Source organism: Agromyces solani (genome assembly GCF_058349925.1).
The window spans coordinates 335,936-392,596 of the sequence record NZ_JBYRER010000001.1 but is presented as its reverse complement, the minus strand read 5'-3'; the positions used below and the strand labels follow the sequence as shown (position 1 = coordinate 392,596).

At 72.8% G+C, this 56,661-nt stretch carries 46 protein-coding genes (2 of these 46 only partly in view); 23 read left to right on the top strand and 23 right to left on the bottom strand.

Annotated elements, in window-relative coordinates; genetic code table 11:
• The 3 genes from AC3RJ7_RS01850 to AC3RJ7_RS01840 form a co-directional block, all read right to left on the bottom strand.
• A protein-coding gene (locus AC3RJ7_RS01850) for a cell wall-binding repeat-containing protein (RefSeq protein WP_491454157.1) crosses the window boundary here: on the bottom strand, window positions 1-1,432 show its 5' portion. The gene continues 395 nt to the left of window position 1, outside the view; 1,432 of the gene's 1,827 nt are visible here — the first part of the coding sequence; its start codon is at window positions 1,430-1,432; its stop codon lies off the left edge, out of view.
• A gap of 124 nt (window positions 1,433-1,556) precedes the next feature.
• The gene (locus tag AC3RJ7_RS01845; RefSeq protein WP_491454156.1) at window positions 1,557-3,398 is read right to left on the bottom strand and encodes a hypothetical protein; all 1,842 of its coding nucleotides are present in this window, start codon (window positions 3,396-3,398) and stop codon (window positions 1,557-1,559) included.
• A gap of 166 nt (window positions 3,399-3,564) precedes the next feature.
• A complete protein-coding gene (locus tag AC3RJ7_RS01840; protein ID WP_491454155.1) occupies window positions 3,565-3,984 on the bottom strand; it encodes a VOC family protein in 420 nt (139 codons plus the stop codon).
• A gap of 213 nt (window positions 3,985-4,197) precedes the next feature.
• Between AC3RJ7_RS01840 and AC3RJ7_RS01835 the strand changes: the two genes are divergently transcribed.
• On the top strand, window positions 4,198-4,875 hold the full coding sequence (locus tag AC3RJ7_RS01835; protein ID WP_491454154.1) for a DUF305 domain-containing protein: 678 nt from the start codon (window positions 4,198-4,200) through the stop codon (window positions 4,873-4,875).
• An 82-nt stretch (window positions 4,876-4,957) separates the two neighbouring features.
• Here the strand turns inward: AC3RJ7_RS01835 and AC3RJ7_RS01830 are convergent, their stop codons facing one another.
• Window positions 4,958-6,697: a hypothetical protein gene (locus tag AC3RJ7_RS01830; RefSeq protein ID WP_491454153.1), complete on the bottom strand. Its 1,740-nt coding sequence runs from the start codon at window positions 6,695-6,697 to the stop codon at window positions 4,958-4,960.
• 316 nt (window positions 6,698-7,013) lie between these two features.
• Here AC3RJ7_RS01830 and AC3RJ7_RS01825 point away from each other — a divergent pair, with 316 nt between their 5' ends.
• The 4 genes from AC3RJ7_RS01825 (at window position 7,014) to AC3RJ7_RS01810 (ending at window position 12,157) form a co-directional block, all read left to right on the top strand.
• The gene (locus AC3RJ7_RS01825; RefSeq protein WP_491454152.1) at window positions 7,014-7,475 is read left to right on the top strand and encodes a PaaI family thioesterase; all 462 of its coding nucleotides are present in this window, start codon (window positions 7,014-7,016) and stop codon (window positions 7,473-7,475) included.
• Window positions 7,476-7,752: 277 nt separating this feature from the next.
• Window positions 7,753-9,198: a dicarboxylate/amino acid:cation symporter gene (locus AC3RJ7_RS01820; RefSeq protein WP_491454151.1), complete on the top strand. Its 1,446-nt coding sequence runs from the start codon at window positions 7,753-7,755 to the stop codon at window positions 9,196-9,198.
• A 23-nt stretch (window positions 9,199-9,221) separates the two neighbouring features.
• Entirely contained in the window at window positions 9,222-10,199 is a 978-nt protein-coding gene (locus tag AC3RJ7_RS01815; protein WP_491454150.1) for a fibronectin type III domain-containing protein, read from the top strand.
• A 29-nt stretch (window positions 10,200-10,228) separates the two neighbouring features.
• Window positions 10,229-12,157: a hypothetical protein gene (locus AC3RJ7_RS01810; RefSeq protein WP_491454149.1), complete on the top strand. Its 1,929-nt coding sequence runs from the start codon at window positions 10,229-10,231 to the stop codon at window positions 12,155-12,157.
• A gap of 113 nt (window positions 12,158-12,270) precedes the next feature.
• Here AC3RJ7_RS01810 and AC3RJ7_RS01805 read toward each other — a convergent pair whose 3' ends face one another.
• The 3 genes from AC3RJ7_RS01805 to AC3RJ7_RS01795 form a co-directional block, all read right to left on the bottom strand.
• On the bottom strand, window positions 12,271-12,684 hold the full coding sequence (locus tag AC3RJ7_RS01805) for a hypothetical protein (protein WP_491454148.1): 414 nt from the start codon (window positions 12,682-12,684) through the stop codon (window positions 12,271-12,273).
• 87 nt (window positions 12,685-12,771) lie between these two features.
• The gene (locus tag AC3RJ7_RS01800) at window positions 12,772-13,200 is read right to left on the bottom strand and encodes an Hsp20/alpha crystallin family protein (RefSeq protein WP_491454147.1); all 429 of its coding nucleotides are present in this window, start codon (window positions 13,198-13,200) and stop codon (window positions 12,772-12,774) included.
• 161 nt (window positions 13,201-13,361) lie between these two features.
• Window positions 13,362-13,736 carry a winged helix-turn-helix transcriptional regulator gene (locus AC3RJ7_RS01795; protein ID WP_491454146.1) on the bottom strand — a complete coding sequence of 125 codons (375 nt, stop codon included), beginning with the start codon at window positions 13,734-13,736 and terminating at the stop codon, window positions 13,362-13,364.
• 100 nt (window positions 13,737-13,836) lie between these two features.
• Here AC3RJ7_RS01795 and AC3RJ7_RS01790 point away from each other — a divergent pair, with 100 nt between their 5' ends.
• The gene (locus AC3RJ7_RS01790; RefSeq protein WP_491454145.1) at window positions 13,837-14,697 is read left to right on the top strand and encodes an SDR family oxidoreductase; all 861 of its coding nucleotides are present in this window, start codon (window positions 13,837-13,839) and stop codon (window positions 14,695-14,697) included.
• Between the two features lie 49 nt (window positions 14,698-14,746).
• Here the strand turns inward: AC3RJ7_RS01790 and AC3RJ7_RS01785 are convergent, their stop codons facing one another.
• The gene (locus tag AC3RJ7_RS01785; RefSeq protein ID WP_491454144.1) at window positions 14,747-15,319 is read right to left on the bottom strand and encodes a dihydrofolate reductase family protein; all 573 of its coding nucleotides are present in this window, start codon (window positions 15,317-15,319) and stop codon (window positions 14,747-14,749) included.
• Window positions 15,320-15,502: 183 nt separating this feature from the next.
• Here AC3RJ7_RS01785 and AC3RJ7_RS01780 point away from each other — a divergent pair, with 183 nt between their 5' ends.
• The 3 genes from AC3RJ7_RS01780 (at window position 15,503) to AC3RJ7_RS01770 (ending at window position 19,212) form a co-directional block, all read left to right on the top strand.
• A complete protein-coding gene (locus AC3RJ7_RS01780; RefSeq protein ID WP_491454143.1) occupies window positions 15,503-16,072 on the top strand; it encodes a hypothetical protein in 570 nt (189 codons plus the stop codon).
• A gap of 123 nt (window positions 16,073-16,195) precedes the next feature.
• Window positions 16,196-18,409, top strand: coding sequence for an ATP-binding cassette domain-containing protein (locus tag AC3RJ7_RS01775; RefSeq protein ID WP_491454142.1), 2,214 nt, complete (start codon window positions 16,196-16,198; stop codon window positions 18,407-18,409).
• Window positions 18,406-19,212, top strand: coding sequence for an ECF transporter S component (locus AC3RJ7_RS01770; protein WP_491454141.1), 807 nt, complete (start codon window positions 18,406-18,408; stop codon window positions 19,210-19,212). The genes AC3RJ7_RS01775 and AC3RJ7_RS01770 overlap by 4 nt, the downstream gene beginning before the upstream one ends.
• Before the next feature lie 385 nt (window positions 19,213-19,597).
• Here the strand turns inward: AC3RJ7_RS01770 and metH are convergent, their stop codons facing one another.
• Window positions 19,598-23,242, bottom strand: coding sequence for a methionine synthase (gene metH, locus AC3RJ7_RS01765; RefSeq protein ID WP_491455209.1), 3,645 nt, complete (start codon window positions 23,240-23,242; stop codon window positions 19,598-19,600).
• Window positions 23,243-23,675: 433 nt separating this feature from the next.
• Window positions 23,676-25,154, bottom strand: a complete 1,479-nt coding sequence (locus tag AC3RJ7_RS01760) for a cellulase family glycosylhydrolase (protein ID WP_491454140.1) — start codon at window positions 25,152-25,154, stop codon at window positions 23,676-23,678.
• Window positions 25,155-25,499: 345 nt separating this feature from the next.
• On the opposite strand from AC3RJ7_RS01760, the gene AC3RJ7_RS01755 reads away from it, so the two are divergent.
• Both AC3RJ7_RS01755 and AC3RJ7_RS01750 read left to right on the top strand, forming a co-directional pair.
• Window positions 25,500-27,782, top strand: a complete 2,283-nt coding sequence (locus AC3RJ7_RS01755) for an immune inhibitor A domain-containing protein (protein ID WP_491454139.1) — start codon at window positions 25,500-25,502, stop codon at window positions 27,780-27,782.
• 152 nt (window positions 27,783-27,934) lie between these two features.
• Complete coding sequence (locus AC3RJ7_RS01750; protein ID WP_491454138.1) at window positions 27,935-28,975, top strand: DUF389 domain-containing protein; 1,041 nt, start codon at window positions 27,935-27,937, stop codon at window positions 28,973-28,975.
• Between the two features lie 18 nt (window positions 28,976-28,993).
• On the opposite strand, the gene AC3RJ7_RS01745 is transcribed toward AC3RJ7_RS01750, so the two are convergent.
• The 3 genes from AC3RJ7_RS01745 to gap form a co-directional block, all read right to left on the bottom strand.
• Entirely contained in the window at window positions 28,994-29,824 is an 831-nt protein-coding gene (locus AC3RJ7_RS01745) for an alpha/beta fold hydrolase (protein WP_491454137.1), read from the bottom strand.
• 75 nt (window positions 29,825-29,899) lie between these two features.
• The gene (locus tag AC3RJ7_RS01740; protein WP_491454136.1) at window positions 29,900-30,073 is read right to left on the bottom strand and encodes a hypothetical protein; all 174 of its coding nucleotides are present in this window, start codon (window positions 30,071-30,073) and stop codon (window positions 29,900-29,902) included.
• A 220-nt stretch (window positions 30,074-30,293) separates the two neighbouring features.
• Window positions 30,294-31,295 carry a type I glyceraldehyde-3-phosphate dehydrogenase gene (gene gap, locus AC3RJ7_RS01735; protein ID WP_491454135.1) on the bottom strand — a complete coding sequence of 334 codons (1,002 nt, stop codon included), beginning with the start codon at window positions 31,293-31,295 and terminating at the stop codon, window positions 30,294-30,296.
• Window positions 31,296-31,425: 130 nt separating this feature from the next.
• Here gap and AC3RJ7_RS01730 point away from each other — a divergent pair, with 130 nt between their 5' ends.
• Complete coding sequence (locus AC3RJ7_RS01730; protein WP_491454134.1) at window positions 31,426-31,962, top strand: GNAT family N-acetyltransferase; 537 nt, start codon at window positions 31,426-31,428, stop codon at window positions 31,960-31,962.
• Between the two features lie 128 nt (window positions 31,963-32,090).
• On the opposite strand, the gene AC3RJ7_RS01725 is transcribed toward AC3RJ7_RS01730, so the two are convergent.
• The 3 genes from AC3RJ7_RS01725 to AC3RJ7_RS01715 form a co-directional block, all read right to left on the bottom strand.
• Window positions 32,091-33,044 (bottom strand): GlxA family transcriptional regulator, encoded by a 954-nt coding sequence (locus AC3RJ7_RS01725; RefSeq protein ID WP_491454133.1) that lies wholly within the window; start codon window positions 33,042-33,044, stop codon window positions 32,091-32,093.
• Window positions 33,045-33,111: 67 nt separating this feature from the next.
• Window positions 33,112-34,203 (bottom strand): sensor histidine kinase, encoded by a 1,092-nt coding sequence (locus tag AC3RJ7_RS01720; RefSeq protein WP_491454132.1) that lies wholly within the window; start codon window positions 34,201-34,203, stop codon window positions 33,112-33,114.
• A complete protein-coding gene (locus AC3RJ7_RS01715; RefSeq protein WP_491454131.1) occupies window positions 34,200-34,880 on the bottom strand; it encodes a response regulator transcription factor in 681 nt (226 codons plus the stop codon). The genes AC3RJ7_RS01720 and AC3RJ7_RS01715 overlap by 4 nt, the downstream gene beginning before the upstream one ends.
• Window positions 34,881-35,090: 210 nt before the next feature.
• On the opposite strand from AC3RJ7_RS01715, the gene AC3RJ7_RS01710 reads away from it, so the two are divergent.
• Together AC3RJ7_RS01710 and AC3RJ7_RS01705 are read left to right on the top strand one after the other, a co-directional pair.
• A complete protein-coding gene (locus tag AC3RJ7_RS01710; protein ID WP_491454130.1) occupies window positions 35,091-35,549 on the top strand; it encodes a hypothetical protein in 459 nt (152 codons plus the stop codon).
• A 49-nt stretch (window positions 35,550-35,598) separates the two neighbouring features.
• Window positions 35,599-36,009, top strand: coding sequence for a hypothetical protein (locus AC3RJ7_RS01705; protein ID WP_491454129.1), 411 nt, complete (start codon window positions 35,599-35,601; stop codon window positions 36,007-36,009).
• A gap of 16 nt (window positions 36,010-36,025) precedes the next feature.
• On the opposite strand, the gene AC3RJ7_RS01700 is transcribed toward AC3RJ7_RS01705, so the two are convergent.
• A complete protein-coding gene (locus tag AC3RJ7_RS01700) occupies window positions 36,026-36,961 on the bottom strand; it encodes a 5'-3' exonuclease (protein ID WP_491454128.1) in 936 nt (311 codons plus the stop codon).
• Window positions 36,962-37,011: 50 nt separating this feature from the next.
• Here AC3RJ7_RS01700 and AC3RJ7_RS01695 point away from each other — a divergent pair, with 50 nt between their 5' ends.
• Window positions 37,012-38,049, top strand: coding sequence for an FUSC family protein (locus AC3RJ7_RS01695; protein WP_491454127.1), 1,038 nt, complete (start codon window positions 37,012-37,014; stop codon window positions 38,047-38,049).
• A 42-nt stretch (window positions 38,050-38,091) separates the two neighbouring features.
• Here the strand turns inward: AC3RJ7_RS01695 and AC3RJ7_RS01690 are convergent, their stop codons facing one another.
• Window positions 38,092-38,427 carry a DMT family transporter gene (locus AC3RJ7_RS01690; RefSeq protein WP_491454126.1) on the bottom strand — a complete coding sequence of 112 codons (336 nt, stop codon included), beginning with the start codon at window positions 38,425-38,427 and terminating at the stop codon, window positions 38,092-38,094.
• An 82-nt stretch (window positions 38,428-38,509) separates the two neighbouring features.
• On the opposite strand from AC3RJ7_RS01690, the gene AC3RJ7_RS01685 reads away from it, so the two are divergent.
• The 5 genes from AC3RJ7_RS01685 to AC3RJ7_RS01665 all read left to right on the top strand — a co-directional run bounded on the left by AC3RJ7_RS01685 (window position 38,510) and on the right by AC3RJ7_RS01665 (window position 45,822).
• Entirely contained in the window at window positions 38,510-41,173 is a 2,664-nt protein-coding gene (locus tag AC3RJ7_RS01685; protein WP_491454125.1) for a helix-turn-helix transcriptional regulator, read from the top strand.
• 158 nt (window positions 41,174-41,331) lie between these two features.
• On the top strand, window positions 41,332-41,610 hold the full coding sequence (locus tag AC3RJ7_RS01680) for a helix-turn-helix domain-containing protein (RefSeq protein ID WP_491454124.1): 279 nt from the start codon (window positions 41,332-41,334) through the stop codon (window positions 41,608-41,610).
• Window positions 41,611-41,649: 39 nt separating this feature from the next.
• Complete coding sequence (locus AC3RJ7_RS01675; protein WP_491454123.1) at window positions 41,650-42,099, top strand: nuclear transport factor 2 family protein; 450 nt, start codon at window positions 41,650-41,652, stop codon at window positions 42,097-42,099.
• Between the two features lie 100 nt (window positions 42,100-42,199).
• The gene (locus AC3RJ7_RS01670) at window positions 42,200-44,233 is read left to right on the top strand and encodes a hydantoinase/oxoprolinase family protein (protein ID WP_491454122.1); all 2,034 of its coding nucleotides are present in this window, start codon (window positions 42,200-42,202) and stop codon (window positions 44,231-44,233) included.
• Entirely contained in the window at window positions 44,230-45,822 is a 1,593-nt protein-coding gene (locus AC3RJ7_RS01665; RefSeq protein WP_491454121.1) for a hydantoinase B/oxoprolinase family protein, read from the top strand. Before AC3RJ7_RS01670 ends, AC3RJ7_RS01665 begins: the two co-directional genes overlap by 4 nt.
• On the opposite strand, the gene AC3RJ7_RS01660 is transcribed toward AC3RJ7_RS01665, so the two are convergent.
• The 4 genes from AC3RJ7_RS01660 to AC3RJ7_RS01645 are packed head-to-tail and all read right to left on the bottom strand — an operon-like array spanning window position 45,801 to window position 51,154.
• Window positions 45,801-47,270, bottom strand: a complete 1,470-nt coding sequence (locus AC3RJ7_RS01660; protein WP_491454120.1) for a helix-turn-helix domain-containing protein — start codon at window positions 47,268-47,270, stop codon at window positions 45,801-45,803. The genes AC3RJ7_RS01665 and AC3RJ7_RS01660 overlap by 22 nt on opposite strands.
• Window positions 47,270-48,322, bottom strand: a complete 1,053-nt coding sequence (locus AC3RJ7_RS01655) for an S-methyl thiohydantoin desulfurase domain-containing protein (RefSeq protein WP_491454119.1) — start codon at window positions 48,320-48,322, stop codon at window positions 47,270-47,272. The genes AC3RJ7_RS01660 and AC3RJ7_RS01655 overlap by 1 nt, the downstream gene beginning before the upstream one ends.
• Entirely contained in the window at window positions 48,319-49,785 is a 1,467-nt protein-coding gene (locus AC3RJ7_RS01650; protein WP_491454118.1) for a hypothetical protein, read from the bottom strand. The genes AC3RJ7_RS01655 and AC3RJ7_RS01650 overlap by 4 nt, the downstream gene beginning before the upstream one ends.
• Window positions 49,786-49,819: 34 nt before the next feature.
• Window positions 49,820-51,154 (bottom strand): MFS transporter, encoded by a 1,335-nt coding sequence (locus AC3RJ7_RS01645; protein ID WP_491454117.1) that lies wholly within the window; start codon window positions 51,152-51,154, stop codon window positions 49,820-49,822.
• Window positions 51,155-51,373: 219 nt separating this feature from the next.
• Here AC3RJ7_RS01645 and AC3RJ7_RS01640 point away from each other — a divergent pair, with 219 nt between their 5' ends.
• Entirely contained in the window at window positions 51,374-54,442 is a 3,069-nt protein-coding gene (locus AC3RJ7_RS01640) for an aminotransferase class III-fold pyridoxal phosphate-dependent enzyme (RefSeq protein WP_491454116.1), read from the top strand.
• Window positions 54,443-54,554: 112 nt separating this feature from the next.
• Here the strand turns inward: AC3RJ7_RS01640 and AC3RJ7_RS01635 are convergent, their stop codons facing one another.
• Window positions 54,555-54,773, bottom strand: a complete 219-nt coding sequence (locus AC3RJ7_RS01635; protein ID WP_491454115.1) for a hypothetical protein — start codon at window positions 54,771-54,773, stop codon at window positions 54,555-54,557.
• Between the two features lie 104 nt (window positions 54,774-54,877).
• Between AC3RJ7_RS01635 and AC3RJ7_RS01630 the strand changes: the two genes are divergently transcribed.
• Entirely contained in the window at window positions 54,878-56,035 is a 1,158-nt protein-coding gene (locus AC3RJ7_RS01630) for a DUF2207 domain-containing protein (protein ID WP_491454114.1), read from the top strand.
• Window positions 56,032-56,661, top strand: partial view of an alpha/beta hydrolase family protein gene (locus AC3RJ7_RS01625; RefSeq protein ID WP_491454113.1) — the 5' portion only. Its footprint extends 96 nt past the window's final position; the window shows 630 of its 726 coding nt (coding positions 1-630); the start codon lies at window positions 56,032-56,034; its stop codon lies off the right edge, out of view. The genes AC3RJ7_RS01630 and AC3RJ7_RS01625 overlap by 4 nt, the downstream gene beginning before the upstream one ends.

The window sequence follows — 56,661 nt, the reverse complement described above, 5'->3', positions numbered from 1 at the left end:
CCGCCGACGGGAAGACGGCCTTGTTGATCGCGACCGCCGTCGAGTACCGGTCGGCACCGGCATGGCGGTTCACGGTGTACGAGCTCTGCAGCGACGTCTGGATGCCGGAGCTCACCGCGCCGGTGCCGCCCGCGATGCGGACCCGGTTCGTGCCCACCGCCTTCAGCGCGTCGCGGGTGGCGGTGTCGACAGCGGTGCGCTTGCCGTCGAGCAGGATGACCGGGCCGCCCTGCTTCGCCGCGGCGGCCGACGCTGAGAGCGCGTCGGGGAAGTCGCGCCCGGTCGCGACGAACGTGGTCCCGCTCTTCGCGGGCGACGCCTTCGCGAGGGCACGGCTCGTCTGGTAGCGGTCGGTGCCGGCGATGCGCTGCACCGGTGCGATCGTGGCGAGCTTCTGCTGCACCGAGCCGCTCACCACGCCGGTGCCGCCCGCGATGATGATGCGCTTCGGCTTCAGCCGGGTCAGCTGGTTCCACACCGACGACGAGATCTCGTACTTCGCGACGAGCAGGAGCGGGCTGTCCTGGAAGCCGGCGAGGCCCGACGCCGACAGGGCGTCCGGGTAGTTCGCCCCCGAGGCGACGTACACGACCGGCACGCCGGGCTTGAACCGGCTCGCGATCGCGGCCGACGTCGCGTACCGGTCTCCCCCGGCGAGGCGGTGCACGCCCTCGGGCAGCGGGTTCACGCCACCGGTCGGCGTCGGGGTCGGCGTCGGCGTCGGCGTCGGGGTCGGCGTGACCGGGTCGCTCGGCGTCGGCACATCGGTCCGCACGGGCGGCACCACCATCGTCGTCGAGCCGCAGTGGGAGCTCAGCAATCCCTGGACGGCGGTCTTCTCGGCGGCGTCGATCGACAGCTTCCAGCGGTACTTCACCGTGATCCAGTCGATCGCGTACTCGCAGAGGGCGCCGCTGTTCGACGGCACCCACTCGGCCGGATCGTTGTCGGCCTTCGCCTGGTTCGTCGCCGACGTGACGAGGCGCAGCGTCTGGTCGATGTCGAGGTCGTTCGCGTAGGCGGCCCGCTGGGTGTTCGTCCACGCGTGCGCGCCCGACACCCAGGCCTCCTTGAGCGCGACGACGTGGTCCATCTCGAGCTCGGCCGGATCGGTGACGACGGCGCCGTCGTAGAGCGAGTGCCACTCGCCGCTCACGATCGTGCACGTGTCGATCGTCACGACGGGCACGTGCGTCTCAGCGAGGAGCACCTCCTGCCGCGTGCGGCATCCGTCGCCGTCGGCGTCGAGCCCCTCGGCGAACAGGTCGCGGTCGTACGTCACCGTCGCCGGCGTGAGCACCTTCAGCTCACCGAGCAGGGCCGACGGGGCGACGGTCGACCCCGGTGTCGCGGCGGTCGCCGCGATCGGAGTGAGCGCCCCGATGAGGGCGACGGCGGGCACGACGACGAGCGCGGTGATGAGACGGTGCATTTCGAATCCAGACGAGGAGAAGCTGAACCCCTCACGGTATTCGCGATTGTTCGACGAAACGCCGCACGGCCCCCGGACTGGGGTCGCCATGCGGCCGTTTTGCACCCCGGATTGGGGGCGGTTCCTACGCCCCGAGCATCTCGCGGGCGTGACGGTACTTCTCCGCGAGGCGCTGCTGCGACTCGAAGTCGAGCTTGCGCACGCGCCAGGCCGCCGAGTTGTCGTCGACGTCGGCGATCTTCACGCTTCGCGCGATCGCGTGGCGGCGGATGCGGCCGTAGTACTCGGCCTCGGGCAGGTCGGGTGTGCGCGAGAGCAGCACGACGACCTCGACGACCTCGGGCAGCACGCCCGCCTCGAGGAGCTCCTGCGCGGTGACGTCGGTGTGCTCGAGCACGTCGTGCAACCACGCGGCGGCGGTGGCGACGGGCTCGGCGATCGGGTCGAAGCGCTCGGCGACGCGACCGGGGTGGTCGATGTAGGCGGCACCGACCTTGTCGGACATGCCGCGGTGCGCGACGAACGCGATGCCCTTCGCGAGCGACACCTGCGCGGCGGCGGCGACGACCGCGTCGGCGTCGGGCTGCGGCGCAACCGCCCAGATCGGCGTCACGGATGCCCCGCCGCCGGGCTGCTCGAATGCGTTCGTTCCCGTCACCATGCGGTCGGTCTCCTCGTTCACGTCGGTTCGTTCGGTCGGGTCGGTCGGGTCTCGGCGGTCGTCGTCGGTGCCGGGCGCGGTGTCGGCGCGGGCGATCGCCCGGGCGTCGGCGGGTGCCGGGGCGAGCCACCACGGCGTGCCTGCGCCACCGGCCGGTCTCACGACCTCGGGCTCGTCGGCCCACTCGAGGACGGGCTCGGCCGGCCACGCGGCCGTGGGCCTCGTCGGCGTCGGTTCGGGCGCGGCACGGACCGCCTCGGTCGCCTCGGCGGGTGCCGGTTCGGGATCGATGGGCCACTCCGGGGCGGGTTCGGCGGCCGGCGGCTCGGGTGCGAACGACACGGATGCCTCGGCCGCGACGACCTCGTCGAGCTCGCCGTCGACCGGTGCGACCGGAAGGAGGCTCGCGAGCAGCGGCTCGACCTCGGGCGTGGCCGTGGCCGTGGCCGCCGCCTCGAGCTCGCGCGCAGGCTCCGGCTCCACCCAGGGCTCCATCGCGGCCTCGGGCTCGGGCTCCGGCCCCAGCTCGGCCTCCGGGTCGGGCTCAGGCTCCGGCTCCGGCTCCGGCTCCGGCATCGTGGTCGAGAGCGGCAGGGGCGCGGGCGCCGGCTCATCGGGCAGCAGCGTCGACTCGAAGCCGAACTCGAACTCGGGCTCCAGCTCGGGAACGAGCTGCGGCGCGGCGACGGGCGCCGGCGCCGAGGCATCCGGTGCGGGCTCGTCGACCGGTCGGGCGCTCACGGGCGCCTCGACCTCCGCGAGCGGGTCGCGACCGCGCACGGTGCGCACGAAGCCGAGCTCGGCCTCGAGCTCGGCCATCTCGCGCGCGTCGAGCTCGAGCAGCGAACGGGCGTCGCCGAGGCTGCGGTGCACGAAGTAGTCCTCATCGACCTCGGTGAGGCGAGCACCGTCGCTCGTCGTGAAGTAGCGGCGGCGGGGGCCGTCGGTCACGGCGACGATCACCTCGACGAAATCACCGCTCGGCACCTCGCAGCAGAGGTAGTAGCGCTGCTGCTCGGGCGAGGCGGCCGACGCCGCACCCGTCGTGACGATCGGAACGGCCCGGGCCGGCGCTGCCGGCGCCGGGGCCGGCGCTGCCGCCTGCGGCGCGGCCGGGGCCGCCGACGCGGCGTGCGGTGCGGCGGCCCGCGCGGGCGGGGCCCAACCGCTCGCCGACGGCGTCGGCAGTCGCCGGGGGCGCAGCGTTCCGCCCAGCTCGGCGCTCCGCCGCGCAGCGCGCGAGGTCAGATCGTTCGCCGAGGCACCGTCGCCCGGTGCAGACGGCTCGTCGGCATGGATCGTCATCGTGGCTCCTGGGGGTGGGCGCCGGGGCGGGTCGGGGTGCGGGCCGTGGGGTGCGGCACGCCCCTCCGATGGTAGGCGTTCCCCGCGCCGGATAGGGGAACTTCGCAAGCGGGTCGGCGCGTCGTCGCCGTCGACCCGGTCGAATTCGGGCTGAGCAGGTTACGCGTCAGTCCTCGGGCTCCTGGAAGATCGTGACCTGCAGGCCGGTGGGGGCGGCGAGCCGCGAGTTGATCGACCGCCACGGGGTCTCGCGCGGGGTCGCCAGCAGCTCGGCGCCGGCCTCGACGAGCTCATCGGTCACGGCCGGCGTGTCCGCCACCTCGAACGCGACCCGCAGGTGCGGACTGCGCACGCCGTCGGTCTCGACCCGGTCGATGTACTCGACCTGGGCCGGGTTCGAGAGTTCGAGCGTCGCCCGGCCGGCGTCGAGAATCATCACGCGCGCACCGCCGTCGGCCTCGTACGACTCCTCCTCCGGCAGCCCGAGCACGTCGCGGTAGAAGGCGACCGCCGCCTCCCAGTCGTCGGCCTCGACCACGAGGCGCAGCTGGCGCACGCGGCGCCCGGGCGAAGCATCCGAAGTCATACCCGCACCCTACGCGGGTCGCGACCCGCGCGGCGGGCGGTGCGCGGGTGCGGCCCGCGACGGGCGGCGCGGCAGGATGTCGCGACCGGAGCCGGCACTCGTCGCCGACGCACCCGTTCCGCCCCGCCGGCGACTCGGGTTAGATGGAAGGGTCGCACGATCGGCCGGCCGGCCGTGCGGCGCACGGCTCATCGACGGGGACGAGGTTTGCGGATGACGACACGGCGCCCCCACAGCGCTCGCACGGCCCTGCTGGCGGCATCCCCGCTCCTACTCGCCGTCTCGCTCACCGCGTGCACGCCGTCGCCGCCCGACTCCCCCGAACCGACGAGCCCCGTCGTGCAGCTCGGCGCCCCGGGCGAGCCGAATCGCACGCTCTCGCCCGAGGAGGCCGCCGGGCTCGCGGCCCCCGAATCGACCGAGGTCGACGAGGCGTTCATGCTCGCGATGATCCGCCACCACGACCAGGCGATCGAGATGACGGCGCTCGTCGACGACCGCACCGACGACCGCGACATCCGGCTGCTCGCCGAACGCATGTCGGTGAGCCAGCAGGACGAGAAGGCGCTCATCGTCACCTGGCTGCAGGAACGAGCGATCCCGGTGAACGACGACGGCGGCCACGGCGCGCACGACGCCGAGGCGATGCCCGGCATGCTCAGCGACGACGAGATGGACGACCTCGCGGCGGCCGAGGGCGCCGAGTTCGACCGCCTCTTCCTCGCGTACATGATCCGGCACCACGAGGGCGCCGTGCAGATGGTCGACGACCTCTACGCCGACGGCGGCGGGCACGAGTCGGCGACCGACCAGTTCGCCCGCCACGTCGAGTCCGACCAGGGCATCGAGATCGCTCGCATGCAGGAGATGCTCGCCGAACGCGACGGCTGACGGCACGCGACGGGGCCCGGCGATCCGCGATCGCCGGGCCCCACCGTGTGCGGGGAGGCCGCAGCCGGCCTCCCCGCGGATCTCACCTGAACGTGGCCGCCAGCGCCTCGAGGCTCTGCACGACATCCGAGTCGGCCGGCAGGCCCGACTTGCGCACCGCGTTGGTGAGCTGGGCGACCACCGCACGGTCGGCGGCGGACTCGTCGGCCAGCTCCTCGGCCTCGGCGAGGTGCTCGCGCACCTCCACCAGTGCCTCACCGCTCAGGCTGCCGTCGCGCTCGGCCTGGTCGACGTAGGCACCCGCGACCGCGAAGCTCGGCGCGTGCACGTACGCGCCCTGCAGCTGGGCGTTGAACTCGTCGAACCGCACCTCGGCGGCCGCTTCGATCTCGTTCGCCGACATCCGGTCGCTCGGGGTGAGCGCCAGCGTGTCGAAGCCGCGAGCGATCTCGCTGCCGAGCACGTTGCCGTTGTACCAGTACGTCGACCAGTAGCCGCCGAGGTTGATGCGGTCGGTGAACGGCGTGTTGATCGGACCGCGGTCGAGGTAGGCGATCTCGGTCGGGTTCGCCGTGTCGGTGAAGTCGATGATCGACAACCCGCCCTGGTACCAGGCCTGCACCATGATGTCGCGGCCCGGCACGGGGATCAGCGAACCGTTGTGCGCAACGCAGTTCTCCTGCGCCTTCTGGGGCACGGGCAGCTTGTAGTAGCTCGCGAACTCGAGCTTGCCGTCGACGATGTCGAACAGCGCGTTCGCGCCCCACTCGGGCTGGTCGGTGACCCGGCATCGGGCCGCGGTGCCGCCGCCCCACTCATCGGTGAAGATGACCTTGGTGCCGTCGTTGTTGAACGTCGCCGAGTGCCAGTACGAGAAGTTCGGGTCGGAGACCGCGTCGATGCGTTCGGGGTGCACCGGATCGGAGATGTCGAGCAGGATGCCGTTGCCCTGGCACGCGCCCGCCGCGAGCCCGATCTCGGGATACACGGTGATGTCGTGGCACGTGTTCGTATTCGGCGTCGGGCTGTAGAAGGTCGGCCCGTACACGGAGGAGCTCGGGTGCAGCGCCGTCCCGGGCAGCGTGTTCTGCAGCCCGTTGTAGGCGCCCGTCTCGGCATCGGCGAAGATGCGCGGCTGGCTGACGACCGCCGCCGTGTCGGGCGCCGCGAGCGGCACCTTGATGACGTCGATGCGCCACTGCGTCGGGTTGCCGCTGGTCACGGGGTCGGTCGTGAGCGGGGCGTTCTCGCACCCCTCGAGCTCGAGCGGCGACCGCACGCCCGACGTGCCCGAGTTGTAGATGTACAGGTTGTCGGGGTCGTCGGGGTCGGTGACGAGCGTGTGCGTGTGCGAGCCGCGGCACGTCTGCACGCCCGGCAGCTGCACCGGGTCGTCGATGTCGCTGATGTCGAAGATGCGCACGCCGCGGAACCGCTCGGCGTTGACCGTGCCGGGCGCGCCCTGGGTGCCGCAGTCGATGCGGCCGCGGGTCTCCTCGACCGACATGAACAGCAGGTCGCCGTAGACCGAGACGTCGCCCTGCCCGCCCGGGCAGACGAACGACGAGCGCAGCTCGGGCTCACCGGGGTCGGAGACGTCGTAGACCTGGAAGCCGTTGAAGTTGCCGACGATCGCGTTGTCGCCCGAGAACGCGAGGTCGGAGTTGACGAACCCGAAGTTGCCGGGGGCCGCGTCGAACGGCGCCTGGCGTGGGGAGCTCGACAGCAGTTCGATGTTGCTCGCCGCGACCTCGGCGTCGAGGTAGCCCGGCGGCAGGTCGACGCGCGGGTCGTCCTCGGCGGCCGCCGCGGTGGCGGTCATCAGGGACGCGCCGAGGAGCAGTGCTCCGGCGGCGGCGAGTGCGCGCCGTCGCGCGCCCGGTGATCGGTGGTCGAATCTCATCGGCAGGTCCTCATCTCTCGTTTCGACAGCACGTCGCGTTTCGACAGGACGATCGAGCCCCCCGATGGGCGCACGGCCACCACCTCGTGACCGCACGCGGCCCCGGAAGGCCGACCAATGCCCCAAACGTACCCACAACGGGGGTGGCTTCGCAGCGGGCATTTCGGAGGACATGAGGGTTTCGACAAAGCATTCGCCGGAGGCATCCGCACGGCGCACAATCGGAGGCATGCGCATGACTCCCCGACGCCTGGCCACCGGCATGAGCCTGTGGGCCCCGAACCTGTTCAGCGGCATCCGCGTGAAGCGCATCGCCGACGACTGGACGAGCGCGACCGTCGAGCTGCACGTCAACCTGTTCACCCGCAACTACGTGAAGACCGCGTTCGGCGGCTCGATGTCGGCCATGACCGACCCGTACTACTTCATGCTCGTGATGCACCAGCTCGGCCGCGACTACGTCGTGTGGGACACCCGCGGCGAGATCGAGTTCGTGAAGCCGGGCCGAGGCACCCTCACCGCGCACTTCGAGGTGCCGCGCGCGAAGGCCGACGAGCTGCGCGAGCGCGCCCGCGGCGGAGCGAAGGTGCTCGAGTGGTTCGAGACCGACATCACCGACTGCTCGGGCGAGGTCGTCGCGCGCGTGCGGCGCGAGGTCTACGTGCGCGAGAAGCGGCGGGTCACCGAGGCGCGCTGACCGACGCCGCCGTCCGGGGCGCGCGGATCGACGGGCGGCGCCCCGCGGCCGCAACACGGCGTCACCCGGTCGCGACCCGCGGCGTCACCCGCCGTCATGTGCCGGCACGCGGAGGGCGCGACGCACCCCCGCTCCGGTGACGCACGGCGACACACGAGGGCGCGCGGCGTCACGGCCATTCACACGGCGACACGACGCCATCGGGCGCCGCGGCCCGGCCATAGCCTCCGGGACATGCACCGATCCACCCTTTCGTCCATCACCCCGGGCGGCCGCCATGGCTGACGTCGACTGGCTCGCGCTCGCCGCGACCGGCGCCACGGCCCTGCTGTTCGTCGGCCTCTTCCTGCTGCGCCGTCGAGGCGCGAAGTTCACGCTGCTCACGGTCGTCGCGCTCGTCGCGGGCATCGGCCTCGGCCTCGCCTTCCAGGGCCACCTCGCCTACGTCGACGTCATCGGCACCGTCTACGTCAACGTCATCACGGCGTTCGTCGCGCCGCTCATCGTCGTCTCGGTGCTCGCGAGCGTCACCTCGCTCGGCAGCATCGAACGGCTGCGCACGATCGGCGTGAGCTCGGTGTTCTGGCTGCTGCTCACCAACCTCATCGCGATCCTGCTGACGCTCGGGCTGGCGCTCGCGACCGGCGTCGGGAAGGGCGCCGAACTCGAGCTCGAGGGGGTCGACGGCTCGGCGCTCACGGGGCTGCTGCGCCCCCTCGACGAGGTGATCGTCGGCCTCTTCCCGTCGAACCTGGCCGGCGACCTCGGCTCGAACAACATCATCGGCATCATCCTGTTCACCCTGCTGATCGCGGTGTCGTACCTGCTCGTCGCCGACCGGAAGCCCGAGAAGGTGCGGGCGTTCAAGGAGTTCGTCGACGCCACCCGGCGCGTGTTCTTCAAGGCGGTCGGCTTCATCATCGCCCTGACCCCGTACGCCGTGCTCGCACTCGTGGCCTCGACGACCTCGACCGCGGTCGCGCGCCTCGAGACGGCGGCAGCCCTCGCCGGGGTGCTCGTCATCGCGCTCGTCGCGTGCTTCATCGACGCCTACCTCGTCAACGGCGTGCTCGTGAAGCTCTTCGCGGGTCTCAACCCGTTCCGCTACTTCCGCCTGATCACCCCGCCGCAGTACACGGCGTTCACGACGCAGTCGAGCATCGGCACCCTGCCGCTCACCATCTCGACGCTCACCCGCAAGCTCGGCGTCTCGCCCGAGGTCGCCGGGTTCACCGCCCCGATCGGCACCACGATCGGCATGCCCGGCTGCGCCGGCATCTGGCCGACCCTCGTCGCCGTCTTCAGTGTCAACGCGCTCGGCATCGACTACACGGCGCTCGACTACGTCGTGCTCGTCGTGCTCGGCCTGCTCGTCTCGCTCGGCACGGCGGGGGTGCCGGGCACCGCCATCATCACCGCGACCGCCGTTCTGACCGCCGTGGGACTGCCCGTCGAGGTGCTCGTGCTGCTCATCCCGATCAGCGCGGTCGCCGGCACCGCCAGCACGATGGCGAACGTCACCGCCGCCACGACCGCCTCCGTCATCGTCGCGCGCCGCGCCGGCGCCCTCGACGACGACGTCTTCTCCGGGCGGGTCACGGTCGCCGACGACGGCGATCACGACGTGGATGCCGCTGCCGACGCCGACGCCGACCACGACGTGGATGCGCCTGCCGCCTCCACCACCACGACCGCCCTGCCGGAACTCGTCGGCCGCGGCTGACGACCAGAACGAAGGACACCGCCATGCCACTGGCAATCCGCACCCGCCGCACCCGAGCCCGCGCCGCGCGCCGCCGCCCACTCGCCGCCGCCCTCGCGCTCGCCGTCGCCGTGCCGACCTTCCTCCTCGTCTGGGCGACTCCGGCGAGCGCCGCCGGCGACGTCTGCGACCTGTGCTCGATCAACTTCGACCTGACGGCCTGCCAGGACATCGGCGGCTATCCGTACGACAGCACGCAGGAGGACCCGCCGCCCGCGATCTCGGGAGGCGGCAGCGAGCCCGCGCCCGCGCCGTCACCCGCGCCCGCCCAGACGCCGAAGCCGGCGCCGGCACCCGCCCCCGCCCCAGCGCCCGCGGCTCCCTCGAGCGGATCGAGCAGCACGTCGACCGGCGGCGGCTCCGCATCCAGCTCGTCGACCTCCGCCGGCACCACGGCCGGCACGGCCGAGGCGGGCACGACCTCGACGAGCGCCGGCCGGCCGGCCGGCGTCGCCGCCAAGGCCCCGCTCGCCCCCGCCGCACCGAAGCTCAGTGCGACGGGAACGTCGCTCACGGTGCGCTGGGTCGCGCCGGCCGACGGCGGCTCGGCGGTCACGGGCTACAAGATCTCGCTGAACGAGGGGACCGCGATCCCGATCGCCGGCACCGCGACGAGCTACACCTTCTCGAAGCTCGCGCCCGGCACGTACAGCGCCACGGTCGTCGCGGTGAACAAGGTCGGCGACGGGGCCGCTTCGCCCGCTTCGGCCCCGGTCACGCTGTCGGGCTCGACCCCGACGACGAAGCCCGCCGCCGAGAACGTCGAGACCACGGCGAGCGCCGCGAACGGTGCACCCGAATGGCTCGCGGGCGCCGGCATCCTCGTCGCGCTCGTCGCGGTCGGCGGGCTGGCGCTCCTCGGTCAGCGCCTCGTCCGCAACCGGAAAGCCGCCGCGGCCGCTGCGGCCGCCGACTCCGGCTCCCCCGCCGACGTCGACGGCGCGCCGACCACCGAAGCCTGAGACATCCCACCCCGATGAAAGGAACCCACGTGAACACGCCCACCCGTCGACGAGCGCGCCCAGCCGCGATCGCCGCGACCCTCGCGCTGACCGGCGCGAGCCTCATCGGCGCCGACACGCTGCTCGCCGCGCCCGCCGCAGCCGCACCGCCCGGCGCCTCGATCGACACCGTCGACTACCTCGCCGACACCTACGGCCTGACCGACGGCGTCATCGAGACCGTGACCTTCGAGCGGTTCGAGTGGCTCCTGAACCAGGAGGGGCGGTTCGCCTTCCTGATCGGCGGCCCCGACGACGCGCGCACCGTCGAGACGGTGGGCGCGATCGACGCCGCGGCACAGGCCGCCGGGGTCGAGACGGTGTACACCTTCAACCCCGACCTCACGGGCGGCGGCGTCGACATCCGCACCTCGGCCGACGCCGACGTGGCCGCGCTGTGGACGCGACTGGTCACCTCGTACCTCGGCAAGGACGTGCAGACGCCGTTCGACGGCAGCGACGACCCGTACTTCTTCGTCTACGACAAGTCGCACACCGAGGGCGACGCCGAGGACCGCATCGTGAGCGCGCTCACCGCCCCGGTCGCGGCGGGCTCGCTCGCCGATGCCGGTGCCCGCGCCGCCTACCAGGCCGAGGTCGCGGCCGTGATCGGCGACGGCGCGCAGCTCGACGCGCTCAGCCAGTTCGCCTTCTACGACGAGGTCGTCGACGCGAAGCACGTCGCGCAGGTGCCGGCAGGCGACGCCTACGGCCCCGGCACGATCATCGACGAGTCCGACGCCGACTGGCGCGTGCGGAACGTGACCTACCCCGAGCTCGTGAACCTCCTCGACAGCGACGGCGACGTCGTGCTGTTCTTCGGCGGAACGTGGTGCCACAACACCCGCGCCGTGCTGAAGGAGGTCAACCGGCAGGCCGTCGCGAACGACGTCGAGCAGGTGTACTTCTTCGACCTGCGCCTCGACGGCGCCTCGGGCAACCACCTGCACATCCGCGACACGAAGTCGCCGTTCGCGAACTTCTACGGCGATCTCGTGAACGAGTACCTGCCCGGCCTGAAGACGCAGTACCAGCCGAGCTCCGACCCGAAGCTCGCCTACCAGCAGGTGGACTACCACCCCGGCGGCGACACCGCGCAGCCGCTCGCCACCGCGAAGAAGCTGCAGGTGCCGTTCCTGCTCGAGTACGACCGCGCCAACACGGTCGACGGCCGGGCCGCACCGGTCGCACGCCAGTGGATCCACGACAACGGCGACGGCACCTACAAGGAGTACATGACCGAGTGGTGGTACGTGAACGACCGCCCCGGCAGCTACGCGACGAACCCGAACCCCGAGAAGCAGGCTGCGGCGTACGCCTTCGCCGACGAGGCGATCGCCGAGCTCGCCGTGTTCTTCGAGGGCCTCGGCGACGACACGACCGGCCCCTCGAACCCGCCCGTCGACCCCGAGCCCACCGACCCGACCACCGTCGAGGGCACGGTCGAGGTGAGCGGTGACCTGCGCCCGGGCGGCCGCATCACGGTCTCGGCGAGCGACCTCGCCGGCGGCACGGAGGGCTTCTCGGTCGAGCTGCACTCCGACCCGGTGGTGCTCGGCACGGTCGACACGGATGCCTCGGGCGCCTTCACCCTCGACGCGACGATCCCGTCCGCGACGCCGCCCGGCGCGCACGAGGTCGTCGTGCTCATCGACGGCGTGACGGTCGCCTCGACGCCGGTGACGGTGGCGGCCCCGGGCGGAGACTCGGGCGGCTCGGACTCGGGCTCGGGCTCCGGCTCCGGCGACGCGGGGTCGGACGCCTCCGGGTCGAGCGGAGCCGACGGCTCGCAGGCGGCCGGCCTCGCCTCGACCGGTGCCGGCTTCGTCGACGTGCTCGGGTGGACGGCATTCGCCCTGCTCGCCGCGGGTGCCGCGGTGTTCGTCGCGACCCGGGTGCGCGCCCACCAGGCGAAGTAGCCCGACTCCCCACGAGGGGCGGGGCCGGATCGGCCCCGCCCCTCGTGTGCGCCCACGGCACCGCGCGGGCACCGCACCGCTGCGCGCCGCCGCACCGTGTCCGGCGCCGGCGCTCATGCACGGCCGCGCGGCCCGTAGATGAACTCCTCGGCGTGTTCGACCGCCTTCCTGAAGGAGTCGTTGCGCAGAGCGACGGCGCGATCGTCGGGTGGTGGGCCCGACGGCAGCGCCTCCATGTACCCGGCGAGGCCCTGCGGCCGGAGCACCCAGATGCCGCCGTGCGGTGGGAGGTAGAACACGGCGAACGAACGCGCCGATGGATCTTCCTCCCAGACGGGCACCACCGCGACAGCGGCTCCGGTGTCCACGTTGACCCACTGGGCGCGAGGGCGCGGCTGATTCTCGTCGTACACGCTGGGATCGAGGAAGGGAGCGGTGCCCTCGCCCCAGCGTTCTTCGAATCGCTCGTGGAATATCGGAAAGACGGCGTAGTCGTAGCGGCGCCACGCCGTGTCTGTCTGTGCCATGGCCTTCCTCTCGCCGACAGCACTCGGCTCGACGACTGATCGAAGAGCGCGGCGGCGGCGAGGGACGAGCCCTCGCCGCCGCTGCCGCTACTTCGCCGTGACCTGCTTCTCGGCGCTGCCGGCCGAGGTGATCGCGATCTTGCGGGGCTTCGCCTGTTCGCTGACCGGGATGATCACGCTCAGCACGCCGTTGTCGTAGTGCGCGCTGATGCCGGCCGTGTCGAGGCCGTCACCGAGCGTGATCCGGCGCAGGAACGACCCGCTCGGTCGCTCGCGGACGAGCCATTTCGCCGCTTCGTCCGAACGCAGGGTTCGTTCGGCGCGGAGCGTCAGCAGCTGCCCGTCGACATCGACGTCCACCGAGCCGGGGTCGATCCCGGGCAGATCCGCCGCGAGGACGTAGTGGTCGCCATCGCGGTACAGATCGATCGGCATGACCCGCGGTCCCTGGCTCGCGTCGAGCATGGACTCCGCGAGTCGGTCGATCTCGCGGAACGGATCCCAGAACATGGCCATGGTCTCGTCTCCTTCCGGTTCACCATTGACCGATGAAGATGAGCGATGCTCGCTCATCGCGAGATCTAGATTAGCACTCTGCATGGGCGAGTGCTAAGTGTGATTCGCGCTGAGCGAACCAACTCGCCCCGCAGCATCCCGACGCCTCACGGCCCCCGACGTCACCCCGCGGCGGGCACCCCGACGATGCCGTTCGCCTCGCGGGCGACCCACTCGACGAGCGGCAGCATGCGCTCCATCAGTTCGGAGCCGAGCGGCGTCAGCGAGTACTCGACGCGCGGCGGCACCTCGGGATAGGAGGTGCGCGCCACGAGTCCGTCGGATTCGAGCGTGCGCAGCGTGGAGGCGAGCATCTTCTCGCTGATGCCCTCGACCTCACGGCGCAGTTCGCCCCAGCGATGGGTGCCATCGGTGAGGGCGAGCAGCACGAGCACGCCCCACTTGCTCATGATGTGGTCGAGCACGACGCGCGTCGGGCAGCCCTCGGTGAAAACTTCTCCTGAGCTCTCCCGGATTTCAGCAAGACTTACCGCCATGTGGGTACCTTACTGAAAAGTGGGTACCGATTCGAGGGAAGGCAGGCGCGAGGCATCCGGTTGCAGTTCGATGACGCCTCACCGGAAGGAACCGAATCCCATGACCATCCTCGTCACCGCCGCCTCGGGCCAGCTCGGCCGCCTCGTCGTCGACGCGCTGCTCGCGCGCGGCGTCGCCCCCGCCGACATCGTCGCGACCGCTCGCGACACCGCGAAGCTCGCCGGCCTCGCCGACCGCGGCGTGCGCACCGCGCGCCTCGACTACGCCGAGCCCGCCTCGATCGCCGCGGCGCTCGACGGCGTCGACACCGTCCTGCTCGTCTCGGGCACGGAGTTCGGCGAGCGCGCCGCGCAGCACCAGAACGTCATCGACGCCGCGAAGGCCGCCGGCGTCGCGAAGCTCGTCTACACGAGCGCCCCGCAGGCCGCGACCGCCGACTTCGTGCTCGCGCCCGAGCACCGCGCCACCGAGGCGGCGATCGCCGCATCGGGCATTCCCGCGGTCATCGCCCGCGACAACTGGTACACCGAGAACTACGCAGCGGATGTCTCGCGCGCGGCCGACTCGGGCGTCATCGCCGCGTCCGTCGCGGACGGACGCGTCGCGAGCGCGACCCGGGCCGACCTCGCCGAGGGCCTCGCCGTGCTGCTCATCGACGACGACCACGTCGGCCGGGTGCTCGAACTCGCCGGGTCCACGTCGTGGAGCTACGACGAGCTCGCCGCCGCGGCGTCCGAGGTGCTCGGCCGCGAGGTGCGGTACGAATCGCTCACGACCGAGCAGCACGTCGCCGCGCTCGAGTCGGCCGGACTCGACGCCGGCACCGCCGGGTTCGTCGCCGGCATCGACGACGGAATCCGCCGCGGCGTGCTCGACGTGCCGAACGACACGCTCGCGGGCCTCATCGGCCGCCCGACGACCTCGCTCGCCGACGGGCTGCGCGCGGCACTGGCCGCCTGACGCCCCGAGGAGCGCCCGACCGGGTCGGGCGCTCCTCGACCGGCAGAGGTCAGCGCACCACGTCGTAGACGACCTTGACGATGCCGTTCGAGTAGGCCTCGTGCTCGGTGAGCTCGAGCTTCGCGAACGCGTCCTCGTCGTCGGCGAACAGGCGCTTGCCGCTGCCGAGCAGCAGCGGGAACACGAGGAGGTGGTACCGGTCGACGAGCCCGGCGGCGGCGAGCCCCTGCGCGAGCCTCGCGCTGCCGTGCACGATGATCGGACCGCCCTCGCCCTCCTTGAGCCGGGCGACGTCGTCGATCGAACGCAGCAGGTTGGTGTCGTGCCACTCGGGCACGAGGTCGGACTCGTCGAGCGTCGTCGACACGACGTACTTCGGCATCGCGTTGTACTCGGCGAACTCCTCCTCCATCGAGGGCCACACGGGTGCGAACTCCTGGTAGCTCACGCGGCCGAGCAGCAGCGCCCGGGCCTCGAGCTGCTCACGGCCCTTGATCTCGTAGGCCTCCTCGACGAACGGCACGTCCTTGAACGTCCAGCCCGCCCGCGGGTGGCTGCCGCCGCCGGGCGAGTCGACGACGCCGTCGAGGCTGATGAACGCGGTCACGATGATGGGGCGCATGGGCTTGTCCTTCCGATTGCGGTGGCGGCGGAGCATCCGCCTTCATTCTGGACGTCGAACGGGCCGCACCGATATCGACAGTGCGGCCGGATTTCCTCGCCGGCCGCGCGTCGCCGCGTGAACGAGACGGATGGCTCGGGTCATGCGGCGTCACAGCGGGTGCGCGCGGCCTACGCTCGAAGGATGACTCGACTTCGGCCCGTGCTCGCGGCCCTGCCCCTGCTCGTGCTCGCCCTCGCCGCCTGCTCGGCCACGCCGTCGGGCTCCGACGGCCGGACCGCCGAGCCCACCGCGGCCGCGACGGCCGAAGCCACCGCCGACGCCGCGACCGTGCTCGAGGAGTGCACCGGCGTCGCCGTCATCGTCGACTCGGGCGACCTCGAGGTGAGCGAGCCGATCGATGCGGCGGCGTGCGTCGACACCGACGGGCCGATCCTCGCGGCCGACGCGCTCGACGAGGCCGGCGTCACGACCGAGGGGACGGTCGAGTGGGGCGACCAGGTCGTCTGCCGCGTCAACGGCGAGCCCGCCGAGGACACGCTCATCACGGCCGCCGACGGCACCGAGTACCACGAGACCTGCGAGTCGATGCCGGCCGCGTTCGCGTACTGGTCGCTCTGGCAGCGCACCGCGGGCGGCGAGTGGGCGTACGCGCAGGAGGGCCTGCCGACCCTCGAGCTGCAGCCGGGCGACGCGGTCGAACTGCTCTTCACGCTCAACGACGCCCCGGCTTCGCCCGAGTCGGTCGAGTAGCGAAGCGTATCGAGACCACTGGTTCCGCGTCACGGTGGTCTCGATACGCTCCTTCGTCGCTACTCGACCGAGCACGGCGATCGCCTCTTGACCGCACGCCCCCGACCTGATGTCCTGACCCCGATGTTCCGGTTCCGACCCGCTCCGCTCCGCCTCGCGATCGTGCTCGCGGCGGTGTTCGTCGCGACCCGGGTCGTCTACCGGGCGTTGTTCGCGGGTGCGGGCGGCCCCGGCGTCGTGCTCGTCGACCTGCCCGTCGTGCGGCTCGCTCCGCCGTTCGAGCACGTCGCGATGTTCGGGCCGATCACGACGGGCGGGCTGCGGGCCGCGGTCGTGAGCGCCTTGCCCATCGCGCTCGTGATCCTCGCGTTCGGCGTGGTCAACGCGTGCATCGACGTCTCACGGGTGTTCGCCCGCGCCGCCCGCGGCGGACCCCTCGCCGGCTCGGCCCGTGCGCTCGTGATCGCGTGGTCGACGTTCCCCGCCCTCGCCGACGCCGTGCGCCGGGTGCGGCTCGCCCGACGGCTGCGCGGCGAGCGCGGGGCGGGTGCGCTCATCGTGCCGATCCTCGAGCACACGATCGAACGCTCGATCGCGATCGCCGCCGCGATGGAGGTGCGCGGCTTCGCCGCGACCCACCGCGTCGAGGGCGACTGCGCGAAGCCCGTCGAGGTGCGCGACGCGGTGATCGCCCACCGCGGCGGCGCGGGGCGGGATGCCACGGCCGGAGCGATCCCGGGCGCCTGGTCGCTCACCGTTCCCGAACTGCGGCTCGAGCCCGGCACGCTCACCGTGCTCGCGGGCCCGACCGGGTCGGGCAAGTCGACGCTGCTCGGCACGCTGAGCGGCGTGCACACGCACGTCGACGGCGGACTCGCGACGGGCTCGATCCTCGTCGGCGGCGTCGACCGTCTCACCGTGCCCGCCCGCGACACCGCCGGGTTCGTGGGGGTCGTCGCGCAGGACCCGAGGCTCGGGTTCACCAGCGAGACCGTCGACGACGAGATCGGGTTCGCCCTGACCGTTCGCGGCGTCGCGTCGGTCATCGTCGCGGCCCGGGTCGCCGAGGTGCTGACGCGCATCGGCGCCGAGCACCTCGCCGGACGCGAACTGCGCACCCTCTCGGCGGGTGAGGCCGCACTCGTCGCGATCGGGGCCGCGCTCGTCGAGCAGCCCGTGCTGCTGCTCGTCGACGAGCCGCTCGCCGACCTCGACCCCGACGCCCGGGCGCGCATCACGGCGCTCCTCGGGCGCATCGCCCACGAGGCGGGAGTCTGCGTGCTCGTCGCCGAGCACCGCGCCGAGGCGTTCACGACGGTGGCCGACGGGTGGCTCGAGATCTCGGACGGGGTGCTGGTCGAGGGTTCCGTCGGTCGAGGAGGCGCGCCGGCGCCGTATCGAGACCACGAGGATCGAGCGCAGCTCACGGGGTCTCGCGAGGCGTCGACTGCGACGGGGCTCCTCGACCGGCGGGTGGGCGGCGGACTGCGCGTGGAGGGCGTCACCGTGCGACACGACGAACGGGTCGCCGTCGACGACGTCTCGTTCGCCGCGGCGCCCGGCGAGATCGTCGCCCTCGGCGGACCGAACGGCGCCGGCAAGTCGAGCCTGCTCACCGCGATCGCGCTCGGCTCCCGGCCGGGCACGGTGCGCACGGGCGACGTGGATGCCTCGGCCCGGCGCCGACGCCGGTCGACACCGCCCGGGGTCGTGCTCGTGCCCGATCGATCCGACGACCTGCTCTTCGCCGACACGGTCGCAGCAGAGTGCCGGCGCGCCGACCGCACCGGGCACCGCCAGCGCGGCACGACCTGGGCTCTCTTCGCCGAACTGCTCGGGAGGACTTCGGCCGATCGGGAGGACGGAATCCGCGAAAGCCTCCTCCCGATCGACCGAACTCCTCCCGTGGCCGAGCGTGACGCGGCCGCGAGTCCCGATGCGCGTGCGCTTCGGTCGCGCGCCCGACCAGCCGGTGGTCTCGATTCGCGCGGCGGCGCGCACTACTCGACCGACCGACTCGAGCTCGCTGGGCGGCATCCGCGCGACCTCTCGGCCGGCCAACGGCGGCTGCTCGTGATCGCCGTGCAGGCGGCGGGCGAGGCATCCGTGCTGCTCGTCGACGAACCGACCCGGGGACTCGACCCGAACGCCCAGACCGCGCTTGCGCGGGCGCTGCGACTCATCGCCGACCGGGGTCGCACCGTCGTGGTCGCGACCCACGATCGCGGCTTCGCCGCCCGCATCGCCGACCGCGAGCTCACGATGGTCGACGGGCGGCTCGCACGCGCGGCGCCCGCCCCGACGCCAGCCCCGACGCCGGCGGGAGGTGCGGCATGAGCACGCTCGCCGGTTTCCCGGCCCCGGTCGCCATGCGGCGCCGGCGACGCCTGCCGTCGTGGTCGACGGTGTTGCTCGTCGGCGGCAGCATCGCCGCGGCGGCGGCGTTCGCGTGGCCGCTCATCGCGCCCGCGCTGCCGAGCGACGCGCAGGCCGCGGCCCCCTGGGCCGCGCTCGCGCTCGCGCCGCTCGTCGCGATCGTCGCCGTGCTCGCGGTCGACGGCGGGTTCCGGTCGGCGAAGACGCTCGCGCTGCTCGGCACCCTCACCGCGGTCGCCGCGGCGGTGCGCGTCGTGGGCACCGGCGTCGGCGGCGTCGAGGCGGTGTTCGTGCTGCTGATCCTCGCGGGGCGCGTGTTCGGCGCACGGTTCGGATTCCTGCTCGGGGTGCTCGCGATCGCGCTGTCGTCGACCATGACCGGCGGATTCGGGCCGTGGACGCCCTTCCAGATGTTCGCCTGCGCCTGGGTCGGGGCGGGCGCCGGGCTGCTGCCGCGCGGCCGGGCACTGGGGCGGATCGGCGAGATCGTGCTGCTCGCCGCCTACGGCGTGCTCGCGTCGTACGCGTTCGGGCTCGTCATGAACCTGTGGTTCTGGCCGTTCGCCATCGGCAGCGGCACGGGCATCTCGTACGAGGCGGGGGCGCCGCTCGCGCAGAACCTCGCATCGTTCTGGCTGTACTCGTTGACCACGTCGACCCTCACCTGGGACACACTGCGTGCGATCACGACCGTCGTGGGTCTCGCGGTGTTCGGGACCGCGGCCCTCGCGGCGCTGCGGCGGGTGCGCCTGAACGGCGGTTGATCTCCGCTGGTCTGGTCGCGCGCGACGCAGTCGGCCCCCTTCCGCTGGGTCGACTGCGCGACGCAGGCGCACGCGTATCGAAGGCACCCGTGCGGTCGGGCTCGGTTCGGAGGTGCTGCAGGCACCCGCGGTTCACATACTCGGGTGGAAGTCGCGTTCGTGGAGGGTGTGGCCGAGTGGTCATGTGGTCGCCCGGGGTGTGGTCATGTGGTCATGTGGTCGCCCGGGGTGTGGTCATGTGGAATTGTGGCCGACCTCGCAGGAGTGATGCTCCCCGCGGGTCGCTGCGTCGGTTCTGATACGGGGGCGCCGCCGCCCGTCGGCGCCACTCGACCGGCGGGTGGGGTTTCGACAAGCGGCGGCGCTACTCGACCAGCGGGTGGGCTCAGACCGAGAAGTACTTCGCCTCGGGGTGGTGGAAGACGAACGCGTCGGTCGACTGCTCGGGGTGCAGCTGCAGCTCCTCGCTGAGCACGACGCCCATGCGCTCGGGGCGCAGCAGCTCCACGACCTTGCGGCGGTCCTCCATGTCGGGGCACGCCGGGTAGCCGAGCGAGAACCGTGCGCCGCGGTACTCGAGCTTGAAGAGGCCCGCCGTGTCGGTCGGGTCCTCGCCCGCGAAGCCGAGCTCGGAGCGGATGCGCGCGTGCCAGAACTCGGCGAGCGCCTCGGTGAGCTGCATGACGAGGCCGTTGACCTCGTAGTAGTCGCGGTACTTGTTCTCGGCGAAGAGTTTCGCGGTGAAGTCGTCGATCTTCGCACCCGCGGTGACGAGCTGCACGGGCAGCACGTCGACCTGTCCCGACTCGCGCGAGCGCACGAAGTCGGCGAGGCACAGGTGCCGGTCGCGGCGCTGGCGCGGGAAGTGGAAGCGCAGGCGATCGGTGCCGAGCGCCGGAGCCTCGGTGGTCTCGATACGCTCGCTGGCGCTCGCTACTCGACCGACCGAGTCCGCGACGAGCGACAGCGAACCGCCGTCGGGCGCGAGCAGCCCGGGCGCACCGAGCACGCCCGTCGGGTCGTCGCCGTGGTGCAGCACGACGACGTCGTCGCCCTCCGACACCACCGGGAAGAAGCCGTACGCCACCGAGGCATCCAAGAGCCCCTCGGAGAGGATGCGGTCGAGCCAGTACCGCAGGCGCGGGCGGCCCTCGCGCTCGACGAGCTCTTCGTAGGTCGCGCCGTCCTCGCCGCGACCGGGCTTGAGGCCCCACTGGCCCATGAACGTCGCCCGCTCGTCGAGGAACGCGGCGTAGTCGGCGAGCGCGATGCCGCGCACGATGCGGGTGCCCCAGAACGGCGGAGCCGGAACCGGGTTGTCGGTCGCGACATCCGACCGTGCCGGCATCTGGTCGGGCTCGGTGAGCGTGAGCTTCGAACCCGAGGCGTGGATGCGCTTCTTGAGCGGGGGCAGCCCGACCGAATCGGGGTCGGCGCCGCGAGCGATCTTCACGAGCGGCTCCATGAGTGCGAGCCCCTCGAACGCGTCGCGGGCGTACCGCACCTGGCCGTCGAACAGGCCCGCGAGGTCGTCCTCGACGTACGTCCTGGTGAGCGCCGCCCCACCGAGGATGACCGGCCACCGCTTCGCGAGGCCTCGCGAGTTCAGCTCGAGCAGGTTCTCCTTCATCACGACGGTCGACTTCACGAGCAGGCCGCTCATGCCGATGACGTCGGCGTCGTGCTCCTCGGCCGCCTTGATGATGTCGACGATCGGCTGCTTGATGCCCAGGTTGATGACGTCGTAGCCGTTGTTCGTGAGGATGATGTCGACGAGGTTCTTGCCGATGTCGTGCACGTCGCCGCGCACCGTCGCGAGCACGATGCGGCCCTTGCCCGAGGCGTCCGACTTCTCCATGTGCGGCTCGAGCAGCGCGACCGCGTTCTTCATGACCTCGGCCGACTGCAGCACGAACGGCAGCTGCATCTCACCCGCGCCGAACCGCTCGCCGACGATCTTCATGCCCTCGAGCAGGTGGTCGTTGATGATGCCGAGCGCGGTCATGCCGCTCTCGAGCGCGAGATCGAGGTCGGCGTCGAGCCCCTTGCCCTCGCCGTCGATGATGCGGCGCTCGAGCCGCTCGCCGACGGGCAGCGCCGCGAGCTCGGCCGCGCGCTGGTCGCGCAGCGCCGACGTGTCGACGCCCGCGAACAGGTCGAGCATGCGGGCGAGCGGGTCGTACGTCACGTTGCCGTCGGCGTCGAACTCGCGGCGGTCCCACACGAGGTCGAGCGCGACCTCGCGCTGCTCGTCGGAGAGCGACGCGAGCGGCACGATCTTCGCGGCGTCGATGATGCCCGAACTGAGCCCCGCCTCGACGGCCTCGTGCAGGAACACCGAGTTGAGCACGCTGCGCGCGGCCGGGTTGAGCCCGAAGGAGACGTTCGAGACGCCGAGCGTGGTGTTGATGCCCGGGTACTTCTCGTTGATGCGGCGGATCGCCTCGATCGTCTCGATCGCGTCGCGGCGGGTCTCCTCCTGGCCGGTCGCGATCGGGAACGTGAGGGCGTCGACGATGATGTCCTCGACCCGCATGCCCCACGTGCCCGTGAGCTCGTCGACGAGGCGCGACGCGATCGCGACCTTGCCGTCGGCCGTGCGGGCCTGACCCTCCTCGTCGATCGTGAGGGCGACCACGGCCGTGCCGTGCTCCTTCACGAGCGGCATGATGCGACCGAAGCGGCTGGTCGAGGCATCCCCGTCTTCGTAGTTGACCGAGTTGACGACCGGGCGCCCGCCGATGAGCTCGAGCCCCGCGCGGATCACCTCGGGCTCGGTCGAGTCGACCACGAGCGGCAGCGTCGACGCGCTCGCGAACCGCGACACGACCTCGCGGATGTCGGCGACGCCGTCGCGGCCCACGTAGTCGACGCACACGTCGAGCAGGTGCGCACCGACGCGGGTCTGCGACTTCGCGATCTCGACGCAGTCGTCCCAGCGGCCCTCGAGCATCGCCTCGCGGAAGGCCTTCGACCCGTTCGCGTTCGTGCGCTCGCCGATCGCGAGGTACGACGCATCCTGCTGGAACGGCACGTGCTGGTAGAGCGAGGCGACGCCCGCCTCGGGCTGAGCGGCCGGTCGAGTAGGCGCGCCGGCGCCGTATCGAGGCCCTCCCGCCCGGTCGTGGTCTCGATACGCTCCTTCGTCGCTACTCGACCGACGAACGCCGAGCTTCTCGACGACCGCCGCGAGGTGGTCGGGCGTCGTGCCGCAGCAACCGCCGACGAGCGCGAGCCCGAACTCGTCGACGAACTGCGCGTGCGCAGTCGCGAGCTCGGCGGGCGTGAGCGGGTAGTGCGCACCGTTCGCGCCCAGCACGGGCAGGCCGGCGTTCGGCATGCACGCGATCGGCACCCGCGACTGCTTCGACAGGTGCCGCAGGTGCTCGCTCATCTCGTCGGGGCCGGTGGCGCAGTTGAGGCCGATCGCGTCGACGCCGAGCGGCTCGAGCGCGGTGAGCGCCGCCCCGATCTCGGAGCCCATGAGCATGGTGCCGGTGGTCTCGACGGTCACCTCGACGAAGATCGGCAGCCGCACGCCGCGCCGCACGATCGCGAGCTTGCAGGCGTTGACCGCCGCCTTCGTCTGCAGCAGGTCCTGGCTCGTCTCGATGAGGAAGGCGTCGGCGCCGCCCTCGATGAGGCCCTCGGCCTGCAGCGCGAACGTCTGCTTCAGGTGGTCGTAGGTCGTGTGGCCGAGGCTCGGCAGCTTCGTGCCCGGCCCCATCGAGCCCAGCACCCAGCGCATGCGGCCGTCTTCGCGTTCGGATGCCTCGACTCGCGCCCGCGCGATCCGCGCGCCCGCCTCGGCGAGCTCGAAGATGCGCTCGTCGATGCCGTAGTCCGACAGGTTCGACCAGTTCGCGCCGAACGTGTTCGTCTCGACGGCGTCGATGCCGACCGCGAGGTACGCGTCGTGGATGCCGCCGATGACGTCGGGCCGGGTGACGTTGAGCACTTCGTTGCAGCCCTCGTGCCCCTCGAAGTCGACCTCGAGCGAGAGGTCGTGCTGCTGCAGCATCGTGCCCATCGCGCCGTCGGCGATGACGACGCGGGTCGCGAGCGCCTCGAGCAGCGCCTCGGCACGGGCCGTCCGCGGCACCGGGTCGATGTCGAGGTCGAATCTGGGCGCGCCCGTGGCGGGACTTGCGGTGGGGCTCACATCGCGAGTGTAGTCACGCGGCCCGCGCGCCGCGCGGCGCGTTACGCGCGGGGTCAGGGGCGCTCACCTCACGCTCCGGGAGTCCGTCGACGGGCCTTCGACAGGAGAATCCGACATGCACCCCCGTATTCGGGCGTGCATGTCGGATTCTCCTGTTCAAGGGCCTGGCGGCGGGCCGCGTCGCCGTGGCCGTGGCCGACGCCGTGGCCGTGGCCTACGCCGTGGCCGTGGCCGACGCCGTGGCCGGGGCCGTGATCGCGGCCGGCGCCGTCAACCGTCGGCCGAGGTCGCCTCCCCGGCGTCAGCGCGACAGCGTCAGTTCGACGGTCGAGCCGGGCTTCGCCGTGATGCGCAGCGTCTGCTTCTTCGCGTCGTAATGCGCCTTGCCGCCGCTGATCTCGATGCCGGGCGCCTGTGCGTAGGCCGCGCGCGGCACCCAGACCTCGGTCGCACCCGCGCCGGCGGTGAAGCTCAGCGCGTAGACACCGGTCTCGGCGTCGAAGTGCTCGGTACCCGGCACGCCCGCGATCGCCCGGGCGTAGGGCCCGAAGGCGGGCTCGTTGCCGGGGGCCGCCCCGCCCGCGGCATCCATCGCGCAGTACCCGCCGTGGTCGCTGCGGCAGAAGTACCACATCGACCATCCGGTCGCGAAGCGCTCCATCGACTCGACCTGCGCCGCCACGAGGGCTGCGTTGCCGGGCGTGCGCGAGTTCGGCACGCCCCATTCGCCGACGATCAGCGGCATGTCGTTCGCGGCCGGGTAGGCCGAGATCGCGGCCTCGTAGTTCACCACGAAGTCGTCGCCGACCCAGTCGCCGCCCTCTTCGACGCCCGTGTTGTAGAAGTGCGGGGCGTACCCGATGCGAGACCCGCCGTCGCGGGGATCGTCGAACGAGCGCAGCTGGGTCGGCACGCCGTAGCCGACGAGCACGGTCGGCTCGACGAAGATCCACGACTCGTCGTCGACCGAGCGGATCGCGGGGATCAACCGGTCGTACATGTCGCTGATCATCGTCGACTCGATGCGGGCCGAGGCGGTGACCCAGTCGCCGCCGTCCTCGGGGAGGAACTCGCCGAACGGCTCGTTGAAGAGGTCGTAGCCGAGCAGGCTCTCGTGCCCGGCGAAGCGGCTCGCCACCTCGACCCAGAGCTGCTGCTGGGCCGCACGCAGGTCGGCGTCCTCGTAGAGGTGCGTGAACGCGCGCATGACGGCGGGCTGGAAGTAGTTGTTGAACCAGTTGGCCGGATCGGCCTCGAAGGGCAGACCGTCGGTGCGGGTCGTCCACTCGGGCGCGCCCGACGAGCCGAACGCCGGGCCGTAGACGTCCTGGTGCATGTCGATCATGACGTGCACGCCCTCGCGGTCGGCGGCGTCGAGCACCGAGTCGACGTAGTCGAAGTACGACTCGTCGTACTCGCCCTGCTCGGGTTCGAAGTACTGCCACTGCACGACGAGCCGCAGGAAGTCGAAGCCCTGGTCGGCCATCGCCGCGACATCCTCGGCGCTCACCCGGTCGCTCGGGTACTTGCCGGCGTTGTAGCCGCGCAGCTGCAGGGCGCGGCCCTGCTCGTCGGTGATGTAGGTGCGACCGTCGGGCGTCGTGATCGTGCCGCGTTCACGATCGGATGCCGCGGGGGCGACCGCCGACCGTGAGGTCGCGGTCGACGTCGTGGCGCCGGCAGGGGCGGTGGTCGCGGCCGAAGCGGCCGTCGGAACGGCGAGGCAGGCGGTGAGGGCCAGCGCGATTGCGGCGCCGGCGCGATGCAGGGTCGAGGGCACGTTCGAGTTCTCCTTGCGCGTCGTTGCGGGTCGAGATGCGAGGAGCCTACGACCAAGTGGGTCAAATGTCCAAGTACCGTTCGGCGCCCGCTCCCCCGACCCCGCCGAGTCGCCGGAAAATGTCGTTCATCGCGCCCGGAAGCGCAGTTCTCGGCGACTCGGAGCGCGGCAAGCGACCGGAACGGCGTACGGGGTACGAAGAGGCGGACGTTCGGCGTCATCGGGGGACGCGATCGGCATCATGCGGTAACAACATCGAAACGGCCGTTCCCCCCGTCCGGCGTGCGGTGTTAGCCTCGCGACACCGTGCCCGGCGACCCCGGGCATTCCCACGAAGGAGTGCAAGTGAAACGACGCACCATGCTCGCCGTCACCGCGGCGAGCGCGACGATGATGACGGGGCTCGCATTCGGCCCCGCTGCGGTGGCCGCGCCACCCGTACACGACCCGGGCGCCGCCCCGGCCGCAGCGCAGCGACTCGACAACCGTCCCGGGCCGCTCACGAAGTCGCAGAACGAGCAGCGCAAACTCGCGCAGGAGCTCATCCGGCAGGGCAAGGCCACGCCGAACGAAGACGGCGTCGTCGCGCTGGGCGAAGACAAGTACGTCGAGGCCACCGTCTCGGGAACCGGGCGGATCTTCACGATCCTCTCCGAGTTCGGCACCGACGGCAGCGGCAAGCTCGGCACCGTGCCCGGGCCGCTGCACGATGAGATCCCCGAGCCCGACCGCACGGTGAACAACAGCACGCACTGGCTGCCGGAGTTCACCAAGGAGAGCTACGAAGAGCTCTTCTTCGGCGACGGCGACCCCGAGACCGAGGAGGAGTCGTTCGCCGACTTCTACTCGAAGCAGTCGAGCGGCGCCTACACCGTCGACGGCGAGGTGAGCGACTGGGTGCAGGTGCCCGGCAACGCCTCGACCTACGGCGACAACTCGGTCGAAGACTACGGCGGCGCCTGGCAGTTCATCGAGGACTCCGGCAACGCGTGGTGGAATGCGCAGACCGACAAGGCGGCCGCACTCGAGACCCTCAAGAGCTTCGACGTGTGGGACCGCTACGACGCCGACGGCGACGGCGATTTCGACGAGCCCGACGGCTACCTCGACCACTTCCAGACCGTGCACGCCGGCGAGGGCGAGGACGCCGGTGGCGGCGCGCAGGGCGAGGATGCGATCTGGTCGCACCGCTGGTACGTGAACTCGACCGACTACGGCACCACCGGCCCCGAGGGCGCCAAGTTCGGCGGCGCGCAGATCGGCGACTCCGGCATCTGGATCGGCGACTACACGGTGGAGGCGGAGAACGGCGGCCTCGGCGTCTTCGCGCACGAGTACGCGCACGACCTCGGCCTGCCCGACTTCTACGACACGAACGGCGGCGAGAACTCGACCGCCTTCTGGACCCTCATGTCGAGCGGCTCGTGGCTCAACCACGGCGGCGAGGACATCGGCACGACGCCGAACCACATGGGCCCGTGGGAGAAGCTCCAGCTCGGCTGGCTCGACTTCGCCGTCGCCGACGAGGCGGGCAGCCACACCCTGAGCCCCGCCGCGCTGCAGACCGAGGGCCAGGAGCAGGCCCTCATCATCGACGTCACCGACCAGGAGATCGAGACCACCTACACCTCGCCGTACTCCGGCGGATCGGCCTGGTGGACCTCGAGCGCCGACGACCTCAACACGACGCTGACCCGCACGCTCGACCTCGGCGACGTGCGCTCCGCGACGGTCACGGCGAAGGCCTGGTACGACATCGAGGCCGGCTACGACTACTTCTACGCGGAGTACTCGACCGACGGCGGAGAGAACTGGCTGCCCGCGGGCAAGTCGCTCTCCGACACCTCGAACGGCAAGTGGACGACGCTGCGCTACTCGGTGCCCGGCGGCAACGCCGACACGAAGTTCCGGTTCCGCTACCAGTCCGACGGCGGCGTGCACCTCGCCGGTGCGTTCCTCGACGACATCGTCGTCAAGTCGGGCGGCACGACGCTGCTCAGCGATGACGTCGAGGGCGGCGAGAACGACTGGACCGCAGAGGGCGGCTTCACGATCAGCAACGGCACGGCGACGTCGACCGGCGACCGCTACTACCTGGTCGAGAACCGCACCTACGTCGGCTACGACGACACGCTGCGCAACGGCCCGTACCAGTTCTCGAACGGCATCACGAAGCCCGACTGGGTGGAGCGGTTCCCGTACCAGGACGGCATGCTCGTGTGGGTCGTCGACGAGGCGTTCACCGACAACAACACGATCGACCACCCGGGCTACGGCCTGGCGCTGCCGGTCGACGCGCACCCGGCGAAGTTCACCTACCCCGACGGAACGGCGCCGAGCAACCGACGCCAGCCGTACGACGCGACCTTCGGCCTGCAGGACCTCGACCCCGTGACCCTGCACAAGGAGATCGTCGTCGGCAAGGGCAAGAACCAGACCGTCGAGATCGTCGGCGCGACCGGTTCGACCGGGAAGCAGGCGGCGACGTTCAGCGACAGCGACGTGAACGCGTTCAACCACGCGTCGAACCCGCTCGGCGGCGTCATCCTGGCCGGTGACGGCGTCTCGGTCACCGTCACGGAGCAGACCACCGGCGGAACCATGTCGGTCGACGTCGACTTCGAGTAGTCGTCCGGCAGTCACGGATCGGGCCCGCCTCCTCGGAGGCGGGCCCGATCTCGTCGTTGCGGCACCGATCACGACCGGTCGCGTCGATCCGCCGAATCCTCGCGCCGCGGTCGTACGCTCTCCCTGAGCCGCTGCAGAAGGGGGAGCCGCCGATGGCCGAGCCCGTGTACCCGCCGCCGCCGTCGGACGCGCTCAACACGATCGAGCAGATGCGCGACGCGGTGTTCTTCGACGAGCCGGGGCGCGTGCGACGCCTGCAACGGTTCTGGATCCTGCTCGTGCTGTCGTCGGCGATCGCCGCGAGCGGCGTGATCGGCGATTCGACCGCGACCGTCATCGGCGCCATGATCGTCGCGCCGATGATGCTGCCGATCCAGGGCACGATGCTCGCGACGGTGCTCGGCGATCGCCGCAACTTCTGGCGCTCGCTCTTCACGATGATCGCCGGCGCGCTCGCGGCCATCGCGATCGGGTACCTCTGCGGCCTGCTCGTCGTCGTCCCCGAGACCGCGGCGACGAACGCGCAGATCGCCGAGCGGGCGACGCCCGATCTCATGAGCCTCTTCGGCGCCCTCGCGACCGGCGCGGTCGCCTCGATCGCCCTCGTGCGGAACGACATCTCCGACACCCTTCCCGGCGTGGCCATCGCGATCTCGCTCGTGCCGCCGCTCGTCGTCGTCGGCGTCGCCGCCGAATCGGCCGACTACGCGGCCTCGCTCGGATCGCTCGTGCTCTTCATCGCCAACGTCGCGGCGATCCTGGGCACCGGTGTCGTCGTGATGGCGCTGTACCACGTGCAGCGCTGGGGGGAACTGGCGGTCGCCGCCGGTGCGCCGCGCATCGCGACCGGTTCGATGGCGCTCACGCCGCTGAACCGCCGGCGCTCGCACATCACGATCGCGGTCCTGCTCGTGCTCATCGCGATTCCGCTCTCGATCTCGACCTACCGCACGATCACGACCACCATGGAGTCGTCGAACGTCGATTCGGCCGCGCGATCGTGGGCCGACGACGAAGACCTCGAGGTCATCGAGGTCGCGAGCGAGTCGCCGGGCTACGTCGTGCGCGTCACCGGCGGCGACGCGATGCCCGACGTCGAACCGCTGCAGAAGGCCCTCGAGGCCGACGAGGTCGACCCGTCGACCGTCGCCGTCGAATGGGTGCCGACGACGCGCGTCGACCTCGCGGGCTGACCGCCCGCCCGAACCGCGTCAGCGAGCCCGCAGCCACCCGCCGAGCGCCTCGCGGAACGCCTCGGGCTGCTCGACCCACGGGTAGTGCCCGCAGTCCTCGAGCCAGTGCAGCTCCGCTCCGATCGCGGCAGCGTACGCCTCGACGGTGCGCACGCCGACGAGGATGTCCTCGTCGCCCGCGATCACGAGCGCCGGCCGCGCGGGCGCCTCGCGGATCCGCGCGACGGCGTCGTCGGGGATTCCGGTGAAGTACGCGTCGAGCGCGGCGAGCGACCACTCCCCGAGCGCGGCATGCCGTTGCTCGCGCTCGGTCCAGTGCGCGTAGCCGGCCGGCCCCTCGAGCTCGCGGGCGCGATCGAACTCGGCCTGGTCGCGCGGCTCGGGCCCCGTGAGCGAGTCGAGCGCGCGGTCGACGAGGGGGTCATTCCGGCGGCGTGCGATCTCGAGGCTGTCGCGCGGTGCATCGGTGAACCAGGCTGCGGCGGGGGTGACGAGCGCGAGCCGGCGGATCCGCTCGGGCGTGCGCGCCCGGGCGGCGAGGGCGATCCGCGTGCCCGCCGAGTGGGCGACGAGGTCGAACTCGTCGAGGCCGAGCTGGTCGGCCAGGTCCGCGACGTCGTCGGCATCGGTCCACCATCCGCGCGACAGCCCGCCGGTGCTCGGCGTGCCGCGCGGATGCAGGACCGCGAGCGGCCGCCCGGCGAGGTCGGCGACACCCGCGAGGTCCTCGAGGTACTCGACGCCCCGGCACGGCCCTCCGGGAACGACGATGGCCGCGGCATCCCCGTTCGACGGCCCGATCAGGTGGAAGGCGATCTCGCGGCCGTCGCGCGCGGTGAAGGTCTGCACCCGCCCGACGATAGCCCACGCGCGCGACCCCGCTCGGATGTCGGCGTCGCCGGGCGGCGCGCCGGCCCCGGCGGGTCAGCCCATGCCGGCGCCGCCGATGTCCGGTCCGGAATCGCGCTCGCGCGCGAGACGGTGCTCGCGATTCCGTCGTTCGAGTTCGGCACGCTCTGCAGCGGAGCCTTCCGAGGGCGGCTGCCGTCGGACCCCGACCGACCGCACGATCATCACGATCACCAGGAGCGCGACCACTCCGATGACGATCCAGAACAACGCGTCCATGGCGGACCTCCGCTCGAGCGGTCGGGTCGCTGCCGAAGCTACGCCCCCGCCGCGCACCCTCGCAAGCGATCCCGGACGAGCGGACACGCGAACGGGCCCGCCTCCGAGGAGGCGGGCCCGTGTCTGCGGCGCGGGGCAGGGGTGCGCCGCAGTTCCGCGCACCGTGCGGCGGCGGGGTCTGCGAGTCGCGTCAGCCCGCGAGCAGCGTGAGCGAGTCGATCACGCGGTTCGAGAAGCCCCACTCGTTGTCGTACCAGGCGACGACCTTGATGTGGCGGCCGTCGACGCGGGTGAGCTCGGCGTCGAAGATCGACGAGTGCGGGTTGCCGACGATGTCGCTCGAGACGAGCGCCTCGTCGGAGTACTCGAGCACGCCGACGAGCGGGCCCTCCGAGGCGGCGGCCTTGTACGCGGCCAGCACCTCGTCGAGGGTGACGTCCTTCGAGACGGTCGTGTTGAGCTCGACGATCGAGCCGACCGGCACCGGCACGCGCATCGAGTCGCCGTTGAGCTTGCCGTCGAGCTTCGGCAGCACGAGGCCGATGGCCTTCGCGGCACCGGTCGACGACGGCACGATGTTGACGGCGGCGGCGCGGGCGCGGCGGGCGTCGGAGTGCGGGGCGTCCTGCAGGTTCTGGTCCTGCGTGTACGCGTGGATGGTCGTCATGAAGCCGTGCTCGATGCCGGCCAGGTCGTCGAGCACCTTCGCGAGCGGCGCGAGGGCGTTCGTGGTGCACGACGCGTTCGAGACGATCGTGTGCAGCTCGGCGTCGTACGCCTCGGTGTTGACGCCGTAGGCGAGGGTGACGTCGGCGCCCTTCGACGGGGCGGAGACGAGCACCTTCTTCGCGCCGGCGTCGAGGTGGGCGCGGGCGGCGGTCGCGTCGGTGAAGCGGCCGGTCGACTCGAGCACGACGTCGACGTTCAGCTCGCCCCACGGCAGCTTCGCGGGGTCGCGCTCGGCGAGGACCTTGACCCGGCGGCCGTCGATCACGAGCACATCGCCGTCGACCTCGACGGGGTAGCCGAAGCGGCCGGCCGTGCTGTCGTACTTCAGCAGGCGGGCGAGCGCGGCGGGGTCGGTCAGGTCGTTCACGGCGACGAGCTCGAGGTCGGCGCCGCGCTCGACGAGTGCGCGCACGACGTTGCGGCCGATGCGTCCGAAACCGTTGATGGCGATGCGGGTGGTCATTGCGGGGTGGGTCCTTTCAGTCCGCGATGTTCCCACTCTGCGGGGTGGATGCCTCGTGCGCGAGTGGCACGCAAGACAGTGCTCGTAAGGATCTGGCCAACCCCGCCGAACGCGACGATAGCCTGACGGCATGCCCTACGCCCCGCTCGCCGTGACCCTCGAGACCGAACGCCTCACCCTGCGCCTGTGGGACGACCGGGACGCCGACGGCTACCGGCGACTCGTCGCCGAGCGGGAGGACGCCCGGGCCGAGCGCGAGGGCGACGCCGTCGAGCCCGGTGCGCTGCTGAGCCTCGACGACGCCCGCGCCGAGGTCCGCGAGGCCCGCGAGAACGCGCCGGCACGAGGCATCCACTGCCTGACCCTGCGTCGGCGCGACAGCGATGAGTTCCTCGGCTACTGCGGCCTCGTCGTCGGCCGGTCGACGCTCGACGAGCCCGAGCTCGCCTACGAGCTGCTGCTCGACGCCCACGGGCACGGCTACGCGACCGAGGCGGCGGCCGCGGTGGTCGCCGCCGCCCGCGAGACGGGGCGCACGCGACTCTGGTCGACCGTGCGCACCTGGAACGCGCCGTCGTTCCGCGTGCTCGAGAAGCTCGGCTTCCGGCGCGACCACGCGACGAGCGACGAGAAGGGCGAGATCGTCTGGAACGTGTTCGACCTCTGATTCCGAGGAGATCGGCGATCTCGAGGAGCCCCGGCAGCCGAAACCTCCTCTGAATCGCAGATCTCCTCGAGATCGCGAGCCAGACACGGCTCCTGCAGGCAGGAAGGCGCGAGGAGCGACCCCCGGCGCTACTCCCCGCGCGCGAAGGTCTGCCGGTAGTCGCTCGGCGACGTGCCGAGGATCCGCTTGAAGTGCAGCCGCAGGTTGGCGCCGGTGCCGAGCCCGGTGCGGGCCGCGATCTGCTCGACGCCGAGATCGCTGCGCTCGAGCAGCTCGCGCGCCATGTCGACGCGGGCGCGCAGCACCCACTGCATCGGCGTGTATCCGGTGTCCTCGACGAACCGCCGCGAGAACGTGCGGGGCGACACGTTCGCGTGGCGGGCGAGGTCGCCGAGGGTGAGCGGTTCGTCGAGCTGTCGCAGCGCCCACTCGCGCGTCGCGGCGAACACGGGTCCGAGCTCGGCCGGCAGGCTGCGCGGCACGTACTGCGCCTGTCCGCCCGACCGGTAGGGCGCGGCGACGAGCCGCCGGGCGGCGTGGTTCGCGACGCCCACGCCGTGGTCGCGGCGCACGAGGTGCAGGCACAGGTCGATGCCGCTGGCCGCCCCCGCACTCGTCAGCACCTGGCCCTCGTCGACGAACAGCACGTTGGGGTCGACGTTCACGAGCGGATGCCTCGTGGCGAGCGCCCGCGTGTAGTGCCAGTGGGTCGTCGCCCGGCGCCCGTCGAGCAGCCCGGTCGCGGCGAGCGCGAAGGCCCCGGTCGAGATCGCCGCGAGCCTGGCGCCGCGGGCGTGCGCGGCGAGGAGCGCCTCGACGACCGCAGCGGGCGGATCTTCGCGGTCGGGGTGCCGGTAGCCCGGGATGAAGACGGTCTGGGCCCACTCGAGCGCCTCGAGGCCGTCGGCCACGTGGTACGAGAGTCCGTCGCCGCCGGCGACGAGACCGGGCGCCGCACCGCACACGCGGACCTCGTAGGGCATGCTCGCGCGAGTCGAGAACACCTGCGCGGGGATGCCGACGTCGAGGGGTTTCGCCCCCTCGAGCACGAGCACGGCGACGCGATGGTTTCGGCGGGTCATGCGGCAAGAATGCCATGGATCGCAAGCGGAACACCCATCGGGCGGTGCGCGCGGGGGCGCGGGCGGCTCAGGCGGAGTCGACCTCGGCGGGGATGCGCATGGTGAAGCGGCATCCGCCGCCCTCGTTGCCGACCGCGACCCCGCCGCCGTGCAGTTCGGCGACCCGTTGCACGATCGAAAGGCCCATTCCGGCACCGCCGCCGCGCTCGACAGCGCCGGCACCGCCGGCACCGCCGGCACCGCCGGCACCGGCGGCACCGGCGCCATGGTCGGCCTGGCCCGGCGTGCGCGCCGTCGTGGCCCGCCACCCGGGTGCGAAGACCTTGCCGAGGTCGGCGTCGGCGATGCCGCCGCAGCCGTCGCGGACGGACACCTCGACCGCCGCACCCGCACGGACGACGTGCACGCGCACGTCTCCCCCGGCGGGCGTGTGGCGGATCGCGTTGACCACGAGGTTCTCGACCGCCCGGGCCAGCTGCCCGGCGTCGCCCGCGACCACCGCCTCGCCGTGGACGTCACCGCTCAGGCCGACCGATGCGGCCTCGGCGAGCGGTGCGGTCGAGGCGAGCACGTCGGAGACGACGTCGCCCACGTCGGTGGGCGAGCGTTCGATGGTCAGTCCCGGGGCGTGCAGCCGCGAATAGGCGAGCAGGTCGTCGACCATCGCGCTCATCCGCGTGTTCTCGGCGAGGATGCCGCGCAGCGCGTCGTCGGGCGGCGTGACGCCGTCCTCCCCCGCCTCGGCGAGTGCGCGGACCGCGGCGAGCGGCGTGCGCAGGTCGTGCGAGATCCACGCGATGCCCTCCCGCCGCCGCGCCTCGGCCGCGGCATCCCGCTCACGGGCGGCGACGGCGGCCGCGCGTTCCTCCCCGAGGCGGTGCGTGCGCACAGCCGAGACGAGACCCACCGCGAGCGCCGCGGGAACCGCGGCGACGATGAGCCACAGCACGGCCGAGACGGCGGCATCGGGCAGGAGCATCGTCTGCACGCTCGTCGCGACGCCGCCGGCGAGCGCCGCGACCACGGCCAGCGGGCCGAGCGCGGCGGCGAGCGCCGGGCGCCGCCGGGCGACCGCCAGCACCACGATCGCGCCCGCGACGCCGACGGCGGTGGCCACGAGCGCGGCGATCGCGAGCGACGGCAGCATGTCGGCGTTCATGCGCCGTCCCACCGGTAGCCCACGCCGAAGACCGTCACGAGCCGTTGCGGCCGGGCCGGGTCGGCCTCGATCTTCTCCCGCAGCCGTCGCACGTGCACGGTGACCGTCGAGAGGTCGCCCACCTCCCACCCCCACACCTCGCGGAGGAGCGTCTCGCGGTCGAACACCGCACCGGGATGCCCGAGGAACCACTGGAGCAGCCCGAACTCGCGCACCGTGAGCGACAGTTCGCGACCGTCGCGCCAGGCCCGGTGGGCGACCGGGTCGAGGGAGAGCCCCGCACCGTCGAGCACGACGGGCGCCCGCTCCCCACCGCCCGTGCGCCGCAGCACGGCCTGCACGCGCAGCACGAGCTCGCGCGGACTGAACGGCTTGACGACGTAGTCGTCGGCGCCGGCCTCGAGCCCGAGCACGCGGTCGTCCTCCTCGCCTCGGGCGGTGAGCATGAGCACCGGCACGCCCGGGTGCTCCGCGCGGAGTCGCCGGCAGACCTCGAGCCCGTCGAGGCCGGGCAGCATGAGGTCGAGCACGACGGCGTCGGGCGTGCGCTCGTCGGCGGCCGTTAGCGCGCCGGGCCCGTCGGTCGCGCGCGCGACGTCGAGGCCGGCGCGCTCGAGGTACGCCACCACCACGTCAGCGACGGTGGCGTCGTCGTCGACCACGAGCACACGCGCCACGAGGCCAGCGTAGAACCCCACCGAGGCGCCGCGCCCGATCGGGCGCTCGCGCGCGGCATCCGTCAGCACCTCGTAAGGGGAAGGTAAGGGCGCCGTCATGGTGTTCTCGGGGCCGCCGCGCTGGACTGGCCGTGCGGCCGCCCATGCGGCCGTCCGGCAGCAGCCGGTCGACCGGCCGGATCCGATCCGATCCGGCGGAGAGGAACCACCATGTACCGACGCACTCGCATGGCGCTCGCCGTCGCCGCGGCCTCGGCGCTCGCACTCGCCCTCGTCCCGACGGCGGCGAACGCCGCCGGTGCCGGCGGCGTGACCGGCGCGGCCTTCTACGTCGACGGCATGCAGTACCGCACCGTCGCGACCCCGAACGACCTGTCGGGCACCGGCGCCCCGGCGCATTCGTTCGACCTCATCTACGACTTCGGCGGAGCACAGCCGAACGTGGCGACCGCCGCACCCGGGGACCGCGACTTCAACGGCGGGCGCTGGATGGTGCACGCCCTCGGGTTCCCGGACGGGTACGCGGCCGCGCTCGCGATCGGCGACGCCGACGACGACGGCGTGCTCGATTCGGACGCCGAGCTGATGACGGCACTCGACGCGGGCGCCGCGGTCGACCTCGGTGTCGTGAAGTCGTTCACGTGCCCGGTGATCCCGCTGCACGCATGATCGCGACCGCGCGGCGGCGCAGCCGGCACAGGGCCCCTACGATCGGAGCATGACCGACGAGAACCGCCCGTGGTGGACCGGGGAAGACGATGTCGGCGGCATCGGCTTCGCCCGGTTCTTCGCGTGGACCGGCCTGCTCCTCGGCGCCGTCGCCCTGCTCGTCTCGCTCTTCGCCCCGCTCGAAGGCCAGGCGCTGCGCACCGTGTGGATCGCGGGATTCGGCTGCGCCGGGATCTGGGTCGCCGCGATGGCGATGCCGCGCTACCGGCGCGCCGGTGTGCGCACGTCCCCCGCGGTGCGCGTGGCCTTCGTGCTCGGCGGACTCGCCGTCGTCGTCGCCGCCTACGCGTTCGTCGCGATCTGGCTCGCCTCGGCCGGCGTCGAGCTGCCCGCGCCGCCCTACTGGTTCGCCCCCGAGCAGGCGCCCGTCGGGGTCACGGCGGCCCCGCCCGCCGGCTGACTGGCACCGGCCCCGCTCAACCGGCGGAGACCGCGTCGAGCGCCGCGAGCACCCGCGGCACCGAACCGCCGAGGTTCCACTCGTCGGCGAGCCGCTCGAGCTCGGCCCGCCGCTCGCCCGTGACCGGGCGCAGGTGCGCGTCGACGTCGGGCAGGTCGAGGTCGCGCACGACCTCGACGACCGTCGGCGCGACGGCGAGGTAGTCGGCGGCGGCCACGAGCTTCGTGCGCACGCCGGCCGCCATCTTCACCGACGGGTCGGCCGCGGCCTCGACGATGCCGTCGAGGTCGACGAACTGCTGGATGAGCCCCGCCGCGGTCTTCTCCCCCACGCCGGCGACGCCCGGCAGCCCGTCGGAGTTGTCGCCCCGCAGCGTCGCGAAGTCGGCGTACTGCTCGGGCAGCACCCCGTACTTGCCGACGACGACCGCGTCGGTCACGAGCTCGAGCTTCGACATTCCGCGGGCCGTGTTGATGACCCGTACGGATGCCGCGTCATCGACGAGCTGGAACAGGTCGCGGTCGCCCGTGACGATGTCGACGGGCCGCCCGGCGCCGGTGGCGAGCGTGCCGATCACGTCGTCGGCCTCGTGCTCGGCGGCCCCGATGATCGGCACGCCGATGAGCCCGAGCACCTCGCGGATGAGCGGGATCTGCGCGACGAGCCCGGGCGGCGTCTCCTCGACGTCGACCCCGCCCGGCACGGCGCGCACCACCCGGTGCGCCTTGTACGTCGGAATGAGGTCGACCCGCCAGCCCGGCCGCCAGTCGTCGTCCCAGCAGGCGATGAGCTCGGTCGGCTCGAAGTCGGCCGTGAGCCGCGCGATCATGTCGAGCAGCCCGCGCACGGCGTTCACGGGCGTGCCGTCGGCACGCTTGATCGAATCGGGCACGCCGAAGAACGCGCGGAAGTAGAGCGAGGCGGTGTCGAGGAGCATCAGTCGGTCGGCCACACCGCCGATCATGGCACGGACCCACGACGCCGGTGGGGAGAATTGTCCCCATGGGCATCACCTCGACCTTCCGGGCCTCGAAGCGCATGCCGCTGCTGCAGGTCGCGAAGGCGGCCGTCGCGACCATCGCCGCCTGGCTCGTCGCCGGCTGGCTGATCCCCGGCCAGCTGCCGGTGTTCGCCGCCATCGCGGCCCTCCTCGTCGTGCAGCCGAGCGTCAACCAGTCGTTCGGCAAGGCGATCGAGCGTTCGATCGGCGTCATCCTCGGCGTGCTCATCGCGACCGGCATCTCGCTCGTGGTCGGGCAGAACAGCTGGATCATCCTCGTCGCGATCGTCGTCGCGATGCTCGTCGCCTGGGCGCTCAAGATGACCCCCGGCACCTCGAACCAGGTCGCGATCAGCGCGATGCTCGTGCTCGCGCTCGGCTCGTCGTCGCCCGAGTACGCGTTCGACCGCGTGATCGAGACCCTCATCGGCGCGGCGATCGGCATCGTGGTCAACGCGGCGATCGTCCCGCCGGTCGCCGTGGCCCCCGCCCGCCGCGACCTCGCGCTGCTCGGGGGCGAGCTCGCGGCATCCCTCGAGCGCCTCGCGCACGCGCTCGAACGGCCGCAGTCGCCCGCCCAGCTGCAGCAGCTGATGCTCGAGGCCCGGCTCATGCGGCCGATGCGGGATGCCTCCGACGCCTCCATCTCGGCGGGCGAGGAGTCACTCACCCTCAACCCCCGGAAGTCGGCCCACCGCACCGACCTCGCCGAGATGCGGGCGCTGATCGAACGACTCAGCCCGATCGTCACGCAGGTGATCGGCATGACCCGGGCGACGTTCGATCACTACGACCCGTCGCTCGCCGAGGAGCCGACCGTGCAGGCGATCGCCGAGCAGCTGCGCCGGGCGGCCCACGACGTGCGGCTCGCGGTGCACCTCGCCGACGTCGACCCCGAGCCGATGACCTCGGCGATCCCCGCGCTCACCGCGCCGCTCGTCGTCGCGCCGCCGCGCTCGGGGCACTGGATCCTCATCGGCTCGCTCATGGAGGACCTGCGCCGCATCCGCGGCGAGCTGCTCGCCCCGTCGGTCGAGTAGGCGCGCAGCGTCGTGTCGAGACCACTGCCCAGGGCACGCGGGCTACCCGTGCGCGGCCGACTGCCCCGCGAACACGTTCAGCACGATGACGCCGGCGATGATGAGCCCGATGCCGAGCAGCTTCGGCACGGTGAGGCTCTCGCCGAGGAAGATCACGCCGATCGCGACGATCGCCGCCGTGCCGACGCCCGACCAGATCGCGTACACGATGCCGATCTCGAGCTCGCGCACCGCCTGCGCGAGCATCGCGAACGAGATGCCGTAGCCGACGAGCACGCCGACCGTCCACCAGAGCTTCGTGAACCCCTCGGTCCTGCCGATGAAGCTCGTCGCCGCGACCTCGAAGCCGATCGCGAGCGTCAGGTAGACCCATGCCATGCAGCCATGCTCGCACGGGCGCGGGCGGGGGCCGCGCCATCGCCCTCTACCGCCCGCACCGGCCGAGGGGCATGATGAACCCGTGGACGGATGGCCGATCGTCGGTCGCGATCACGAGCTCGCACGGGTGGCGCGCCGGCTCGTCGAACCGCCCGCGTCGGAGGGGCGTCGCGGGGCGCTCTTCGTCGGCGCCCCGGGCATCGGGAAGACCCGGCTCGCGCGCGAGCTGTACCGGCTCGTGCGCCGGCACCGCCTCGGGGCGGTCTGGGCCACGGCCAGCCGCACGGCGCAGCACCAGCCCTTCGGGGCGTTCGCCGCGTACACGCGGGAGGGCGACGACACGCTCGCGCTGCTCGCGCAGCTCGCCGCCGACATCAGCCCCGGCGAGCGCCCGACCGCCGTGTTCGTCGACGACGTGCACGCCCTCGATCCGATGTCCGCACTGCTCGTGCAGACCCTCGCCCGACGCCCGAACACGAGCCTCGTGCTCACCGCGCGCGCGACGGCACCACTGCCCGACGTCATCGTCGACCTCTGGAAGGACGACGTCGTCGAGCGCCTCGAGGTGCCGCCCCTCGACGAGGCCGGCACCGGGCGGCTGGCCGCCGCGATCATCGAGCGGCCGCTCGACGCCGTCGCCGCGCACCGCCTGTGGGAGCGCAGCCGCGGCAACCCGCTCTACATCACCCACATCGCGCAGGACTGGCGCGAGCGCATCGTCGCCGACGAGGCCGACGCGGCGCCGGCGGGCGACGGCGCGGACGCCGACGCGATGCCGCTCCCGTTCGTGCCCGACGCGACGAGCGCGCTGCCGGCCGAGCTCGGGGCCCTCATCGAGCAGACGCTCATCGGACTCGACGAGACCGAGCTCGAGGTGCTCGACGCCGTCTCGCTGCTCGAGCCGTTCCCCCTCGCGGCCATCATCGAGGCGGTGCCCGACGCCGACATGCGCCGGCTCGACGACCTCGAGTCGCGCGGCGTCATCGAGGCGGGGATCGACGACCCGGGACGCCTGATCACGCTGCGCGTCGCGCATCCGCTCTTCGCCGAGGCCCGCAGGGCCGCGATGGGCCCGCTGCGCGCCCGGCGGCTCCGGGGCCGCATCATCGACGCCGTCGAGCGCACCGGCGCCGAGATCGACATCGTGGCGCGATCCTTGCTGAGCCTCCAGGCCGACGGTGCCGCCGGGCCCGGAGACGCCGCACTCCACCTCGAAGCGGCGGCGACCGCGTTCGCCCGGCTCGACCTCGACCTGACCGCGCGACTCGCGACCGCGTCGGCCGAGCGCGGCGGTCCCCCCGCCGCGACGACGCTCGCCGCCTACGCCCTCTCGCTGCGCAGCCACGGCGACGAGGCCGAGGCCCTGCTCGCCCCGCTGCTCGCGACCGAGCGGCCATCGGTCGACGCCCTCATCGTCGACTCGGGCAACCGGTTCTTCGTGCTCGCCCAGCCCGACGACGCGATCGCCCGCACCGAGGCGGCGCGTGCGGCGTCGACCGACGCGGGCGACCGGGCCGAACTCGCGGCGATGCTCGCCTGGGAGCACGCCTTCCAGGCGCACCCGGCCGTCGCCCTCGAGCTCGCCGACAGCGCCCTCGCGCACCCCGGGCACACGGGCCGCGCGACCGCGTTCGCCACGAGCGCCCGGGTCACGGCCCTCGCCTGCGCCGGACGCAGCGACGAGGTTGCGGCGATCGCCGAGCCCGGCTACGCGGCGGCCCGGGGCGGCTACGACGCCGCGGTGCTGCGCACGGTGCTGCTCGACGCGCACCTGCTCGCCCTGCACCTCGCCGGACGCATGGGCGAGGCCGCCGAGCTCGCCGAGCGGGTGCTCGCCGACGACCGCGACGCGCCGCCGCCGTTCGACGGGCGGTTGCTCAACCTGACCGGGCGCGCCCTCGTGCGCACGGGGCGCATCGCCGAGGGACTCGCGACGCTCGCGTCGGCGCAGGCCTCGATCGGCGGCCACGACCACACCGGCTGGTCACCGCTCAACCTGATCGACCTCGCCGAGGGCGAGGCACTGGGCGGCGACCTCGGCCGCGCCCGCCGCGCCCTCGAACGGGCGCGCACGGAGTGGTCTCCGGCGTTCCGCTACCGGGTGCCGCAGTTGGAACGGGTCGCCGCGCTCGTCGAGGCGGCGGCCGGGTCGGCCGCGGAAGCGGGGGCGACCGCCGTCGCCGCGGCCGACCTCGCGACCGGGCAGGATGCCCCGGCATTGGCCCTGCGCGCGTTGCACGACGCCGTCCGGCACGGGGTGCACGGGCTCGGCGACCGCCTGCGGGAGGTCGCCGACGGGCTCGACGGCCCCCGGGCACGGCTCGCCCCCCGGCACGGCGAGGCCTGGGATCGCGGAGACGCCGCCGAGCTCGACGCGCTGTCGCGCGCGTACGAGTCCGACGGCGACCTGATCTTCGCCACCGACGCCGCCGCCCAGGCCGCGGCGCTCTGGTCGGCGGCGGGCCGCGGTGGACGGGCCGCCGCGTCGAAGCTGCGGGTGCGCGGCCTCGAGGCGACGACCGGCCGGCTGCACACGATCGCAGTCGCGCGGGCGCGTCTCGGGCCGGGGCTCAGCGAACGCGAGGGCGAGATCGCCGCGCTCATCGCCCGCGGCCACTCCGACCGCGAGATCGCCGTCCGGCTCGGGCTCTCGACCCGCACCGTCGAGGCGCACGCCCACCGCATCTACGCCAAGCTCGGCGTCGAAGGCCGCGCGCAGTTGCGCGACCTCGCCGACGGCGGCTGACGCGCCGTCGGCCCCGATTTACGTACCCGACTACGTACCGGCCCGGCGCGAGGCATCCGTAGCCTTGTCGGCGAGCACCTCGACGAGCCGGCTCCCCGTACGACCGTTGCCCGACGGTCGCGCCTCGCCGAGGGTTGCCGCACCCGAAGGAGTGCGCCATGCGGCAGCTTCTCGCCCCTGAAACCTCCGACGCCGAGTTCGACTGGATCGACGCCCGCGTGCCCGACCTCGCCTCGCTCACCGCCGGTGAGCTCACCGTGCTGCGCGCCCTCGCCTGCGGCGCTTCGAACGCCGCCATCGCGGCGGGGCTCTTCCTCTCCGAGCGCACCGTCGAGTCGCACGTCCGGTCGATCTTCTCGAAGCTCGGCCTGCTGCGCTGCGCCGACGAGAACCGGCGGGTCATCGCGGCCGTCGTGTGGGCTCGGGCGGCTGCGTAGCGCGCGACCGGACCCGCTGGCGGAGCTACGATCGGCGGCATGCCTGAATTCGATGAGTCGCCGCTCGCCGGCGAGGTCCGCCGCCTGCTCGACGACATGTACGGCGCGTACCTCGCGGGTGAATCCGATCGCATCGACGTGCACCTGGCCGAACGGTTCACGATCTTCGACTCGGCCGAGCGCGGCCTGGTCCGCGGCGCCGCCGAGCTGGCCGCCCTGCGCGGTCGCCGCGGGTCGGCCGATGGTGCACCGGCCTCGGCACCGGCCTCGCCGACCGAGACGGCGCTGCGCGTCGGGCCGATCGAGGCGCGCGCGATCGGTGGCGTCGTCATCGCCGCGTTCGAGCTCACCGCCGATGCCGTGGACACGGACGGCATCGCCGTGGTGCCCGAGATCTCGCGCAACACGGTCTGCTTCGAACGCGTCGACGGCAGGCTTCGCATCGTGCACCTGCACGAGGACGTCTGGCAGCGATTCGGCGCCGATTGAGCCGCCCGCACAGTCGCACCCGTTCGACCGTGCACCGCGCACATCCACAGCGAGAGACTCCGACGTAACCTCCCTCCACCAGCACTTCGAGGAGGCAGTCATGAGGTATCGCGTCGCGATGGACATCGGTGGCACGTTCACCGACATCGTGGTCCACGACACGGCGAGCGGCGTCGTCCGGGCGGCGAAGGCCGACACCACGCCCGGCGACCTGACCGACGGCGTGATCGCCGCGATCGAGCACCTCGGCATCCCGCCCGAGGAGATCACCTCGTTCGTGCACGGCACGACTCAGGGGCTCAACGCCCTGCTCGAGCGGCGCGGCGCGAAGGTGCTCCTCGTCGCCACCGAGGGCATGGGCGACGTCTACTCGATCGCCCGCGGCAATCGAGACCGCATGTTCGACCTGCACTATCGCAAGCCGACGCCGCTCGTCGGCGCCGCAGACACGGTCGAGATCGGCGGCCGTCTCCGCTCCGACGGGTCGGAACTGCGTCCGCTCGACGTCGACGCCGTGCCCGCGATCGCTCGCCGCGTCCGAGAGGGCGGCTACTCCGCGGTGGCCGTCTCGCTGCTCTTCTCCTACGCCGACCCCGCCCACGAGCTCGAGGTCGAACGCCTGCTGCAGGCGGAGCTCGGCGACGACGTGATGATCGTGTGCTCCCACCGGGTGGCGCGCGAGTGGCGCGAGTACGAGCGCACCTCCTCGGCGGTGCTGGAGGCGTACACCGGCCCCGTCGTGCGCCGCTACCTCGAGCGCATCGACGACCGCTTCGCCGCCGAGGGCATCACGAGCGGCGTGCAGGTGATGCAGTCGTCGGGCGGCATCGTCTCGGCGGCGCACGCCGCGGCACACCCGCTGCAGACCCTGCTGTCGGGCCCCGTCGGCGGCACCGCCGGCGGCGCGGCGCTCACCGAGCTCCTCGGCACGCCGAACGCGATCTGCATCGACATGGGCGGCACCTCGTTCGACGTCTCGCTCGTCATCGACGGCCGGCCCGACATCTCGAGCGACGGCGACGCCGATGGGTTCCCCGTGCTCATGCCGCTCGTGAACCTGCACACGATCGGCGCGGGCGGCGGCTCGGTCGCCTTCGCGGAGGGCGGCGGGCTTCGCGTCGGCCCACGCTCGGCCGGCGCCCAGCCCGGCCCCGCGTGCTACGGCCGAGGGGGCGTCGAACCCACCGTGACCGACGCGAACGCCGTTCTCGGACGCGTCGACCCCGAGTGGTTCGCCGGCGGTCGCATGTCGCTCGACCTCCCCGCCGCGCACGACGCCGTCGGCACCCTCGCCGCCGAGTTCGGCATGACGGCCGAAACGATGGCTGGCGGCATCCTCGACATCGCCAACGCCAAGATGGCGCAGGCCATCCGCACCCTCACCATCGAGCACGGCCTCGAGCCGCGCGACTTCGCCCTCGTGGCCTTCGGCGGTGCCGGCCCCATGCACGCCGAGGCGATCGCCCGCGAGCTCGGCATCGCCGAGGTCGTCATCCCGGTGTTCCCCGGCGCGTTCTCGGCGTGGGGCATGCTCGGCTCCGATGTGCGTCGCGACCTCAGCGCCCAGCACTTCACCCACCAGAACGAGCTCGACCGGGCGGCACTGCGCGCCGCGCTCGAGGGGCTCGAGTCGATCGCCGACGAACAGCTCTCCGCGCAGCGGGTGCCGGCCGACCGGCGCCGCTTCGAGCACGCGCTCGACATGCGGTACGAGGGGCAGGACTACACGCTGAGCGTGCTGCTCGACTCGCTCGACGAGGTCGCCCGACTCGACTTCCTCGACGGGGTGGCCCGCCGCTTCGCCGAGCAGCACCAGGCCCGCTACGGACATTCGACGCCTGACGCCCCGGTCGAGTTCGTGAGCATCCGCGTCACCGGGCTCGGCACGAACGAGTTCGGCCACCTCACCGGCGGGCTCGGCCGCGAGGAGCGCGAGCCCCGCACCGCCGACATCGTCTTCGACGGCGAGCGCCGCCGCACGCCCATCCTCCGCCGCGACGAGCTCGCCCCGGGCGAGCGCCTCGCGGGTCCGCTCCTCATCGTCGAGGAGACGACCACGACCGTCGTCTCGCCCGGGGCGACGATCACCCGGCACGAGGCCGGCCACCTGACCCTGGAAGTAGCCCGCGCATGAGCACCGTCGACCCCATCCGAACCGAGATCATCCGCTGCGCGCTGCTGCAGGCCGCGGAGGACATGAACACGACGCTGATCCGCTCGGCGTACACGCCGACCATCTACGAGGCAAAGGACTGCGCGGTCGCGATCCTCGACGCCGAGCACCGCGTGCTCGGGCAGTCGAGCGGCCTGCCCATCTTCCTCGGCAACCTCGAGGAGTGCACGCGCGACACCGAGCTGCGCTTCGGGCGCGAGGTGTGGCAGCCGGGCGACGTCTGGGTGCTCAACGACGCGTACGTCGCCGGCGCGCACCTCAACGACGTGACGGTCTACGCACCGATCTTCGAGCGCGAGGACGGCGGGCGCCTGCTCGGCTTCGCCGCGTCGCGCGCCCACTGGATCGACCTCGGCTCGAAGGACCCGGGCGGTTCGATGGACTCGACCTCGATCTACCAGGAGGGCCTGCGCCTCGGCGCGACGCGCGTCGTCCGCGACGGCGAGCCCGTCGAGCCCGTGCTCGACCTGATCGCCCGCAACTCGCGCTTCCCCGAGCCGCTGCTCGGCGACCTGCGCGCGCAGATCGCGTGCGTCAGCACGGGCGCGGCCCGGGCGCGCGAGGTCGTGCGGCAGTGGGGTCTCGAGACCGTGCTCGCCGCTCGCGACGCGTTCTTCGAGCAGACGGCCGAGCTCGAGCGCGCGGCGCTCGCGTCGCTTCCCGACGGGGTCTACACCGCAGAGGGATGTCTCGACAACGACGGCATCGACCTGTCGACGCCCGTGCCCATCCGGGTGAAGGTCACCATCGCGGGCGGACGCATCACCGTCGACCTCACCGAGTCGGCCGACCAGACCCGCGGCCCCGTGAACTGCGGTGCGGCCCAGGCCGTCGCCGCGTGCCGCGTCGCGTACAAGGCGCTGCTGAGCTCCGACGTGCCGCTCAACGGCGGCTCCTTCCGCCACCTCGACGTCGTCGTGCGCCCCGGGTCGGTGCTCGGCGCGATCGAGCCCGCCGCGGTGCAGTACTACTACTCGCACCTCGGCCTGCTCATCGACCTCGTGACGAAGGCGCTGTCGGAGGCGATGCCCGAGGCCGTCGCGGCCGCGAGCTACGGCGACTCGCTCATCGTGCAGATGATGGGCCGCGATCCGCGCACCGGCCGCGACTTCCTGTCGCAGGAGGCGACGGTCGGCGGCTGGGGCGCCTGGAGCGAGGGTGACGGCGAGAGCTGCCTCATCAACAACGTGAACGGCTCGCTGCGGGACATGCCCGTCGAGGTGCTCGAGACCCTCTTCCCCGTGCGCGTGGAACGATACGAGGTGCGCCGGGGTTCGGGCGGCGAGGGCCGCCATCGCGGCGGCGACGGCGTGATCCGCGAGTACGTCTTCGAGGCCGATCAGCACCTCTCGCTGTGGTGGGAGCGCTCCGAGACCCCGGCCTGGGGGCTCTTCGGTGGAGCGGCGGGCGCCGCACCGCGGGTCACCCTGAATCCGGGCCGCGACGACGAGCGACAGCTGCTCAAGGCGAACGCGCTGCCGGTGCTCGCCGGCGACGTGCTGCGCTGCGAGTCGGGGGGCGGCGGCGGCTACGGCTCGCGCGTCGCCTGAGCCGCACCCGCACCGGCTTCCTCGAGCAGCCGTCGCGCCGCGATGTGGATCGCGAGGCGCTGGTGCGGGTCGGCGATGTCGATGCCGAGGCTTCTGATGCGCTCGAGCCGGGCGGTCACGGTGTTGCGGTGCACGCCGAGCGCGGCAGCGACGAGCGCGGGCCGTTCGCTGTGGTCGAGCGCCGCGGCGAGCGTCGCGAGCAGCGCGCCGTCCCGGTCGACCGCGAGGAGCGGCGCGAGCGCCGCCGCGGCCGCGTCGCGCGACCCTGAGGGCAGGAGCGCCGGGAGCACGCTCGCCGGTCCGAGCCGGTCGGCGATCTCGACGACGGCTCCCGACACGCGTGCGACCCGCGCCGCCGCGGCCGCCGACTCGACGGCCGCCGCCAGGTCGGCGGGGCCGTCGGTCGGCTCCGTGACACCTGCGCTCGCGCCGGCGAACGCGTCGTCCGACGCGAGCAGGCCGCGCACGAGCCCCACGACGTGCTCCGCCGTCTTCGCCTGCTCGCGGGGGACGCCGAGGAACCACCCTCCGGGGACCGGTGCGGCCATCGCGAAGCGCCCTTCCTCGGCGACGGCGTCGAGGATGGCCGCGGTCGGGTCCCGATCGGAGCCCGGGAGCACGACGACGCCCCACACCTGCATCCCGGTCGGCCAGCCGAGCGCGAGGGCGCGTGCGGCGAGCCGATCGGGCAGCGGCTCGCCCCCCGCGTCGAGCACCGCGCGCAGGAGTCGTTCGGAGGCGGCCGCGGCCCGGAGGTCGTCCAGCTGCCGCGCGGCGGCCCACGCCGTCAGCGGTGCGATCGCGAGCCGCATGACCGTCTCGGCGACGGCGGCGACCGGCGCACCGGAGTCGTGGGCGCCGACGAGCCGGGCGCGCACCCGGCCCGGCAGGGCGACGGCGACCTCGATCCGGTGCTCCGCCTCCGCAACGGCCGGCTCGCCCGCGACGACCCGGCCGGTGCCGTCGGTCAACGCGAACGACATCGTCGGCAGCACCCGCCGAAGCGTCGCGATCGCGCGCGAGGGTGCGAGCTCGGGCCGGCCGAACGCCCGCGCCGCCGCGGCGAGCGTGCCCGCAGCCGAGGCCTCGTCGGCGGCGACGATCGTCGCCACCCGCACCGCGACGTCGAACGGCGGCGCGGCGACCTCGAGCAGCGCGATCGGCAGGCGTTCGGCGAGCGCGCGCGAGTATTCCGTTGCGGCATCCCGCCCGGTCACGATGACGCACGCGGCGGCGCGCTCCCACGCGAGCCGGATCGCGGCGTCGAGCGCCCAGGCCGTGCTCGCGACCGCGCCGGTCACCACGATCGCGGTGTGCGGCTCGGCATCGCGCACTCCGTCGAGGTCGTCGACGATGCGCACGCCGCCGACGGCCGCGGTGGTCGGGCCGATGACGGCGACCTCGGCCTGCAGCCGCGCGACGAGCTCGCCGACGGTGAATCCGGCCATCACGCCTCCTGGGTCTCGATCTGTCGGCGCGACGCCGCATCGCGCCCTCGCGCCGCGAGCCGTCGGCCCTCCGGAGTCGACCACGCGGACGGCGCGGGAACGACGACCACGTCGACCCGCATGCCCGCCGCGCAGCGCTCGGGTTCGATCACGGTGCCGCCCTCGTCGACGAGGAGCACCTCGTCGGGCGCGCCCGCGACGGCGGCGCCGTCGGCGAGCACGAGCAGGAACTCGTCCGCGGCGACCGCGCGCAGCAGCCGTCCGCGCTCGCCCCGCTCGCGCAGGACGATGCTGAGGCTCGCACCGGGCGCGAGCCCCGAGGCATCCGACACGGATGCCTCGACCGCGGCGACCACGCCCGAAGCGAGCCGACGGGCCCGGTCGAGCCGCCCGCGACTCCGGTCGCCGCGAGCGGCGGCGAGGTAGCCGCCGACAGTGCCCGGGTTCGCCGTGCCTCGCAGTTCCCGTCCGCGCATCGGGTAGCCCATCAGGTAGGCCCAGCCGCCGCTCGCGGCGACGAGCCCACGGATCACGGGTTCGAGTCGGCGGGCGTCGGCCTCGACCACCACCACGTCGCCGAACGGCGACACGACCGCGACCGGCGAGACGCTCACGCCGCCGAGCGTGAACAACGACTGCTCCACGAGCGAGAAGACCCGCCCGCAGCCATCGGCGTCGACGAGCGCGGTACCGGTGACCCCCGCCGTGCACACGGCGAGCAGCGAGTTCTCCCCGGCGGTGTTGAGCGGCAGCACGCCGGCGATCGGCCGGCCGATCCGCCTCGTGAGCGCCTGCATCGCCATGATCGGCTCGTCGCCGCGGGGGAGGTTCTCGGCGAGCGCCGAGGGCGAACCCGCGACGGTGATCGCGGCGAACGCGTCGTCGTCGTCGCAGTCCTCGAGCGGCCGGAGCGGTACCGGGCCTGCGACGACGCGGTCGAGCGCCCAGTCGCGGAGTGCGTGGAGCGCCGAGCTCCCCACCCCCGAGGCGAACGGGCGTGCACCGTCGTAGAGGGCGAGCACGTCGCCCCCGGCGAGCAGGCTGTCGCTCATCGAAGGCTCCCCTCGACGCGCACCCGCACATGGTGCACGCCGTCGGGCACGTACGCGACCGGGGTGCGGTCCACCGAGACCGTCCGGATGCCCCGCGCCGCGGCGCCCGCCGCGATCGCGAGCACCTCGGCCTCGCTGACGATCTCCGCGACGGCCTCGTCGAGCGTGCGCTCCCGCGGCACCGCGACGATGCGGTCGACCGTGGCGCCGGGCGCCGCGAGCGCGGCGCCGATCGCGCCGGCGGGGGCCGTGATGATCTCGAAGCCCGTCGGCGGGGGTGCGAGGCGGCGCGCCCGGCCGACGGGACGCCCCTCGTCCCTCGCGCCGAGCCCGCCGATCGCGCCGATCTCGCCCGCGACGAGGACCCGGTGCCCCGGATGCTCGAGCGCCGCTCGCGCGGCTTCGCGCTCGACCGCGGCCGCCGTCTCCTCGGCCGACGCACCCGGCGTCACGGCGACCCGGCGCGCCTCGATCGGACGCCGGTTCACGGCGACACCCCACACGGTCTCGACATCGCTGCGGACGACCGCACCCCCGCCGACCACGACGACGGAGAGCTCATCGCGGCCGACGACGATCACCACGGCATCGGCCGTGCCGGCCACGAGCAGGGCACCCGCGACGGCGGTGCCCGTCTTCGCTCCGGTCGCGCCGAGCGGATGCCGCATGAACTCGTCGACGCCGACGCAGCCCTCGAACCCGTCGGCGAGGTCGAGGCGCACCCCCGGCCGCACGTCGTCGAGTGCCGTGCGCAGCGAACCCGCGATTCCGCCGGCCCAGGGCCTGAGCGCCGTGTCGAGCACGGCCGCGTTCTCCCGTTCCCGGAGCCCCAGACCGCCGACGGTCACCGAGCGCACGGTCGCGATCCCCGGTGCGGCAGCACGCACCAGGTGCTCGACGATCCGCTCGATCTCGGGATCGGCGGGCGCCCCCGAGGCGGCGATGACGATGCACGATGCGCCCGCATCGACGAGGCGCTGCGCGGCGGCCGTCACCTCCCGCTCGGCCGGGAGGCGGCGGCCCGTGCCGATGAAGTCCGAACCGCCGTCGACCGTCGCGACGCGACCCTCCGCGCGTCGGGCGAACGCGGCGGGCCAGCCGGCGAGCGGACCGAGCGGAGACGCGGTCGGCGCGGCGATGCGGATCAGCCCCACCTCTTCGAGCGCGAGTTCGGCCGGGCCCGGCTCGACGACGGCGCACACCGAATCGAGGCGGTCGAGCAGCTCGGCCGGCACGGCGTCGAGCAGGGCACGACAGGATGCCTCGTGGTCGATGCCCCCGGTGGCCGTGACCACGGCGGGCACGGCGAAGTCCGCGACGATCGGCGGGGCGACTCGCCGGGCGCGGGCGACGCCGTGGTCGTTCTCGGAGGCGCCATCGTCGATCGAGCTCGCGAACGGGGGATCGGCATCGACGACGACGGCGCGCACGAGCACGCCGTCGAAGTCGATGCCGATCCTCACGAGTCCCATTCTGGGCGCGAGCGTCACCGGGTGACTAGTCGAGCGGCTTGCCCTCGGTCTCGGGGATCGGGATCGCCGCGAGCAGCGTGACCACCAGGAACGCGGTGATGAACAGGACCGTCACGCTGAAGGCGACCGAACCGGCGAGCAGCGCGCCGACCACGGCGGGCGCGATGGCCGTTGCGAGCAGCTGGGCCGAGGTCGCCCACGACGCCCCCGTGCTGCGCAGGCGCGTCGGGTAGATCTCGCTGTTCCAGGTGTTCCAGACGCCCCAGCCGCCGAGGATGAAGAACGACAACAGGAAGTTCGCGACGTAGAGCGACGGCAGGTCCCACGCGTAGGCGAACAGCACGCCGCCCGCGATCGATCCGAGCACGAATGCGAGGAAGATCGGCTTCCGGCCGAAGCGCTGGGTCAACCACGCCGCCACGAGGTAGCCCGGAATCATGATGAGCGCGCTGATCGCCACGAACCCGAGGCTCGCATCGAGTCCGAGACCCCGCTCCTGGAGAAGGGTCGGCAGCCAGACCTGCAGGCCCCAGTAGCCCCAATTGAAGGCGAAGTTGATGACGAGCATGAGCACCGTACGGGTGAGCAGGGGACGCTTCACGAGCTCGAGCACCGAACCGGAGGCCGTCGCCTCGTCGCCCGAGACGAGCGTCGTGTCGTCGTCGACCGTGACGCCGAGGCGCCGCAGCACCCCGCGGGCCTCGGCCGTGCGTCCGCGCCGCACCAGGAAGAACGGCGACTCGGGCACCCACGCCACGAGCACGAAGACCCACAGGCACGCGATCGCGCTCGCGAGCGCGACGATCTGCCAGCCGAGCCCGCCGAACGCGACGGTGGCGCCGAGGGCCGCGAGCACGCCGATCGGCCAGCCGACCGAGAGCAGCACCGTCGCACGACCGCGCACCGAGGTGGGCATGAGCTCGAGAAAGTACGGGAACGTCACCGTGTAGGCACCGGCGAGCGCGAGGCCCGAGAGGATGCGGAGGCCGAACAGCATCTCGTAGTTCGGGGCGAGCGCGACGAGCGCCGCGATCACGCCGTAGGCCGCGAGGCTGATCACCGAGATGCGCTTGCGACCGAATCGGTCGGCGAGCGGCCCCCAGATGAGACATCCGGGGATCATGCCGATCGCGACGGCCGAGAGCACCCAACCGAGCTGGACCTCGTCGATTCCGAAGTGGGCGGAGATGTCGCCGGAGACGTAGACGAGCGCGAGCTGCTCCCACGACTCGATGACGAAGATGACGAAGAGGGCGACGGCGATCTTCACGTGGGGGGCACGGAAGCTCATCGCCTCGTAGAGGGTTGCGAGCGACGTCGGCGCGGTCGCCCGCTCAGTCGGCTCAAGGGTGCTGCTCACGGCTGCTCCTTTGCTGGGTGAGATGCAGGGGGTGGTGGCACAGTAGGACACCGTCACCGGTGCCGGTCGTGCACCGCGCACAGTCCGCAGCGGGGTGACCGTGCGGCGCGCACAGCCCTGCCGGATTCACCCGCGATGATGGTACGCCAACCGGTCGGCACGCCCGCCGATTAGGCTCGAACGCGGGCCCCGACGACGACATCGAGGAAGGCATCGACGATGACCGCAGCACCGACCGGATTCGACTTCTTCTCGGTCGGCGAACTGCCGGCGCCCGCGCTGCCGGCCGACGAGGTCGCCGCGATCGTCGCCGCCGAGTGGGGGCTCGAGGTCGAACTCGAACCGCTCGGCAGCCAGCAGGACCAGAACTTCCTCGCGTGGGATGCCGCGGCCGACGCCCTCCCCGACGCCGGCCCCGTCCTCGGCGCGGGCGTCGCGCTCAGCGCCGCGGTTGCACGCGGCGCGGGCGCCGCCCCCGTCGGCGTCGTCAAGATCACGAATCCCGCGTTCACCGCGGCCGAGCTCGCGGCGCAGGATGCCGCGGCCGAGCGCATCGCCGAAGCCGGCCGCGTCCGGGTCGCGACGACCACGAAGGACGGCGACCGCCGGCCGCGCGCCGTCGTCGCCGACACGAGCGAGGGGCCGCTCGCGGTGCGCCTGCTCGAGTTCCTCGACGGCGGCACGCTGACGGGCGACGCCCACCTCGCACCGGCCGTGGTCGCGCGTATGGGCGAACTCGCCGCGACGGCGAGCCTCGCGCTGGCCGGACTGGACCACCCCGGGCTCGACCGGGTGCTGCAGTGGGATCCGCGCTTCGCCGACCGCGTCGTCGAACTGCTCGCGCCGCACCACCCCGACCCCCACCGGCGCGAGCTCGTGGTCGACGCCGCTCGCGACGCCTGGCGAACCGTCGCCGCGCTCGCCGACGACCTGCCGCAGCAGGCGGTGCACCTCGATCTCACCGACGACAACGTCGTCTGCCGGCTCGACGGCGGCCGGCGCATGCCCGACGGCATGATCGACTTCGGCGACGTGACCCGCAGCTGGGCGGTCGGCGAACTCGCGATCACGATCTCGTCGGTACTGCACCACGCCGGTGCCGAGCCCGTCTCGGTGCTGCCCGCGGTGCGGGCGTTCCACGCACTGCGGCCGCTCGCGCCCTCCGAGGTCGCCGCGCTCTGGCCGCTCGTCGTGCTGCGCGGCGCCGTGCTCGTCGTGAGCGGCGAGCACCAGGTGCAGCTCGACGGCGGCGCCAACGCGTACGCGCAGGCCGGGCTCGACCGCGAGTGGCGCATCTTCGAGCAGGCGACATCGGTGCCCGTCGACGTGATGACGGCGGTCATCGCCGACGCGCTCGGGGTGGCCTCGCCCGGCCGTGCCGCCGCCGCGGGCGGCACCGCCTCTCCCGCTCCCGCCCCCGCTCCTGCTCCTGCTCCCGCGGCAGCTTCCTCGCCGCGCCACTCGGACGGAGTCCGCGCCACTTCGGCTGGCGCGGACGGTGCGGACCTGGCGCAGACTGCGAGCACGACGCGACCCGTGCGGCCGACGAGCGGACCGGCGCGACTCGACGTGTCGGTGTTCGCCGAGGCGGTCGACGGCGGCGCGTGGCTCGACGGCGCGGCCCTCGAGGAGCGGCTCGCGCTCGAGGCGCTCGACGCCGGCGCCACTGCGGCCTGGCTCGACCGGGGCACTCCCCGGCTGACGGCGAGCCGCATCCGCTCACAGGTGTCACCCGCGACCGTTCCCGTCGGCGTCGACGTCTGGTACGCCGAGCCGCAGCGGCTCGAGGCATCCGATCACCTCGTCGTGGAGGGTGCGACGCAGGACGCCGACGGCGACTGGGTCGTGGCCGCGCGCACGCGCATCCGGGTGCGGCTCGGCCGCGCCGACGCACCGCACCTCGTGCGGCCCGAATACGCGGCGGGATGGCTCGCGGTGACGCTCGATCCGGCGCCGATGCTGGGGCTCGACGGTCTCGACACGGCGCTCCGCACCGACTCGACCGACGGGATCGGGCTCATCGAGCGACGCAACGCCGCGTTCGCGGAGGTGCAGGAGCACTACTACGACGCGCCGCCGCAGATCGAGCGCGGCTGGCGCGAGCACCTCGCCGACACCAGGGCGCGCGTCTACCTCGACATGGTGAACAACGTGACCCCGCTCGGGCACGGTCACCCGGGGCTCGCCGAGGCCGTCGACCGGCAGCTGCGCCGGCTGAACACGAACTCGCGGTTCAACTACGAGGCCGTCGTCGAGTTCTCCGAGCGCCTCGCGGGGCTCCTCCCCGACCCGCTCGACACCGTCTTCCTCGTGAACTCGGGCTCCGAGGCCACCGACCTCGCGATCCGCGTCGCCCTGGCGGCGACCGGCCGGCGCGACGTCGTGAGCGTGCTCGAGGCCTACCACGGCTGGACGTACGGCTCCGACGCCGTCTCGACGTCGACGGCCGACAACCCCGGTGCGCTCGAGACGCGCCCCGACTGGGTGCACGTCGTCGAGGCGCCCAACTCCTTCCGCGGCAGGTACAAGGGTGCGGATGCCTCGCGCTACGCGCCCGAGGCCGCCGCACGCATCCGCGAGCTGGCCTCGTCGGGCAAGCCCCCGGCCGCCTTCATCGCGGAGACGTTCTACGGCAACGCCGGAGGCATCCCCCTGCCCGACGGCTATCTCGCCGAGGTCTACGCCGCCGTCCGCGAGACCGGCGGGCTCGCGATCGCCGACGAGGTGCAGGCCGGCTACGGACGCCTCGGCGAATGGTTCTGGGGCTTCCAGCAGCAGGGCGTCGTGCCCGACGTCGTCGCCGTCGCGAAGGCGATGGGCAACGGGTACCCGCTCGGCGCGGTGATCACGACGCGCGAGATCGCCGCCCGGTTCCGCACGCAGGGGTACTTCTTCTCGTCGACGGGCGGCAGCCCGGCGTCGTCGATCGCCGGGCTCACGGTGCTCGACGCCTACGAGCAGATGGGGCTGCAGCAGAACGCCGCGTCGACCGGCGCGTACCTCAAGGGCATGCTCGAGGAGCTCGCCGAGCGGCACCCGATCATCGGCGCGGTGCACGGGCTCGGCCTCTACCTGGGGGTCGAGTTCGTGCGCGATCGCGAGACGCTCGAACCCGCGACCGACGAGACGCGCGCGATCTGCGACCGGCTGCTCGAGCTCGGCGTCGTCATGCAGCCGACGGGCGACCACCAGAACGTGCTGAAGACGAAGCCGCCGTTGTGCGTGGAACCCGAGTCGGCCGAGTTCTTCGTCGAGATGCTCGACCGCGTGCTCGGCGAGGGTTGGTAGCGACCGACCGAGCGGTCTCGATACGCTCCTTCGTCGCTGTTCGACCGGCTCGAGCCGACCGAGCGGTCTCGATGCGCTCCTTCGTCGCGCGCTACTCGACCGACGGCGCTGTTCAGGCGAGCAGGTCGCGCACGGCGAGCCCCCACTCGAATCCGCAGTCGCGGCAGTCGAAGATCGGGGCGTCGTCGGAGAGGAACGGGTCGACGGCCTCCGCCTCGACCGCGAGGTCGAGCGGGCCGTAGACGATCGCGCGCACGGCCGCTGAACCGCACCGGGGGCACGGCTCGTCGAGCACCTCGCGCGGGGCTTCGGTCTGCAGCTGGTTCGTCATGGCAGCCAAGGTACGCCGCGCCTCCGACATCTCCCGCAGCCGGCCCGCGCGTCGTCCTCCGACATGCCCCCCGGCAGGGGGCCGATCATCCCTAGACTGGGCGCGTGCTCCCCGCCGTCGTCCTCCTCGCGATCGTTCCCGCGTGCCTCATCCTGGTGCTCGGGCTCGTCGCGCGCACCATCGCCGCGCAGCGGGTGACGGCCCCGGTCGTGCAGTACGCGCCCGAGCGCGGCACGACCGTGCTGCGCGACGCGGTGCTCGTCGACGCCGACCGTCGGGCCGCGGCGGCGGCGCTCATCGATCTCGCGGTCAAGCGCAAGGTGCGGCTCATCGCGGGCAGTACGAGCGGCGGGGCCGGCGAGGCCGCGAGCGCTTCCGCGGGCGCGACCGGCGCGTCGGCCGGCGGCGCCCCCAGCGGCGGTCGTGCGCGGGAGCCGATCGGCGTCGAGCTGCTCGACGCGGCCAGGCTCACCGCGCACGACACCGCCCTGCTCGAGGCCCTGTTCGGCCCCGAGCACACGGGTGCGCGGCTGCGCCGCTTCTCGGCCGACCGCCGTGCGCTCACCGGGCGCATCAAGACCCTCCTGCTCTTCACCGAGCTGCAGCTCGTGCGCGAGGGCCTCATCGGCGAGCGACGGGTGACCTGGCCCGGCACGACGCTCACGGTGCTCGCCTACCTCGGCATGCTCGTCGAGGCGCTGCTGCTCGTCTTCACGCTCATCGCCGGCGACTGGCCGGCGTTCTTCGCGACGCTCGCCGCCGTCGGCGTCACGATCGCGACGGTCTTCGTCACGCCCGCCTGGTGGCGTCGCTATCTGCCGCCGTCGCGTCCGCATCGCGAGCACCTCGCTGGCCTGCGCCGCTACATCGAGGTCGCGGAGGCCGACCGCCTGCGCGCCCTGCAGTCGCCGAGCGGCGCCGAGGTGCGCGCCGGAGCGGCACCGGCCCCCGCGGCGGGCGCCGATGCGGCGACGTCCGTGCAGCTCGAGCGCTTCCACCTGCACGAGCGCCTCCTGCCGTACGCGGTGCTCTTCGGCCTCGAGCGCGAGTGGCTCGCGAAGCTCAGGCTCGAGGCCGACACGCTCGCCCACTCGAACGTCGACACGCTCGGGGACCTCGTCGACGTCACCGCGCAGGTCGCGGGTGCGATCGACGCGGCGGGCGGCGTGCTGCAACTGACGGCCGCGGTCGGCGACCTCGTCGACGGAGCCGGGTCGGTGATCGAGGGCATCGGCGGCATCTTCGAAGGCCTGGGATCATGAGCCTCACCGACCTCGAGCAGCTGATCTCGATCGATCTCGACGGCACGCCGGTCTCGGCGGTCTACGCCCGCCCCGCCGGCGGGGCCGCATCGGCGACGATCGTCGTCGCGCACGGCGCCGGCGCGGGCATGGAGCATCCCTTCATGTCGGGCTTCACGCGGGCGCTGAACGACGACGGATTCGCCACCCTGCGCTTCAACTTCGCCTACCGCGAGTCCGGACGCCGCTTCCCCGACCGGCCGCCCGCCGCCATCGCGGCGTGGCGCACGGTCATGGGGGTCGCCGCCGAACGGGCCGCGCAGTCGGGCAACGCCGGCGAACGCGTCTGGGCGGCGGGCAAGTCGTTCGGCGGCCGCATGGCCTCCATGGCCGTCGCCGAGGGCATGGATGCCTCGGGCCTCGTCTTCCTCGGGTACCCGCTGCACGCGCCGGGCAAGGCCGACAAGCCGCGCGATGAGCACCTGCCCGGCATCACGATGCCGATGCTGTTCCTGCAGGGACGCAACGACCCGTTCGCGATCCCGAACGAGCAGCTCGACGCGGTCGCCGCGCGGGTCGGGCCGAATGCCGTCGTCGAATGGATCGAGGGCGCCAATCACTCGTTCGAGGTGAAGGGCGCGAAGCGG

Excerpts from the sequence above, each read along its gene's own strand:
- AC3RJ7_RS01805 (WP_491454148.1), bottom strand. The coding sequence starts at position 12,684 with ATGGCACAGACAGACACGGCGTGGCGCCGCTACGACTACGCCGTCTTT.
- AC3RJ7_RS01780 (WP_491454143.1), top strand. The coding sequence starts at position 15,503 with ATGACTCGACTTCGGCCCGTGCTCGCGGCCCTGCCCCTGCTCGTGCTC.
- AC3RJ7_RS01800 (WP_491454147.1), bottom strand. The coding sequence starts at position 13,200 with ATGGCCATGTTCTGGGATCCGTTCCGCGAGATCGACCGACTCGCGGAG.
- AC3RJ7_RS01770 (WP_491454141.1), top strand. The coding sequence starts at position 18,406 with ATGAGCACGCTCGCCGGTTTCCCGGCCCCGGTCGCCATGCGGCGCCGG.
- AC3RJ7_RS01825 (WP_491454152.1), top strand. The coding sequence starts at position 7,014 with ATGACTCCCCGACGCCTGGCCACCGGCATGAGCCTGTGGGCCCCGAAC.
- AC3RJ7_RS01720 (WP_491454132.1), bottom strand. The coding sequence starts at position 34,203 with ATGAACGCCGACATGCTGCCGTCGCTCGCGATCGCCGCGCTCGTGGCC.
- AC3RJ7_RS01785 (WP_491454144.1), bottom strand. The coding sequence starts at position 15,319 with ATGCGCCCCATCATCGTGACCGCGTTCATCAGCCTCGACGGCGTCGTC.
- AC3RJ7_RS01635 (WP_491454115.1), bottom strand. The coding sequence starts at position 54,773 with ATGACGAACCAGCTGCAGACCGAAGCCCCGCGCGAGGTGCTCGACGAG.
- AC3RJ7_RS01710 (WP_491454130.1), top strand. The coding sequence starts at position 35,091 with ATGTACCGACGCACTCGCATGGCGCTCGCCGTCGCCGCGGCCTCGGCG.
- AC3RJ7_RS01665 (WP_491454121.1), top strand. The coding sequence starts at position 44,230 with ATGAGCACCGTCGACCCCATCCGAACCGAGATCATCCGCTGCGCGCTG.
- AC3RJ7_RS01655 (WP_491454119.1), bottom strand. The coding sequence starts at position 48,322 with ATGAGCGACAGCCTGCTCGCCGGGGGCGACGTGCTCGCCCTCTACGAC.
- AC3RJ7_RS01675 (WP_491454123.1), top strand. The coding sequence starts at position 41,650 with ATGCCTGAATTCGATGAGTCGCCGCTCGCCGGCGAGGTCCGCCGCCTG.
- AC3RJ7_RS01840 (WP_491454155.1), bottom strand. The coding sequence starts at position 3,984 with ATGACTTCGGATGCTTCGCCCGGGCGCCGCGTGCGCCAGCTGCGCCTC.
- AC3RJ7_RS01790 (WP_491454145.1), top strand. The coding sequence starts at position 13,837 with ATGACCATCCTCGTCACCGCCGCCTCGGGCCAGCTCGGCCGCCTCGTC.
- AC3RJ7_RS01830 (WP_491454153.1), bottom strand. The coding sequence starts at position 6,697 with ATGACCGCCACCGCGGCGGCCGCCGAGGACGACCCGCGCGTCGACCTG.
- AC3RJ7_RS01775 (WP_491454142.1), top strand. The coding sequence starts at position 16,196 with ATGTTCCGGTTCCGACCCGCTCCGCTCCGCCTCGCGATCGTGCTCGCG.
- metH (WP_491455209.1), bottom strand. The coding sequence starts at position 23,242 with ATGGGCACGATGCTGCAGCAGCACGACCTCTCGCTCGAGGTCGACTTC.
- AC3RJ7_RS01820 (WP_491454151.1), top strand. The coding sequence starts at position 7,753 with ATGGCTGACGTCGACTGGCTCGCGCTCGCCGCGACCGGCGCCACGGCC.
- gap (WP_491454135.1), bottom strand. The coding sequence starts at position 31,295 with ATGACCACCCGCATCGCCATCAACGGTTTCGGACGCATCGGCCGCAAC.
- AC3RJ7_RS01670 (WP_491454122.1), top strand. The coding sequence starts at position 42,200 with ATGAGGTATCGCGTCGCGATGGACATCGGTGGCACGTTCACCGACATC.
- AC3RJ7_RS01660 (WP_491454120.1), bottom strand. The coding sequence starts at position 47,270 with ATGGCCGGATTCACCGTCGGCGAGCTCGTCGCGCGGCTGCAGGCCGAG.
- AC3RJ7_RS01680 (WP_491454124.1), top strand. The coding sequence starts at position 41,332 with ATGCGGCAGCTTCTCGCCCCTGAAACCTCCGACGCCGAGTTCGACTGG.
- AC3RJ7_RS01795 (WP_491454146.1), bottom strand. The coding sequence starts at position 13,736 with ATGGCGGTAAGTCTTGCTGAAATCCGGGAGAGCTCAGGAGAAGTTTTC.
- AC3RJ7_RS01725 (WP_491454133.1), bottom strand. The coding sequence starts at position 33,044 with ATGACCCGCCGAAACCATCGCGTCGCCGTGCTCGTGCTCGAGGGGGCG.
- AC3RJ7_RS01730 (WP_491454134.1), top strand. The coding sequence starts at position 31,426 with ATGCCCTACGCCCCGCTCGCCGTGACCCTCGAGACCGAACGCCTCACC.
- AC3RJ7_RS01695 (WP_491454127.1), top strand. The coding sequence starts at position 37,012 with ATGGGCATCACCTCGACCTTCCGGGCCTCGAAGCGCATGCCGCTGCTG.
- AC3RJ7_RS01750 (WP_491454138.1), top strand. The coding sequence starts at position 27,935 with ATGGCCGAGCCCGTGTACCCGCCGCCGCCGTCGGACGCGCTCAACACG.
- AC3RJ7_RS01835 (WP_491454154.1), top strand. The coding sequence starts at position 4,198 with ATGACGACACGGCGCCCCCACAGCGCTCGCACGGCCCTGCTGGCGGCA.
- AC3RJ7_RS01640 (WP_491454116.1), top strand. The coding sequence starts at position 51,374 with ATGACCGCAGCACCGACCGGATTCGACTTCTTCTCGGTCGGCGAACTG.
- AC3RJ7_RS01705 (WP_491454129.1), top strand. The coding sequence starts at position 35,599 with ATGACCGACGAGAACCGCCCGTGGTGGACCGGGGAAGACGATGTCGGC.
- AC3RJ7_RS01815 (WP_491454150.1), top strand. The coding sequence starts at position 9,222 with ATGCCACTGGCAATCCGCACCCGCCGCACCCGAGCCCGCGCCGCGCGC.
- AC3RJ7_RS01845 (WP_491454156.1), bottom strand. The coding sequence starts at position 3,398 with ATGACGATCCATGCCGACGAGCCGTCTGCACCGGGCGACGGTGCCTCG.
- AC3RJ7_RS01690 (WP_491454126.1), bottom strand. The coding sequence starts at position 38,427 with ATGGCATGGGTCTACCTGACGCTCGCGATCGGCTTCGAGGTCGCGGCG.